Source organism: Kitasatospora sp. NPDC127060, from assembly GCF_042724935.1.
Lineage (GTDB): Bacteria > Actinomycetota > Actinomycetes > Streptomycetales > Streptomycetaceae > Kitasatospora.
Window position 1 is genome coordinate 1 of record NZ_JBHXEG010000074.1, and the last position, 48908, is coordinate 48908.

The 48908-nt window shown below is 73.6% G+C and carries 41 protein-coding genes and 1 pseudogene; 20 read left to right on the forward strand and 22 right to left on the reverse strand.

From position 1 onward, the window contains the following. On the forward strand, positions 1-1024 hold a 1024-nt coding region (locus ACFWIS_RS31200), incomplete at its 5' end, for a WD40 repeat domain-containing protein (RefSeq protein ID WP_380524069.1). Positions 1025-1177: 153 nt separating this feature from the next. Here ACFWIS_RS31200 and ACFWIS_RS31205 read toward each other — a convergent pair. Further along, positions 1178-1420 (reverse strand): annotated as a pseudogene (locus ACFWIS_RS31205) (SDR family oxidoreductase); the annotation flags it as partial. A 300-nt stretch (positions 1421-1720) separates the two neighbouring features. Between ACFWIS_RS31205 and ACFWIS_RS31210 the strand changes: the two are divergent. The 7 genes from ACFWIS_RS31210 (at position 1721) to ACFWIS_RS31240 (ending at position 7952) form a co-directional block, all read left to right on the forward strand. After that, positions 1721-2155, forward strand: a complete 435-nt coding sequence (locus ACFWIS_RS31210; RefSeq protein ID WP_380459756.1) for an ester cyclase — start codon at positions 1721-1723, stop codon at positions 2153-2155. 162 nt (positions 2156-2317) lie between these two features. Further along, on the forward strand, positions 2318-2644 hold the full coding sequence (locus tag ACFWIS_RS31215; protein ID WP_380459754.1) for a hypothetical protein: 327 nt from the start codon (positions 2318-2320) through the stop codon (positions 2642-2644). A 133-nt stretch (positions 2645-2777) separates the two neighbouring features. Next, complete coding sequence (locus ACFWIS_RS31220; protein WP_380459752.1) at positions 2778-3281, forward strand: N-acetyltransferase; 504 nt, start codon at positions 2778-2780, stop codon at positions 3279-3281. Then, positions 3274-4032, forward strand: a complete 759-nt coding sequence (locus tag ACFWIS_RS31225) for a class I SAM-dependent methyltransferase (protein WP_380459751.1) — start codon at positions 3274-3276, stop codon at positions 4030-4032. The genes ACFWIS_RS31220 and ACFWIS_RS31225 overlap by 8 nt, the downstream gene beginning before the upstream one ends. A gap of 82 nt (positions 4033-4114) precedes the next feature. Further along, positions 4115-4858 carry a class I SAM-dependent methyltransferase gene (locus tag ACFWIS_RS31230; protein ID WP_380459749.1) on the forward strand — a complete coding sequence of 248 codons (744 nt, stop codon included), beginning with the start codon at positions 4115-4117 and terminating at the stop codon, positions 4856-4858. Between the two features lie 159 nt (positions 4859-5017). Beyond that, on the forward strand, positions 5018-5431 hold the full coding sequence (locus ACFWIS_RS31235) for a VOC family protein (RefSeq protein WP_188309428.1): 414 nt from the start codon (positions 5018-5020) through the stop codon (positions 5429-5431). 142 nt (positions 5432-5573) lie between these two features. Next, positions 5574-7952 carry an ATP-binding cassette domain-containing protein gene (locus ACFWIS_RS31240; RefSeq protein WP_380459747.1) on the forward strand — a complete coding sequence of 793 codons (2379 nt, stop codon included), beginning with the start codon at positions 5574-5576 and terminating at the stop codon, positions 7950-7952. A gap of 8 nt (positions 7953-7960) precedes the next feature. On the opposite strand, the gene ACFWIS_RS31245 is transcribed toward ACFWIS_RS31240, so the two are convergent. The 10 genes from ACFWIS_RS31245 to ACFWIS_RS31290 all read right to left on the reverse strand — a co-directional run bounded on the left by ACFWIS_RS31245 (position 7961) and on the right by ACFWIS_RS31290 (position 21315). Further along, positions 7961-8467 carry a GNAT family N-acetyltransferase gene (locus ACFWIS_RS31245; RefSeq protein WP_380459745.1) on the reverse strand — a complete coding sequence of 169 codons (507 nt, stop codon included), beginning with the start codon at positions 8465-8467 and terminating at the stop codon, positions 7961-7963. 76 nt (positions 8468-8543) lie between these two features. Next, a complete protein-coding gene (locus ACFWIS_RS31250) occupies positions 8544-10421 on the reverse strand; it encodes an endonuclease/exonuclease/phosphatase family protein (protein ID WP_380459743.1) in 1878 nt (625 codons plus the stop codon). Positions 10422-10671: 250 nt separating this feature from the next. After that, on the reverse strand, positions 10672-11568 hold the full coding sequence (locus ACFWIS_RS31255; RefSeq protein ID WP_380459760.1) for a Gfo/Idh/MocA family protein: 897 nt from the start codon (positions 11566-11568) through the stop codon (positions 10672-10674). A 315-nt stretch (positions 11569-11883) separates the two neighbouring features. Next, the gene (locus tag ACFWIS_RS31260; RefSeq protein WP_380459741.1) at positions 11884-13155 is read right to left on the reverse strand and encodes an erythromycin esterase family protein; all 1272 of its coding nucleotides are present in this window, start codon (positions 13153-13155) and stop codon (positions 11884-11886) included. A gap of 124 nt (positions 13156-13279) precedes the next feature. Continuing rightward, entirely contained in the window at positions 13280-14221 is a 942-nt protein-coding gene (locus ACFWIS_RS31265; protein WP_380459739.1) for an LLM class flavin-dependent oxidoreductase, read from the reverse strand. 72 nt (positions 14222-14293) lie between these two features. Next, on the reverse strand, positions 14294-16078 hold the full coding sequence (locus tag ACFWIS_RS31270; protein WP_380459737.1) for an ABC transporter ATP-binding protein: 1785 nt from the start codon (positions 16076-16078) through the stop codon (positions 14294-14296). Continuing rightward, a complete protein-coding gene (locus ACFWIS_RS31275) occupies positions 16075-19164 on the reverse strand; it encodes a lantibiotic dehydratase (protein WP_380459736.1) in 3090 nt (1029 codons plus the stop codon). The genes ACFWIS_RS31270 and ACFWIS_RS31275 overlap by 4 nt, the downstream gene beginning before the upstream one ends. Positions 19165-19169: 5 nt before the next feature. Continuing rightward, positions 19170-20507: a lanthionine synthetase C family protein gene (locus ACFWIS_RS31280; RefSeq protein WP_380459734.1), complete on the reverse strand. Its 1338-nt coding sequence runs from the start codon at positions 20505-20507 to the stop codon at positions 19170-19172. A gap of 186 nt (positions 20508-20693) precedes the next feature. After that, positions 20694-20888: an FDLD family class I lanthipeptide gene (locus tag ACFWIS_RS31285; RefSeq protein ID WP_380459732.1), complete on the reverse strand. Its 195-nt coding sequence runs from the start codon at positions 20886-20888 to the stop codon at positions 20694-20696. A gap of 133 nt (positions 20889-21021) precedes the next feature. Beyond that, positions 21022-21315, reverse strand: a complete 294-nt coding sequence (locus ACFWIS_RS31290) for a helix-turn-helix transcriptional regulator (protein ID WP_380459730.1) — start codon at positions 21313-21315, stop codon at positions 21022-21024. Between the two features lie 427 nt (positions 21316-21742). Here ACFWIS_RS31290 and ACFWIS_RS31295 point away from each other — a divergent pair, with 427 nt between their 5' ends. Beyond that, on the forward strand, positions 21743-22153 hold the full coding sequence (locus ACFWIS_RS31295) for a GntR family transcriptional regulator (protein WP_380459728.1): 411 nt from the start codon (positions 21743-21745) through the stop codon (positions 22151-22153). 225 nt (positions 22154-22378) lie between these two features. On the opposite strand, the gene ACFWIS_RS31300 is transcribed toward ACFWIS_RS31295, so the two are convergent. Further along, the gene (locus tag ACFWIS_RS31300; protein WP_380459726.1) at positions 22379-23290 is read right to left on the reverse strand and encodes a LysR family transcriptional regulator; all 912 of its coding nucleotides are present in this window, start codon (positions 23288-23290) and stop codon (positions 22379-22381) included. A gap of 293 nt (positions 23291-23583) precedes the next feature. Here ACFWIS_RS31300 and ACFWIS_RS31305 point away from each other — a divergent pair, with 293 nt between their 5' ends. Continuing rightward, the gene (locus ACFWIS_RS31305; RefSeq protein WP_380459724.1) at positions 23584-24951 is read left to right on the forward strand and encodes a TolB family protein; all 1368 of its coding nucleotides are present in this window, start codon (positions 23584-23586) and stop codon (positions 24949-24951) included. Between the two features lie 145 nt (positions 24952-25096). Here the strand turns inward: ACFWIS_RS31305 and ACFWIS_RS31310 are convergent, their stop codons facing one another. The 3 genes from ACFWIS_RS31310 to tdh all read right to left on the reverse strand — a co-directional run bounded on the left by ACFWIS_RS31310 (position 25097) and on the right by tdh (position 29426). Then, the gene (locus ACFWIS_RS31310) at positions 25097-26749 is read right to left on the reverse strand and encodes a CocE/NonD family hydrolase (protein WP_380524071.1); all 1653 of its coding nucleotides are present in this window, start codon (positions 26747-26749) and stop codon (positions 25097-25099) included. Positions 26750-27104: 355 nt separating this feature from the next. After that, positions 27105-28298, reverse strand: a complete 1194-nt coding sequence (locus ACFWIS_RS31315) for a glycine C-acetyltransferase (RefSeq protein ID WP_380459720.1) — start codon at positions 28296-28298, stop codon at positions 27105-27107. 99 nt (positions 28299-28397) lie between these two features. After that, positions 28398-29426 (reverse strand): L-threonine 3-dehydrogenase, encoded by a 1029-nt coding sequence (gene tdh, locus ACFWIS_RS31320; protein WP_380459718.1) that lies wholly within the window; start codon positions 29424-29426, stop codon positions 28398-28400. A 484-nt stretch (positions 29427-29910) separates the two neighbouring features. Between tdh and ACFWIS_RS31325 the strand changes: the two genes are divergently transcribed. Next, the gene (locus ACFWIS_RS31325; protein WP_380459716.1) at positions 29911-31305 is read left to right on the forward strand and encodes a serine hydrolase domain-containing protein; all 1395 of its coding nucleotides are present in this window, start codon (positions 29911-29913) and stop codon (positions 31303-31305) included. Positions 31306-31433: 128 nt separating this feature from the next. On the opposite strand, the gene ACFWIS_RS31330 is transcribed toward ACFWIS_RS31325, so the two are convergent. Continuing rightward, positions 31434-32495, reverse strand: coding sequence for an ATP-dependent DNA ligase (locus ACFWIS_RS31330; protein WP_380459714.1), 1062 nt, complete (start codon positions 32493-32495; stop codon positions 31434-31436). A gap of 66 nt (positions 32496-32561) precedes the next feature. Between ACFWIS_RS31330 and ligD the strand changes: the two genes are divergently transcribed. Both ligD and ACFWIS_RS31340 read left to right on the forward strand, forming a co-directional pair. Beyond that, positions 32562-33575: a non-homologous end-joining DNA ligase gene (ligD, locus tag ACFWIS_RS31335; protein ID WP_380459712.1), complete on the forward strand. Its 1014-nt coding sequence runs from the start codon at positions 32562-32564 to the stop codon at positions 33573-33575. Positions 33576-33716: 141 nt separating this feature from the next. Beyond that, a complete protein-coding gene (locus ACFWIS_RS31340; protein WP_380459710.1) occupies positions 33717-34367 on the forward strand; it encodes a GNAT family N-acetyltransferase in 651 nt (216 codons plus the stop codon). Here the strand turns inward: ACFWIS_RS31340 and ACFWIS_RS31345 are convergent. Both ACFWIS_RS31345 and ACFWIS_RS31350 read right to left on the reverse strand, forming a co-directional pair. Beyond that, complete coding sequence (locus ACFWIS_RS31345; protein ID WP_380459708.1) at positions 34319-34834, reverse strand: hypothetical protein; 516 nt, start codon at positions 34832-34834, stop codon at positions 34319-34321. The genes ACFWIS_RS31340 and ACFWIS_RS31345 overlap by 49 nt on opposite strands. A 142-nt stretch (positions 34835-34976) precedes the next feature. Beyond that, positions 34977-36176, reverse strand: a complete 1200-nt coding sequence (locus ACFWIS_RS31350; protein ID WP_380459706.1) for an 8-amino-7-oxononanoate synthase — start codon at positions 36174-36176, stop codon at positions 34977-34979. A gap of 292 nt (positions 36177-36468) precedes the next feature. On the opposite strand from ACFWIS_RS31350, the gene ACFWIS_RS31355 reads away from it, so the two are divergent. Continuing rightward, a complete protein-coding gene (locus ACFWIS_RS31355) occupies positions 36469-38961 on the forward strand; it encodes a DEAD/DEAH box helicase (protein ID WP_380459758.1) in 2493 nt (830 codons plus the stop codon). 95 nt (positions 38962-39056) lie between these two features. Here ACFWIS_RS31355 and ACFWIS_RS31360 read toward each other — a convergent pair whose 3' ends face one another. Beyond that, on the reverse strand, positions 39057-39896 hold the full coding sequence (locus ACFWIS_RS31360; RefSeq protein WP_380459704.1) for a hypothetical protein: 840 nt from the start codon (positions 39894-39896) through the stop codon (positions 39057-39059). Positions 39897-40133: 237 nt separating this feature from the next. Between ACFWIS_RS31360 and bioB the strand changes: the two genes are divergently transcribed. From bioB to ACFWIS_RS31390, 6 genes are all read left to right on the forward strand, one after another. Further along, entirely contained in the window at positions 40134-41369 is a 1236-nt protein-coding gene (gene bioB, locus ACFWIS_RS31365; protein ID WP_380459702.1) for a biotin synthase BioB, read from the forward strand. A 30-nt stretch (positions 41370-41399) separates the two neighbouring features. Then, positions 41400-42704 carry an adenosylmethionine--8-amino-7-oxononanoate transaminase gene (locus ACFWIS_RS31370; RefSeq protein ID WP_380459700.1) on the forward strand — a complete coding sequence of 435 codons (1305 nt, stop codon included), beginning with the start codon at positions 41400-41402 and terminating at the stop codon, positions 42702-42704. Beyond that, positions 42701-43435, forward strand: coding sequence for a dethiobiotin synthase (gene bioD, locus ACFWIS_RS31375; protein ID WP_380459698.1), 735 nt, complete (start codon positions 42701-42703; stop codon positions 43433-43435). The genes ACFWIS_RS31370 and bioD overlap by 4 nt, the downstream gene beginning before the upstream one ends. A 78-nt stretch (positions 43436-43513) precedes the next feature. Further along, complete coding sequence (locus ACFWIS_RS31380) at positions 43514-43960, forward strand: hypothetical protein (protein WP_380459696.1); 447 nt, start codon at positions 43514-43516, stop codon at positions 43958-43960. Between the two features lie 370 nt (positions 43961-44330). Continuing rightward, positions 44331-44543, forward strand: coding sequence for a DUF397 domain-containing protein (locus ACFWIS_RS31385; protein ID WP_380459694.1), 213 nt, complete (start codon positions 44331-44333; stop codon positions 44541-44543). Positions 44544-44569: 26 nt separating this feature from the next. After that, complete coding sequence (locus ACFWIS_RS31390) at positions 44570-47464, forward strand: BTAD domain-containing putative transcriptional regulator (RefSeq protein ID WP_380459692.1); 2895 nt, start codon at positions 44570-44572, stop codon at positions 47462-47464. Here ACFWIS_RS31390 and ACFWIS_RS31395 read toward each other — a convergent pair. The 3 genes from ACFWIS_RS31395 to ACFWIS_RS31405 form a co-directional block, all read right to left on the reverse strand. Then, positions 47448-47654, reverse strand: a complete 207-nt coding sequence (locus tag ACFWIS_RS31395) for a hypothetical protein (RefSeq protein ID WP_380459690.1) — start codon at positions 47652-47654, stop codon at positions 47448-47450. The genes ACFWIS_RS31390 and ACFWIS_RS31395 overlap by 17 nt on opposite strands. 112 nt (positions 47655-47766) lie before the next feature. Further along, positions 47767-48171, reverse strand: coding sequence for a hypothetical protein (locus ACFWIS_RS31400; RefSeq protein ID WP_380459689.1), 405 nt, complete (start codon positions 48169-48171; stop codon positions 47767-47769). After that, on the reverse strand, positions 48168-48809 hold the full coding sequence (locus ACFWIS_RS31405) for a hypothetical protein (protein ID WP_380459687.1): 642 nt from the start codon (positions 48807-48809) through the stop codon (positions 48168-48170). Before ACFWIS_RS31405 ends, ACFWIS_RS31400 begins: the two co-directional genes overlap by 4 nt. Positions 48810-48908: the final 99 nt, after the last annotated feature.

Consider the following 48908-nt stretch of genomic DNA (forward strand, 5'->3'; position numbering starts at 1 on the left):
ACGGCTGTGGGACGCGGCCACCGGCCAGACCCGCACCACCCTGACCGGCCACACCGGTGCGGTGGCGTCGGTGGCGTTCAGCCCCGACGGACACATCCTCGCCACCGGCAGCGTGGACTACACCACGCGGCTGTGGGACGTGGCCACCGGCCAGACCCGCGCCACCCTGACCGCCCAGAACGGTTCGGTGGCGTCGGTGGCGTTCAGCCCCGACGGACGCACCCTCGCCACCGGCAGCGTTGACGAGACTGTCGGGCTGTGGGACGTGGCCACCGGCAAGTCCCGCGGTGTCACGACCGGCCACACCGGTGAGGTGGCGTCGGTGGCGTTCAGCCCCGACGGACGCACCCTGGCCAGTGGCAGCTACGACAGGACGGTCCGGCTGCGGAACGTGGCCACCGGAAGGTTGCGCACCCCCTTGGCCGGCCATACCGGTGCGGTGAACTCGGTGGTGTTCAGCCCCGACGGGCACACCCTGGCCACCGGCAGCGCTGACGGGACCGCGCGGCTGTGGGACACGGCCACCGGCCAGCCCCGCACCACCCTGACCGGCCACACCTACACGGTGACGGCGGTGGCGTTCAGCCCCGACGGACACACCCTCGCCACCGGCAGTAGCGACAACACCGCGCGGCTGTGGGACACGGCCACCGGCCAGCCCCGCACCACCCTGACCGGCCACACCGACCAGGTGGCGTCGGTGGCGTTCAGCCCCGACGGACGCACCCTCGCCACCGGCAGCGTGGACTCCACCGCGCGGCTGTGGGACACGGCCACCGGCCAGCCCCGCACCACCCTGACCGCCCACACCGACCAGGTGACAGCGGTGGCGTTCAGCCCCGACGGACACACCCTCGCCACCGGCAGCCGTGACGAGACCGTGCACCTATGGGATGCCGTCCTCCCCCAGCCCGGCGCAGCGATCACGAAAATCTGCCACGCCGTCCACCGGGACCTCACCGTGGACGAACGGAGGTCCTACCTGCACGGCCAGTCAACAGGGCCCGTGTGCCCGTCGGGATGATGTCCGGTCAGGGGTGGACGAGATGGTGCTGTCGCCGCCCGCCCATCACCTGACGCACGCAGGCCGTGACCGCCGCCCGAGCGCCCCGGGACCACCCGCAGGAGGCCCGGGGCGGTGCCGGCGGCGGTTTCCCGGGCGGGCGCGGCCACTGCGGGTCACGTAGGCGCCGGAGATGCCACCGTCGACGAGGAAGGTGTTGGCGGTCAAGAAGGAGGAGTCGTCGGAGGCGAGGAAGGCCACCGCGGCGGCGATCTCCTCGGGCTCGGCGAAGCGGCCCAGCGGGATGTGGACCAGGCGGCGGGCGGCCCGCTCCGGATCCTTGGCGAAGAGCTCCCGGAGCAGCGGGGTGTTCACCGGGCCGGGGCAGAGGGCGTTGACGCGGACGCGGCCGTCACGCCCCGTGAACCCGCCGGACCGCCACATCGGGGAGTTCCGTCCCGCACCGCCGGATCCCACCGCCCGGGGAACCGCGGCCCTGGAGCGCCTCCGCTGCGTCCAGATGCACGGGGGTGCCCTGCGGAGTCAGGATGGATGTGAGGTGGGAACTGCTCAGGACCTCGATGTCAGGCGCGGGTGGGGAATCCAGTCGGCGCGGCGAACCACGCGGGCGGGCCGGTGAGGCTGATCGGTCCGCCCGGACGCCGGCGGCCCGGCCCGCTTCACGAACGAGCGCACCACATCGGAGCGGAGGCTCCCATGACCGACAAAGAATCCTTCGTCCGCGGCCTCTTCGAGGCATGGAACAACCGCGACTACGACTCCATAACGGGGGCTGTGGCCCCCGACTGCACCGTCACCGACATGGGAAGCGGAAGGACCCTCCAGGGCCCCGAGGCCTTCGCCAGCATCGCGAAGTCCCTGTTCGACGCGATGCCCGACGGGCGGTTCTCCCTGGACCACCTGACCGCCCAGGGCGACACCGTCGCGATCGAGTACACGGGCCAGGGGACCCAGACCGCTGATCTCGTCCTGCGCGTCGGCACGGTGCCGGCCACCGGGCGCTCGGTCACCGTGCACGGGTGCGACGTGTACGAGGTCGAGAACGACAAGATCAAGACGGCACGCGTCTACGTGGACAGCGGCGCCATCATGGCTCAGCTGGGCCTCCTCCAGGAGAAGGCGTCCCGGTAGGGCGTCCCGGCCTGCCCCGTGCCCGGCGGGGCAGTGCCCCGGTTCCGGCCGTCTTCGACCCGAACCGCAGGTACTGCGAAGGAGCCCTCTTCCCATGCCCTCCGGCAGGGCCGGGGCGGTAGGATTTCCGGCACGCGGTTCATCAGAAGACGGGGGATCATCGTGACCGAGTCGTTGCCCGCAGGTGCGCACTTCCGGATTTCGCGTGCCACCTTCGACCCGGGCCGGTTCGAGGAGGTCGACGCGATGAACACCAGGACCTCGGAGTACCTGATCCCGGCCGTCCGGCGGCTGCCGGGGCTCATCCACTTCTACGCGGGCGTCTCGCCGGAGGGCTCGGCCGTCCACGTCAGCGTCTGGGACTCGGAAGAGCACGCGGCGCAGCTGGACCACCTGAAGGAGATGGTCGTCGACGCGCGCGCGGAGGCGGAGGCGGTCGGCGTGACGTTCACCCCGATCGTCAACTATCCGGTCGGCTGGACCATCTGACGCACCCGGCGGGGCACGGCGGAGACGGGGCGGGGCGAAGTCGCGGCAGGGCGGAGTCGCGGCGGAGCGGCCGTCGGGTCGCGCGCCGGATATCCGGTGCGGTCACGGCGGGTGCACGGATAGCCTCGGCGGCATGACCTGGCTTCCTGCTGACTTCGTCCACCCCGTCCATGTGCCGCTGCTCGGCGGGGCGTACCACCTGCGGCCGATCCGGGAGGCGGACGCGCCGATGGACTATCCGGCCGTGATGGGGTCGCGGGAGCGACTGTTCGGGATCTTCGGGCCGGCCTGGGGGTGGCCGGCGGAGACCATGACGGCCGAGGCCAACCGGGTGGACCTGGCGCGGCACGAGCGGGAGATCGCCGCGCACCAGTCGTTCAACTACGCGCTGCTGGACGGCGCGGAGACGGCGGTGCGCGGCTGCGTGTACGTCGACCCGCCGGAGCGGGCCGGGGCGGACGGGGAGATCGCCTGGTGGGTGGTGGACGAGCTGGTCGGCAGCGAGGTGGAGGAGGCGCTGGACGCGCTGGTGCCGCGGTGGATCGCCGCCGACTGGCCGTTCCGGCAACCGCGGCTCCTGGGGCGCGACCTCAGCTGGGAGGAGTGGCTGGCCCTGCCGGAGGCCCGGAATGACTGATCGCGCGCTGAGCTTCGGGCCGGTCGCGGAGGCCTACGAGCGGTACCGTCCCGGGTATCCCGCGGAACTCTTCGACCTGGTCGCGGAGTACGCGGGCGGGCCGCCACGGACCGCCCTGGAGATCGGCGCCGGCACGGGCAAGGCCACCCGGCTGTTCGCCGGGCGCGGCGTGGCCGTCACCGCGACCGAACCGGACGGCGCGATGCTCGCCGAACTGCGCCGGCACGCCCCGGGGAACGTCCGGACGTTGCGGGCGGCCTTCGAGGAGCTGCCCCCGGACGGGCCGTACGACCTGGTGTACGCGGCCGCCGCGCTGCACTGGACCCAGCCGGCGGGCCGGTGCCGACGGATGGCCGAACTACTGCGCCCCGGCGGCGTGTTCGCCAACATCGGCGGCCCGGTGGAGGTCGCCGATCCGGCGGTGGCGGAGGCCGTCCGGGCGGCCCGGGCGCCGTTCCTGGAGAGCGACGACGTGCCCTCCCCGGACGGGACGCCGCCGGAGCGGCAGTTGCGGTGGCCGGGCACCGAGCTGGCGCGCTCCGAGCACTTCGACGACGTCAGACAGACCGTACTGGTAAGGCAGTTGACGGTGACAGCGGCGGAGTACGTCGGCCATCTGTCGACCGTCTCGGCCTATCTCGTCCTGCCGGAGTCCGCCCGGGCGGAGGTGCTGCGCCGGATCCTGGCCGCACTGCCGGAGCGCGTCCGACTGGACGCGGACATCACCGTGCACCTCGCGCGGCGCCGCTGATTCGTGGCTTCTGCCGGTACAGGCGGCCCTCGGCGCTGCGGAAGACTTCCCGTCAGATCGTCAGACACGGGAGGAGCGCACGATGGGCGTGCAGCAGTACGACGGGATCGGCGAGGCGTTCGAGGGCTTCAAGGCGCTGCCACTGACGCGTTTCGGGGAGGTGCCGAGCTTCCTCGCCATGGTCGGGGACGTGCGCGGCAAGGCCGTCCTCGACCTGGCCTGCGGGACGGGCTTCTACAGCCGCGAGGTCCGGCGGCGCGGTGCGACGGAGGTGCTCGGGGTCGACATCTCCACCGAGATGATCGCCGCCGCGGAGTCGTTCGAGCAGCGCGAGCCGCTGGGGGTGCGCTACGAGGTCGGCGACGTGGCCGAACTGCGTCCGCTGGAGCGGAAGTTCGATGTGGCATTGGCAGTGCAGTGCCTCAACTACGCGGAGGACCGCGTGTCGCTGGACCGGATGTGTCGCAACATCCACCGCAGCCTGGTGCCGGGCGGGGAGCTCTACGTCTTCGCCCAGAAGCCGGACTACGCCTTCGACTGCGCGTCCCTGGAGCAGTACGGGTTCCGCTGCGAGCCGACCGGTGACCACGTCGAGACCGGCCCGCGAGTGAAGGTCACCGCGCTGCTCGACCCGCAGCCGATCAGCATCCTCGGCACGGTCCCGCGCCGCGAGGTCTACCAGGAGTCCCTGAGCGAGGCCGGGTTCTCCGAGCTGGAGTGGGTGCCGCTCGGGATCTCCGAGGAGGGCCTGCGCGAGTACGGCGAGGACTTCTGGGCGGACGTGCTCGCCCACCCGCCGCTGGAGATGCTGCGCTGCCGCGCCTGAGCGGCGCACGGGGGCGCGCCTGAGCGGCCACGCCCGAGCACCGCAGCGCGGCCACGCGTGACCATCGACCCCGGGGAGCGGAGACCACCTCCGCCGCTCCCCGGGGTCGATCAGTTTTCGAGAAGCGCCCGCCCGGGGGCCGCGCCTAGCGTTGCCGTCATGAACGACATCAGCATTCACTGGACCTTCCTCCCGCACACCGACCCGGAGGCCTCGCTCGCCTTCTACCGCGACCTGCTGGGCTTCGAGGTCCGCCAGGACGTCGGCGGCGGCCCGATGCGGTGGATCACCGTCGGGCCCGCCGGCCAGCCGAGCGTGTCGCTGGTGCTGGAACCGCCGTTCGCGGACCCGGGCATCACCGAGGACGAGCGGCGTACCATCACCGAGATGATGGCCAAGGGAACGTACGCCCGGGTGGTGCTCGCCACCGCCGACCTGGACGGGGTGTTCGACCGGCTGAAGTCCGGCGGCGCCGAGCTCGTCCAGGAGCCGACCCTCCAGCCGTACGGCGTCCGCGACTGCGCCTTCCGCGACCCGGCGGGCAACATGGTCCGCTTCAACGAAGTGCGCTGACCCCGCCCGGGCCCGCCCCGGCCGCCGCCGGCCGGGGCGGGCCCACCGAACAGCCCCAACCACCCGAGACACCGTCCACCCGAGACACCACCCACCGGTACGCCACCCACCGAACCGCCAGAGAGACGGAGCGAAGACCACGATGGCCGAGCCGCACGCCGCCGACAGCCACGACCTGATCCGCGTGCACGGGGCACGCGAGAACAACCTCAAGGACGTCAGCGTCGACCTCCCCAAGCGCCGGCTGACGGTGTTCACCGGGGTGTCCGGCTCCGGCAAGAGCTCGCTGGTCTTCGACACCGTCGCCGCCGAGTCGCAGCGGCTGATCAACGAGACCTACAGCGCCTTCGTCCAGGGCTTCATGCCCACCCTGGCGCGCCCCGAGGTGGACGTCCTGGAGGGGCTGACCACCGCGATCATCGTCGACCAGCAGCGGATGGCCGCCGACCCGCGCTCCACCGTCGGCACCGCGACCGACGCCAACGCGATGCTGCGCATCCTGTTCAGCCGGCTCGGCACCCCGCACATCGGCTCCCCCAAGGCCTTCTCCTTCAACGTCCCCTCGATCAGCGGCGCCGGCGCGGTGACCGTGGAGCGCGGCGGCAAGACGGTCAAGGAGCGGCGCAGCTTCAGCATCACCGGCGGCATGTGCCCGCGCTGCGAGGGCCGCGGCAGCGTCTCCGACATCGACCTCACCCAGCTGTACGACGAGGGCAAGTCGATCGCCGAGGGCGCCATCACCATCCCCGGCTGGAAGGTGGACAGCTGGTGGACCGTCGGCGTGTACGCCAACTCGGGCTTCCTCGACCCGGACAAGCCGATCCGCGAGTACACCGAGAAGGAGCTCCAGGACTTCCTGTACCGGGAGCCCACCAAGGTCAAGGTCAACGGGGTCAACCTCACCTACGAGGGCCTGATCCCCAAGATCCAGAAGTCCATGCTGTCCAAGGACAAGGAGGCGATGCAGCCGCACATCCGCGCCTTCGTGGAGCGCGCCGTCACCTTCACCGCCTGCCCGGACTGCGAGGGCACCCGGCTGAGCTCGGCCGCCCGCTCGTCCAGGATCGCCGGCATCAGCATCGCCGACGCCTGCGCGATGCAGATCAGCGACCTGGCGGACTGGGTCCGCGCACTGGACGAGCCCTCGGTGGCGCCGCTGCTCTCCGCGCTCCAGCAGGCGCTGGACGCCTTCGTGGAGATCGGCCTCGGCTACCTCTCCCTCGACCGGCCGTCCGGCACCCTGTCCGGCGGCGAGGCGCAGCGGGTCAAGATGATCCGCCACCTGGGCTCCTCGCTCACCGACACCACGTACGTCTTCGACGAGCCCACCACCGGGCTGCACCCGCACGACATCAGCCGGATGAACGACCTGCTGCTGCGGCTGCGGGACAAGGGCAACACGGTGCTGGTGGTGGAGCACAAGCCGCAGACCATCGCGATCGCCGACCACGTGGTGGACCTCGGCCCCGGGGCGGGCGCGGCGGGCGGCTCGGTGTGCTTCGAGGGCAGCGTGGCCGGGCTGCGCGAGAGCGGTACGGTCACCGGCCGCCACCTGGCGGACCGGACGGCGCTGCGCGAGTCCGTGCGCAAGCCCACCGGGACGCTGGCGATCCGCGGCGCGAACAGCCACAACCTGCGGGACGTGGACGTGGACGTCCCGCTCGGGGTGCTGACCGTGGTGACCGGCGTGGCCGGCTCCGGGAAGAGCTCGCTGATCCACGGCTCGCTGTGTCGACGCTCGAGGGCGGCCGCCGAGGGCGTGGTCTCGGTCGACCAGGGCGCCATCAAGGGCTCCCGGCGCAGCAACCCGGCCACCTACACCGGCCTGCTCGACCCGATCCGCAAGGCCTTCGCCAAGGCGAACGACGTCAAGCCGGCCCTGTTCAGCGCCAACTCGGAGGGTGCCTGCCCGACCTGCAACGGCGCGGGCGTGGTCTACACCGACCTGGCGATGATGGCCGGGGTGGCCAGCACCTGCGAGGACTGCGAGGGCAAGCGCTTCCAGGCCTCGGTGCTGGAGTACCGGCTGGGCGGCCGGGACATCAGCGAGGTGCTGGCGATGCCGGTGACCGAGGCGAAGGAGTTCTTCGGGGACGGGGAGGCGAAGCTGCCGGCCGCGCACCGGATCCTGGAGCGGCTCGCCGACGTCGGCCTCGGCTACGTCAGCCTCGGCCAGCCGCTGACCACGCTGTCCGGCGGTGAGCGGCAGCGGCTGAAGCTGGCCACCCACATGGCGGACAAGGGCGGGGTCTACGTCCTGGACGAGCCGACCACCGGGCTGCACCTGGCGGACGTCGAGCAGCTGCTCGGCCTGCTGGACCGGCTGGTGGACTCCGGCAAGTCGGTGATCGTGATCGAGCACCACCTGGCGGTCATGGCGCACGCGGACTGGATCATCGACCTCGGTCCGGGCGCCGGGCACGACGGCGGTCGGGTGGTCTTCGAGGGCACCCCGGCCGAGCTGGTCGCGGCCCGCTCGACGCTGACCGGCGAGCACCTGGCGGAGTACGTGACCGGCTGAGCCACCCGCTACACCAGCGGGAGGACCATCTCCAGGATCCGGGCGCTCTCGTCCAGCACGTACGGCGTTTCGCCGCCGGTGTACGTGAAGCCGCGCCGCCGGTAGAAGGCGGCGGCGCGGTCGTTCGCCTCGTGGACGCCGAGCAGCATCCACTCGGCGCCGCCCTCCCGGGCCCAGGCGAGCACCGCGTCCAGCAGGGCGTCGGCGACGCCGCGCTCGCGGCCGCGGTGCGCCGGGTCGACCCAGACGCCGATCAGGTCGACCGTGGCGGTCTTGCGGCTGGGGATCGAGAGCATGGTCGCGACCCACTCACCGTCCTCGTCCACCGCGACCAGGCCGATCCGGCCGGGCTCGTTCAGCCAGTCCGTCCGGGCCCGCCAGTTGCCCTCGCCCTGGAGCAGCGCGTACGCGTGGGTCTCGCCGAACGCCAGCGGGGTGTCGAGGAGTTGGGCCAGCCGGATGGTGCGCAGCCGCTCCCAGTCCTCGCGCCCGATCCGCTCGATCCGGTACTTCATGCCCGCCCCCGTGCTGCGATCCTGCCTCCGCCGCCGGTGGTCACCGGCGGCGGAGGCAGGATATCCGCGGCTCGGGTCAGGGCTTGATCCGGACCACCTGCGGGTCGTGGTCGCTGGCCTGCTGGGCGAACTCGGCGTTGATGTGCACCACGTCGTACTTGGCGTAGCCGACCTCGGGGCTGACCAGGACGTGGTCGAGCACCTGCGAGTTGCCCTGGTAGACGTAGGAGTACTGCTCGGTCTCCGGCAGCTCGTTCACCAGGTCGCGTAGCACGCCGCCCTTGGTGAGCGCGCTCAGCGCGGGCGAGAACTGGTAGTCGTTGAAGTCGCCGAGCGAGACCACCTCGGCCTGCTGGTCGGCGGCCAGCAGCTTGGCGACGAAGGCCTGCTCGACGGTGGCCTGCCGGAGCCGCTGCACCTCGGAGCTGCGGGTCGGGGCCTGGAAGCGGCTGTCGATGCCCTGGTCGCCGCCCTTGCTGTTGAAGTGGTTGGCGATCACGAAGACCTTCCGGCCGCGGAAGGAGAACTGCCCGGCCAGGGGCTTGCGGCTGTTGGTCCACGCCTCGTCGGCCGGCTCGATCCGGCCGGGCGAGGCGGTGAGCGCGGCGGCGGCGCCGGTGCCGGTGACGCCGACGGCGGTGGTGGCGCTGCCGCCGGGGATGTCGGTGAAGGAGACCCGCTGGGGGTTGAACAGGAAGACCTGGCGGATGTTGCCGCCGGGCTCGCCGCCGTCCTTGCCGTCCTGGGGGTCGACCGAGCGCCAGTCGTAGGCGGGGCCGCCGGCCGCCTCGATCGCGGCGAGGAACTTCGCGACGGTCTGGCTCGCGTCGACGGTGCCGTCGTTCTTGGCGCCGTTGTCGTCCTGGATCTCCTCCAGGGCGATGATGTCGGGCGAGCGCAGGTTGGTGACGATGCCCTGGGCCAGCTGGGCGAACTTGGCGTCCGGGTTGGTGGCGGCCAGGTTCTCCACGTTGTAGGTGGCGATGGTGAGTTCGCGCTCGCTCGGCTGGGCGGTGACCTCGCGCTGGAGGTGGTTGTCCCTGAGTGTGCCCAGGGTGCCGGCCACCAGGGTGTAGCCGCCGAACTGGTTGTAGTCCAGCGGGCCGGTGGTGGTGCCGGTCAGCTCGTCGCCGACGTTGGCCACCGGAAAGGGCTGCTGGGAGACGGCGGCCTGCTGCTGCACCATCAGCCGACCGACGTTGGGCTCGCGGTAGGACTCGTAGAGCACCCCGCCGCGCTTGCTGCGCTGGTCCTGCCGGTCGGCGGCGACCCACAGCTCGTTGTACTTGTCGGTCGCCTGTATCACCCGGACGTCCTTGACCTGGACGAGCATGCCCTCCAGCGACTCGTAGAAGTCCAGGGCGTACTTCTCGGGGTTCAGCCGGGTGGCGTCGATGCTGCCGTCGGGCCCGGCCGGCGGGGCGTAGCGGCCGGGGATGTCGCGGGTGTCCACGACCACGGGGGCGGGCAGCGGGTGGCCGGCCGAGAGCACCGTGACGGCGGGGCCGCTGAGTTCGGTGACGGACTGCGAGCCGCCCGAGTAGTTCGGGTAGTACTCGGTGACCTTGCCGCTGACCAGCACCGAGTCGCCGACCTTCACGGTCGGGTTTCCTCCGGTGTAGACGAAGATGCCCTCGCTGGTGGCCGGGTCGGCGTCCGGGTTCGGGTCCTGGAGCCAGAATCCCTTGGAACTGCCGTACGCGCGCACGCCGGTGACGATTCCGGGCACGCCGGTGACCGGCTTGCCGGCCTGCGGGGAGAGCCGGGTGGTGCCCTGGATGTCGTGGATCCGCAGCGGGCCGGCCTCGGTCGGCGCGGGCGGGGCGGCGGGCGCGCCGGCGGCGTCGGCGGCCGGCAGCGGGACGAGCACCAGCGAGACGGCCAGCGCGGCGGGGGCGATGGCGGCGCGCAGCAGCGAGGCCCTGCGGGGGCGGAGGGCGGGGGCAGTGGTCACCGGGGCACGGCTCCTAGCTCGGGCAGCGGACGCTACTCGCGTGGAAGGAAGGTGGGGAGAGCACGGGAGGCGGCACCCGCCCCCCGCGGCGACCTCAAGATACGCGCGTAGAAAATGCCCCGACAAGACCTCGTCAATGAACTGTCGGTTCCGGCCGGATGACCTGCGGAAGCGTCAGTTCGGTCGCCTCCCAGGCCCCTTCCAGCTTTCACTCAGCTTTCGCCCGGCTTGACCCCGGCTTTGCCCGGCTTCACCCGATCCGCTCCACGATCAGCTCGCACAGCTCGTGGGTGCGCAGCGCGTCGTGGGCGTCCAGGGTCTTCCCGGCCCGGACGGCGTCCAGGAAGGCCAGCACGCACTGCTCGATGCCGCGCTGGCGGGCCACCGAGACCCAGTCGCCGCGCCGCCGGACGGTGGGCTGGCCGCGGTGGTCGATCACCTCGGCCAGGTTGCGCACCTCGCGCTTGGAGTCGCCGCCGGAGACCTCCAGCACCTCCTCGGTGGAGCCGGAGACCCGGTTCATGATGCCCAGCGCCGTGAACCCCTCCCCGCCGAGGGTGAGCACCACGTGCTCCACCAGGCCCTCGCGGTCCTTCCGGGCCCGGACGTCCACGTGCTCGATCTCGCCGGGTACCAGGAACCGCAGGGTGTCCACCACGTGCACGAAGTCGTCGAAGACCAGCGAACGCGCCGCCTCGGCGAGGCCCTCGCGGTTCTTCTGCAGCACGATCAGGTCGCGCGGGCGCTCCAGGGCCTGGGCGTAGCCGGGCGCGTGGCGCCGGTTGAAGCCGACCATCAGCGAACGGCCGGTCCGGTCGGCGAGGTCGACCAGCTTCCGGGCGCCGTCCACGGTGTAGTCCAGCGGCTTGTCCACGTACACGTCCACCCCGGCGCCGAGCAGCCGCTCGACGATCGGCACGTGCTGGTCGGTGGCCGCGTGCACGAAGGCGGCCCGGATGCCGCTGTCGATCAGCGCGTCCAGGTCGGTGAACCGCCGCCCGGTGTCGATCCGGTGGGCCTCCCCCAGCCGGTCCAGCTTGGCCCGGTCCCGGGTCATCAGCCGCAGGTCCAGTCCGGGCAGGACGGTCAGCACCGGCAGGTACGCCTTCTGCGCGATGTCGCCGAGTCCGATCACCCCGACCGGCAGCGGGCCGGCGGGGACAGCGGTCGAGGTCATGAGTGCTCCTGGAGTGCGGCCGGTCTTCGTTCCCGGCCACCCTACGCGGCCGCGGCCCGGCCGCTCCGGGCCCGAGCCCGGCCACCCCGGCCGGCAGCGGCAGGCCGATCCCGGCCATCGACGGCCCGGCCATCAGCGGCAGCGCGACCGTCAGCAGCGGCACCGCGGCGCCCTGGAGGGCGCCGGTCAGCGGGAACGCCCGGGCGCGCAGCGGCCAGGCCGACCGCAGGAAGGCCTGCGGCGGCCGTCGTACGGCCCCCGGGCGGCCCGCGCGGGGGGCGGTGGTCAGCGGCCGCCCGGCTCCGGGGGGAGCGGCAGGGGGCGGGAGCAGGTGGAGCGGCGGACGTAGCCGAGGCCGTCGTACTCCTCGGCCAGTACGGTCGGGGCGAGTTCGAAGCGGTAGGTGAAGCGGGGCACGCCCGCGCCGAAGCTGCGCAGGTAGTGCCGCTGGGCCAGCCAGGCTTCGACGGCGGGCTCGCCGCGGGCGGCGCGAAGGTCGATCAGGTGGTCGTCGCGGTGGGCGGCGGCGAGCTGGCCCTCGACGGACTTCGGTCCGCCGCTGCCGATGCCGTGGCGGTGCGGCGGGCGGGCGCGGGTGGAGCCGGTACGGGCCCGGAAGGCACCCTTGCCGAGCAGCAGGCCGAGGGCGTAGTAGCCGTCGCCGTAGCGTGCGCGCAGGTGGTGGCCCATCGCCGGGACGCCGGCCGCGTACCGGCCGGTCATCACATGGCTGTTGTGCGCCCAGACGGCCGTCCTCAGCCCGGTGGTGTCGTGGAGTTCGGCGACGGCCTCGGCCATGTGGCGGTCGCGGGCGGCCAGCGAGCCCTCCTCGACGGCGCCGTCGGTGCCCAGCGGCGGCCGGCCGGCCAGGTCGGCGGCCCGGACCAGGTTGCGGGCGTGGGCGAGCGCCCGGTCGGTGGCGGCGGCGCCGGCCCGGGCCGCGTGGTCCTCCCGACGCTGTTCCAGTTCTTCGAGCAACTGCCCTGCGCAGGAGACCAGTTCGGCCGACCCGTCGGGGTGCCCGGCCGGGGTGCTGTCGCCGATCGCCCGCAGGGTGCGGTGGACGGCGGCGGCCCGCTCGGGCTCCACCTGCCGCAGGAAGGCGTGGAGTTCCGCCGCGGAGCCGGCGCTGCGCTGCGGGTCGATGCCGACGAAGCGCACCCGCCGGGCCTCGGGCAGCGCGCGGTTGTGCTCGCGCAGCCACTCGACCAGGGCGAGCACCTCGTAGGTCTTCCAGGTCCAGAAGCCCAGCCGGTCGAGGGCGACCACCGGATCGCCGGTGCCGTACCGGACGTAGCCGTCCACGGCGCCGGCGTCGGCCGCGCTCGCCTCCATCGCCAGGGCTCCGAAGTCGAGTTCGCGGACCAGGAATTCGAGCAGCCGGTGCTTCAGCCGGAAGAACTCGGCCGTCCCGTGGGTGGCTTCGCCGAGCCCGACCACCTTCACCCCGGCCAGCACCCGGCGCAGCGGCGCCAGGTCCTCGGCCGGGTGGCCGGCGTCCAGGCTGGCCAGCGGGACGGCGTTCGCGGCCAGCCAGTCCGTCACGTCCCTGCTCACGTCCACCCCTTCGTCCGCCCCTTCGCCCCGGCCCTGACGTCGCCCCCGACCCGGACGACCGATCCTACGCGAACGACCGGGCCCCTTCGACCGTCAGCTCTCGCAGACAAGAGCTGATGGACAGTCAGCGAAGTGACGGGCCAACGGCGTCGAGGATCTCCCCCAGGTCCGCCAGCGCCGCCTCCGCCCCCTCGGCGATCGCCACGCCCGCGACGTTGACCACCACCTCGTCCACCCCGGCCCGGGCGTACTCCGCCAGGCCGGCGGCCACCGCCGCGGCGTCGCCGTGGACGAAGGTGCCGGAGTCGACCAGGGCCCGGGCGCCCAGCGAGGGGCTGGCGGGGTGCACCCGCAGCCCGGCCCGGCGCAGCATGTCGCTGTAGTGCGGCGAGGCCAGGTGGGCGTGGGCGGCGTCGTAGGCGAGCCGGTACGGGTTGCGCCCGGGGCGGTCGAGGGCCGCGTGGACGACGGTGACCAGCCGGGGCACCGGCCGCTCCGCCTCGGCCGCGCCCCGGGCCAGCGCCGGGCCGAGGGTGTCCCGCAGGTACCCGGGCGGGGTCAGCCAGGTGATGGCCGCGTCGGCCTCCCGCCCGGCCACCCGGGCCAGCGCCGGCCGGAGCACACCGAGGCCCAACTCCACGCCGGGGTGGTCGAGTTCCTCGGGCAGGCCGCCATGGGAGGCTCCGGCGAGCAGCGCGCGGACGGTGCGCAGGTACCCGGCGGCGGCCTCGCCGGGGCGCGGGTAGGGCGCGCCGCGCAGTTCGGCGACGAAGTCGGCCGCGCCCGGACCGAGGCCCAGGACCGTCCGGTGGCCGGTCAGCCGGGCCAGTGAGCGGGCCTGGAGGGCGGCGTCGAGTTCGTGCCGCAGCGGCATCAGGGCGACGGCGGTGCCGACCGGCACCCGGTGGCCGAGGCCGGCCAGGTAGGCGAAGGCCTGGTGGGTCTCCAGGCGCAGCGACTGGCCCTGCCACAGCCGGGCCGCCCGGCCGTCCCGGACGAGTTCGGCGTACGGGACGAGCTGGGCGGGGTCGGTGGGCATGACCGGGAGGACGACGGAGGTGGGCATCGGCGGGCTTTCGGTCCGGGGCGGCTTCGGTGGTCAGGGCGGGGCTGAGGTGGCGCGGGGCGGCTTCGGTGGTCAGTGCGGGGCCGCGTCGGTGAGGTAGCCGGACGCCTGGAGGCGGAAGAGCCGGGCGTAGAGGCCCTCGGCCCGGAGCAGTTCGTCGTGGGTGCCCTCCTCCGCCAGCCGGCCGTCCGCGACGACGACGATCCGGTCGGCGATCCGGACGGTGGAGAAGCGGTGGGCGATGACCAGGGAGGTGGACTCGCCCGCGATGTCGCGCAGCCGGCCGAAGATCTCGGCCTCGGCCTCGGCGTCGATCGCGGCGGTCGGCTCGTCCAGGACGACGATCGGGGCCTTGCGCATGAACGCCCGGGACAGCGCGATCTTCTGCCACTGGCCGCCGGAGAGCTGGTGGCCCTCCTCGAAGTGCCGGCCGAGCATGGTGTCGTAGCCGCCGGGCAGGGCGTCGACGACGGGGGCGGCGCCGGCCGACCCGGCGGCCTGCCGGACCCTGCCGAGGTCGTCCAGCGACTCGACCCGGCCGAAGCCGATGTTGTGGCGGACGCTCATCTCGTAGCGGATGAAGTCCTGGAAGATCACGCCCATGTTCCGCTGCAGGTCGTCGACGTCGTACTCCTCGATCGGGACCCCGTCGATCAGGATCCGGCCGCCGGTCGGCTCGTACATCCGGGTCAGCAGTTTGACGACGGTGGTCTTGCCGGCGCCGTTCTGGCCGACCAGGGCGACGCAGGAGCCGGCCGGGATTCGGAAGCTGAGCCGGTCCAGGACGGGCCGGTCGGTGCCCGGGTAGTGGAAGCTGACGTCGCGGAACTCGATGCCCTCGCGCAGGGTGGCCGGGAAGGGCCGGTCGCCGCCGGCGATCCGGCGTTCCGGGAGGTCCAGGAAGCCGAACAGGTTCCCGAGGAACAGGGTGTCCTTGTAGAGGGAGGCGGCGCCGAGCAGCAGTCCGTGCGCGGCGACCTGCACGGTGCCGATGGCCTGGAGGTAGCCGGCGAGTTCGCCGACCCGGCTGCCGTCGGCGGCGTCCCGGATCGCCCACAGCAGGGCGCCGGAGGAGGCCAGCACGCTCAGCAGGCCGAAGCCGCCGACGACGACCGACTGGCGGCGGGCCACCCCGCGGTCGATCCGGAAGAAGCGGCGGACCAACTCCCGGTAGCGGTCCAGCAGGTAGGGCCCGAGCTGGAAGAGCCGGACCTCCTTGAAGGAGTGGTCGGTGGTGGTCAGGTACTGGTAGTAGTACAGTCGGCGGCGCTCGGCGGTGCGGGCGTACTCGATCTCGAAGACCTTGTGGCTGAACGCCATGTGGGCGACCACCGAGGGGATCGGGGACGCCAGGATGACCAGCGCCGCCCAGGGGCTCCAGGCGAACAGCACGGCGCTGACGGACAGCAGGGTGACCAGTTCGCGGGTGGCCTCCAGCATCTCGGCGAACAGCTGGTAGACCCGGCCGCCGTTGCTCTCCTGGAAGGCCCGTTGGAGCTTGTCGTAGGCGTCGGCGTCCTCGTACTGCTGGAGGTCCAGGGTGATGCCCTTGCGCATCACCTGCTCGCCGATGCTGGTGGTGAGTTCCAGTCGCAGCAGCGAGTCCAGGTACTGGACGGCGACGCCGAGCAGGTGGCCGGCCAGGGCGAGGGCGAGCAGCTGGTAGCCGGCCCGCAGGGCGTCGTCGCGGGCTCCGGCCTGGCCGCCGACGGCGTCCGCGACGCTCTGCACGACCTGCGCGGTGAGCGCGATCTGCAGGCCCGGGACGGCGGCGTTCAGGACGGTGCAGAGCGCGTAGCCGGTGACCTTGCCGGGGCTGAGCCGCCAGAACAGCGCGATGACGCGCAACCAGGTCATCGGCCGTCCTCCGGTCCGGTCGGTTCGGTGCCGCGGTGGCCGTCCTCGGCGGCGAGCCGGCCGCGGACGGCGCGCAGGGTGTGCCGCCACAGGCCGTAGGCGCGGTCCTCGCGGGCCAGGTCGATCGGCAGCAGCCGGTTGACCTGGAGGTGGGCGAGGCTGGCGAGGATCCGCCGCTCGCTGCCGACCAGCCGGCCGGCCGCCGCGGCCGCCCGGACCGCCTCGGCGGCCGCCCGGGCGGCGGGCCGCTGGGCGGCGAAGGCCCCGGCGAGCAGCTGCCGGTGCCGGGCGCCCTCCTGGTGCGGCCGGCGCGGCCAGGGCCGCAGCAGCTCACAGAGGTAGTCGCGGTCGGCGCGGAAGGCCCGCCGGACGGCCTCCTCCTCCGCCCGCCCGCCGGGGGCGAGGTCGGCGCGGGCGGACAGCGGGACGCCCCACTGGGCGTACAGCAGGTCGACGGCGCCGACCAGCAGCGGTTCGGGCCGCAGCCCGGGGTTCAGGGCGAGCAGCCCGGCGGTGGCCTCGCTGTTGGCCTCGAAGAGCCGCTCGACGGCGTCATAGGCGTCGGCGCCGCCGTAGCGGGCGACCTCGGGCGCGTAGGAGGCCACCGCGAGGTCCCGGGCCAGGCCCCGGGCGACCAGCTCACGCCCCCAGGCGAGCAGCCGGGCGAGCGTGCGGGGCGCGTCGGTGCTGCGCACCCGCAGCCGCAGGTGCGGGTGGGGGTCGGCGTAGCGGAGGTGGAACCAGCGGTCCAGCAGGCCTTCGGCGCGCAGTCCGGCGACCAGCTCGGGCAGCGGGCCGGTGATGATCTCGTCCTGGCGTTCCGGGCCGGCGTACACCTGGAGGAACGACCACTCGCCGCCGGGCAGGTGCCGCGGCACGGGGGCGGTGGTGCGGTCGCCGACCGGCGGGCGGGCGGCCGAGGCGGCGTCCCGGACGATCAGCGGGACGACGATCTCCTCGTGGTGGCGCCGCCCGTGGGCGTCCGTCAGCCAGAGCCGGTCGTGGGCCGGCAGCAGCTCCTGGAAGGTCAGCGCCGCGCCCGGTTCGAGTGCCGCGCGCAGTTCGGGCAGGGTCTGCGGGTGGTCGAGGTCGAGCAGCAGCCGGTTGTCGTCCTCGACCAGGTAGACGTGCCGGGGGACGTTCCAGCGGGCCCGCCAGTCGGCCGGGTCGGCGAGGTCGCGGGCGGTCAGCCGCCACTGGGCGGGGCGGAGCACCACGCGGCCGCGGACCACCCGGGGCAGGAACGGCGCCCGGGCGAGCCGGCCCCAGCCGAAGGCGACCGGCAGCACGTACCCGTCGTAGGAGACCTCCAGCAGGAACCGGGCCACGTCGGGAGCGATCAGCGGGCTGAGCATGTGGTGCTGGGCGACGACCACCTCCCGGCCGAGCCGGCGGGACCACAGGTACAGCCGGCCCTCGGTGGCGCCGACCAGCAGGTCGTCCAGCGGGACGACCCGGTCCGGCGGCACCGACGGGGTGCTGTTGACCGGGATCTCGTACGGCCGGATCCGTGGCCGGACGGCGACGTTGGCGGCCCGGCCCCAGGTCGGCTGGAAGGCGAGTTCGGCGTGGACGGCGTCGGGGAAGAGCTCCTCCTCGCGCCGGGCGTAGTCGCGCAGCCGCTCGACGGCGCCGGCCCCGAGCAGGTCGAAGAAGCGGCCGAAGGTGCGCCCGCCCTGGGCCATGCCGTCGGAGCGCAGCACGGCGCGCCACTCGCCGCGGTCGATCGCGTCCCGGTCGGCGGCGTCGATGCTCAGGTAGGCGTCGACCACCGGCAGGACGGGCCCGGCGGTGGTGCGGCCGGGCGGGGCCAGCCGGTCCAGCCGGGCGTCGGTCAGCTCGATCTCGAAGGACCGCTCCCACCAGGCCTCCTGGGCGAGGTCCAGCAGGGCGGCGTCGTACCGGGCGGTGTCCGGCGGGCTGGTGGTGGGCGGCAGGTCGAAGGCGCGGCCGGGCTGGGTGTAGAGCGGCGGCGCGTCCAGGCCGGCGTCGGCGCTGAGCACCTCCAGGACGGGCACCCGGGCGCCGGCGCCGTAGCGCTCGACGAACTCCTCGCGGTAGCGGGCCAGGTGATGGTGGTCGGTGCCCGAGGCGGCGGCCAGCCGCAGCAGCACGTCGACGGCCTCGGCGGCGGCCTCGCCGACGGCGCGGTTCAGGGTGGGCGTGCGCAGGTCGACGGTGGCGTCCAACTGGTAGGTGCGGCCGCGGTGTTCGGGCACCAGCGCGTTCTGGGCGGCGCTCAGGGCGCGCAGTCCCGCGACGTCGTGGGCGGTGCGGGTCAGCTCGACCACGGCGCGCAGGCCCTCGGCGACGTCCTCGGCCCCGGGCAGGCCGGTGACCTTCTTCAGCAGGTACTCCTCCGGGCGGGCCTCGGTCTGCGGCGGGCGCAGGTCGCTGCCGAGGAAGCCGAGTTCCCACAGCTGGCGGACCAGACCGGTGACGGCCCCCTCCCCGGCCGCCGGGAAGGCGTCGGTCAGCTCCGCGACCAGCCGCCGGTACGGGACGGGCGCCGCGGCGGCCCGCAGCACCAGCCGGACCGGCTCGGTGGCCCGGATCCGGACGGCCCGCTTGTCCTCCTTGCCGTGCACCTCGGTGAACGGCAGCACCATGCGGTCCCCGGCCGGGTGCGCGGTGGAGTTGGCGACCACGTCGAGGTGGGGCAGCAGGGCTCGGTCGCCCTCCAGCCGGTGGATGAGCGCGAACAGCCATTCCAGGTCGCCCCGGACCCGGGTGTCGCGGATCGCCGGGCTGCCCAGCCGGGCGGTGGTCCGCTCGCCGAACTCGCCCATCGCGACGCCGGCGAACGCCCCGAACGGGGTGGGGCGGGTGGACATCCGGGTGAGGTAGCGCAGCAGCCGGGAGTGCAGGCGCCGGGTGCGGCGCTCGTCCGTCCGGTCGAGCCGCTCCAGGGCGGCCACCAGGTCCTCACTGGCCACCAGCAGCGCCCGGCGGACCTCCGGGTCCTCGGCGAGGGCGAGCAGTTCGGCGCGGGTGCGGTCCGGGTCGGCGGTGATCCGGTGGTAGGTGTCGACGGGCAGCGCGGGGGCGCGCAACAGGAAGAAGTCGGCGGCGACGTAGCGGGACACCCGGCTCACCGCCCCAGGAAGACGCGGAACCAGGCGGGCCGCTGCTGCGCGAGGGCGGCCAGCAGGGCCAGGGCGACGCCGGCGGCTCCGGACAGCAGCCCCGGGTCGTCCACGGTGTTGCCGGGGAGGTCCTCGTCGGCGAACACCACCGGGTGCCGGGGGTCGGCGTACGCCAGCAGCCGTTCCAGCAGCCCGGGCAGCGCACCCCGCGCGGCCGCGCTGTGCGGGGCGAACTCCCGGGCGAGCATGACGAGTCCGGCCAGGCCGTGGCAGAGCGTGGGGGCGCGCAGTTCGGCGCCGGCCGCGCGGCGCAGTGCGGCCTCGAAGGACTCGACGGCGGTGGCCCGCAGTCCGGCGTCCCCGGTGGCGTCGGCGACGGTGAGCAGGGCGGCGGCGATCCCGGCGGTGCCGTAGCACCAGGCGAGTTGGTCGTGGCAGTGGGCGAGCGGCCGCTCGGCGCCGTGCTCGTCGACCGGGACGCCGTTGGCCCACAGCGGGCCCTGGTCGTCGGTCAGCCGGTGGCGCAGCAGCCAGCCGGTGAGCGCGGCGAGGGCCTCGCGCTGGCCGGGGCGGCGGTGGCCGGCCGCCCAGGCGGCGGCGAGCGCTGCGGCCACCCCGGGCACGCCGTGGGAGACACCCAGGTTGAGGTAGCCGTGCGGGTACTGCCGGTGGTAGTCGCCGACCGGCGGGTAGACCTCGGGCCGCAGCAGCCAGCCCGGCGGGGTGCCCTCCGGCCGGTCGGGGCCGGCCAGCCGGATCAGCCGGTCGAGCAGCACGGCGGCGGCCTCGCGGACCCTCGGGCTCGGCTCGGCCGGGGCGGTGAGGCAGGCCAGCACGCCGGCCGCGCCGTTGACCAGGTCGTAGTCGGAGTCGCTGACCGGTTGCCCGTCGGCCGGCCACTCGGTGGCGATCGCCTGCTCGGCGAGCTGCTCGTACAGCCGCAGCAGGCTGGGCCGGAAGCGGGGTTCGTCCTCGGCGCAGTCGGCCAGGGCCAGGGCGAGGCCCGCGGTGCCGCCGAACAGGCCGGGGCCGGAGAGCGGTTCGACCTGGGTGGCGAGCACCGCCTCGCGGATGTGGCCGTGGGCGTGCTCGCGGTCGCCGAGGCCGGCCCGGGCGGCGTACAGGTGGAGCAGGGCGAGGCCGGCCTGGCCGTGGCTCAGGCTGGGCGGGTACCAGCCCATCGGTACGGCGGCCTGGTCGGCGGCGCGCAGCGCGAGCTCGGCCCACTGGTCGGTGGTCGCGGTCCGGGACACCACGAGGCGCACCGCGTCGCGGACCCGTTCGGCGAGCGGGGCGTCGGGGGTGCGGACGGGCGGTTCGCCGGTTTCCCGGACGGTGTGCATGCGTTCTCCCTCGGAGCGGTGGCCTCGGAGGCCGTGGCGGGCCGGCGTCGTGCCGGCCCTGGGGTTTCGTGCCGGCTCTGGAGTTCCGGGGCGGCTCTGGAGTTCCGGGCGCGCCCGGCGCGAGAATGGGCGGACGGGTGCTGCCGTGTCCTGAATCCACGGCAGCACCCGTCACCTCACCGGATGTCAGTCCTGCGACGGGTTCGAGCAGAAGCCCGAGGTGCACAGGCTGGTGCAGACACAGGTCGAGGTCACCTTGCAGCCGATCCGGGTGCAGACGGTGCGGGTGGCCAGACTGCTGATCGACGGCGTGGGCAGCTGGCCGCCGCCCTGGACCGGCGAGCTGATGCGGGCGTCCAGGTCGAATGCGTTGTCGGACATCGTGAATTCCCTTCGAATCCGCCCACTCCGGTTTCCCGGAGGGGTTCGGGGGCTTCTCCCCCGCGATTCGATGATGTCCCGGCCCGCTTTCCGTGGCTATTGTCGCCGACGACAGTCCCACGGTTTCCGGGATTCAGGCGGCGGGTGCCTGCCGGGTCCGCCCGGGTGCGATGAGGTGGGCATAGGAGGCGAGGCAGCCGGAGAGCCGGGATTCGAGTTCGAGTTTTTCCAGTACGGCCGTGAGATGGGCCCGTACGGTGCGTTCGGTGACCTGCAGCCGGGCCGCCATCTGATGATTGCTGAGGCCCTCGGCGAGCATCACGAATACCTCGCGCTCGCGGGGTGTCAGTCTGCCGAGACGGTCCAGTGCGCGGGTCCAGGCGGGTTCGCTTCCGGCGGCCGCCGTGGTCCTCGCGAAGTCATTCACGTCATCTCCCCGTTGTCCATCCGACGGATTCGGTGGGGCGGCTCCGTCCGGGCCGCACAGGACAGAACGTAGGCACAGTTCGAACCGGAAGCAACCATGATCCGACGGTGGCTACGGAGCGTCAGGACCGCCCCGGACCGGGCCGTCCGCCCGTCCGGAGGGGTTGTCCAGCGGAATCACGGGATTCCCCGCGCAGCCGGAACGCGGCGCTCCGGGGAAACCCCCGCCGTCCGGCGGGGATGGTTCCATTGGCACCATTCTCACTGTCCGTGGAGGCCTTCGACCGGGGCCCGGGGCCACGGCCGGCGGAACCGGTCGGGCCGATCCGGAAGTGTGCCCACCGCTTGTCGGGTTCCGTCCCGTCCTACCGGTTCCGCCCCGACCGGCACTTGACTCCCCCTAAACCAAACCGGTTACCATCGATGACATGAGCATTGCGTTGACGGGCTCGCAATCACCACTGCACATCCAGATCGAACGTCGGCTCCAGTGGTCGATCGAACGGGGGGAATACACCGAAGGCGAATCACTGCCGTCGGCGAGCGCTTTGTCGGCAAATTTCCGGGTCAACCGGAACACCGTGCTGCGGGCGCTACGGAAATTGCGCGCGAAAGGCCTGATCGATTTCGGCCGGGGCCGCGGAATCATCGTCGTCGCGCGTTCCGGATGCGGGCCGACCGAGGTCGCGGGCCTCTCCGACCAACTGCGCCGACTGGTCTCCGTCGCCGACGCCCACGGCGTGGCCCGGTCCTCGCTGATCTCCGCCATCGAACGCATGCCCCACCCGGTCGAGGGCGCCGCAACCCCGCGCCGGGCGGCCCAGCAGCCGCGACCCTAGGGCCTGTCTTCAAACCCTCGTCGTTCGCCCGGAGGGCGGGCGGGGCGGCGTTGGGGTGCGTGCATCGCAAGGCGGAGGTGGGGGCACCTCCCGGCCGGAGGCTGGGGGCGGAGCCCGATGCAGCGCATCGGCGACCGACGACAACGCGGCGAGGTGCGTGCCGCCCCGGCGGCGGCCCGCAGACGAGGGTGTGAAGACGGGCCCTGGCGTTCGTCGCCCCGCGGGTCAGGCGCCCTCGGCGGCCGCCTCGGCGAGCGAGTCCAGCACCGGGCGGATCAGCGGGTGGCCGTCGGCGCCGGCCCGGACGGCGGCGAAGACCCGGCGGGTGGCCAGCTCGCTGTCGACCGGACGGACCGCCACCCGGGACAGGTCCACCCCGCGCAGCGCCGAGCGCGGCACCAGCGCGACGCCCGCCCCGGCCGAGGCCAGCGCCACCACGGCCCGGAAGTCGTCCGAGGAGTGCAGCAGGCGCGGCTGGAAGCCCGCGTGCTCGCAGGCCAGCAGGACCACGTCGTGGCAGGGGTTGCCCGGGTAGGGACCGATCCACGGCTCGGCGGCCAGCGCGGCCACCGCGAGCGGCCCGGACTCGGCGGCCAGCGGGTGGGCCAGCGGCAGCACCGCCTCGAAGGGCTCGGCGTACAGCGGGACCCTGGTCAGCCGGGCGTCGTCGGCGCGCGGGGCGCCCCGGTACTCGACGGCCACCGCGAGGTCGGCCCGCCCGTCCAGCACCATCGGCAGGCTGGCGTCGCCCTCGGCGTCCAGCACCTTCAGCCGCACCCCCGGCGCGTGCCCGGCGAGCAGGCCGATCGCCGGGGCGAGCACGTGCGAGATGCCGGTGGCGAAGGAGGCCACGGTGACCTCGCCCGCGACGCCCGCGCTGTAGGCGGCGAGGTCGGCCTCGGCGCGCTCCAGTTGGGCGAGCACCGCGTCCGCGTGGCCGAGCAGGATCTCCCCGGCGGCGGTCAGCCGCACGCCCCGGCCCTCCCGGGCCAGCAGGTGGTGCCCGGTCTCCTGCTCCAGGGCGGCCAGCTGCTGGGAGACCGCGGAGGGGGTCAGGTAGAGGGCGGCCGCCGCGGCGGTCACGGTGCGGTGGTCCGCCACGGCCCGGAGGGTCCGCAGCCGTCGTGCGTCGATCACAGGCCAATTCTGCCAGCGTCGCGGAGGGAAGCGTCGGGGCCGGCGCGGGGCCGGCGCGGGGCCGGCGCGGGGCCGGCTCGGGGCCGGCGCGGGGCCGGCGCGGGAGCGGGCCGGGGCTCGGCTCGGGGCCGGCGCGCGGGGCAGTACCACCGGTGGCGTATTTCGGGGCGAGATCGCCTGGCGCCGTTGACCGTCCCGCTCGATCGACGCTTGGCTCGTGGCCGAGCCGAGCCGGGCCGCGGGCAGCCCTGGACAGCCTGGGGCCCGGCACCGTCATCAGGGGAGGACGATCCATGACCACCACCGCTCGTTCCCGCCGCGGCCTGGCCCGTGCCGCCTGCGTGCTGCTGGCCGCCGTCGCAGCCGGCGCCGTGATGCCGGCCGCCGAGGCCCGGCCGCCCAAGGGCGACACCGCCCGGGTCAGCGAGGGCGGCAAGGGCGAGCAGCTCGACGGCCCCTCGTACGCGCTCGGGCTGAGCGCCGACGGCCGGTCCGCGCTGTTCTCCTCGACCGCGACCGACCTGCTGCCCGACGGCGTCCCGAACGGCGGCGACGTCTACGTCCGGGACCTGCGCAACGGGCACCTGGAGCGGGCCGGTGTGGCCGCCGACGGCTCCCGGCTGAACGCCGCCACCACGGACGCCTCAATCAGTGGCGACGGCCGCTACGTCGCCTTCAGCACCGCCGCCACCAACGTGCTGCCCGGCCAGGCCAGGCACCGGAGCGACGTCTACGTCCGCGACCGCTGGACCGGCCGCACCGAGCCGATCTCCACCGGCACCCTCACCACCACCGACGACGAGACCCTCCGCAGCGCCGTCAACCCGTCGCTGAGCCAGGACGGCCGCTACGTCGCCTTCGCCTCCGACCGCACCGACCTGGCCCCCGGCGTGCACCGCGGTAAGCAGAACGTGTTCGTCACCGACCGCTGGACCCACACCACCCGGCTGGTCACCACCGGGATCGACGGCGAGCCGGCCGACAACGACTCCTTCCGTCCGACCATCAGCGCGGACGGCGCCACCGTCGGCTTCACCTCCCGGGCGGGCAACCTCGTCCCGGCCGCGCCGGCCACCGCCCCGGCCGCGGCCGGGTTGGCCGGCCCCCGGTTCTACCCGTACTTCGTCTGGAAGGCCGACACCGGAGGGATCACCGGCGCCAGCCTGGACGCCACCGGCGCGCTGACCGGCAGCGGCAACGACGCCCGGATCAGCCCCGACGGCCGCTTCGCCCTCTACGGCCTGCCGGCCTACGGCGTCGGGCGGCCCGGTACCCACGGCATCCGGATGGACCTCTACGTCCGGGAGCTGGCCACCGGCCGGACCACCCTGGTCAACACCCCCCTGCCCGGCACCACGACCACCGAGGGCGCCTACGACCCGGCCATGACCGCCGACGGCCGCTGGGTCTACTTCGACTCCGGCGCGGACGACCTGGTGCCCGGCGACACCAACGGGCAGAGCGACGTGTTCCGCCGGGACCTCCGGACCGGCCGGATCGAGCGCGTCACCGCCACCCGGGACGGCGGGCAGAGCACCGGCGGCTCCGACAGCCCGTACGTCGACGCCACCGGCGACACCGTCGTCTTCACGGCCGAGGACGCCAACCTCGTCCCGGGCGACACCAGCGGCCACCTGGACGTGTTCCTGCGCCGGCTGTGACCGGCCCGTCGTCCGGCCCAGTCGCCCCGTCGATTACAACAGTTGACGTAGTTTCCAATCGGATCCATCTCAGTTGTTGACCTCGGGCCCGCCCCCTTCCTCCCCGCGCCGAGGCCCCGTCCGGCCGGGGAGGAGGACCGGGACCTCAGCGCACCGGCAGGGCGACCTCCGCCGGACCGAAGGTCACCGTGCTGCCCTTCGGCGTCTCGCCGCCGTACAGGTCGTCGTGGGTGCCGAGCACCAGGGCCAGCCGGTGCCCGGCCGGGAGGTCGTAGGCGGTGGGGAACAGCGTGACGTCCAGCGGGAAGGGCTGCCCCACCGGCCGGCCGGACCAGCTCTGCGGGGCGTGGGCGATCAGCCGGCCGACACCGAGGGCGTCCACGTCGTAGAGGTACGCGACGCCCGTGCCCTGCGGTGCGGAGCTGGTCACGGTGGTGTGCACCCGGGCGGCCCCGCGCACCGAGAGGCCCCGCCGGTACGGCTCCGACTGCCGGACGGCGGCGGCATCCCGGTCCAGCAGCGGCACCAGGACGGTCGGCGGCTGGTGCAGCCACTGGTCGACCAGGCCGGAGAGCAGCACGACGCCGCCGCTCGCACCGGACGGCTGGTCGCCGCGGACGGTGGAGCTGTCGCCGAAGCTCAGCCGCTCGGTGCGGGAGGCGACGGAGCGCCAGTCCGGGTACGCCTCGTGGGCGCCGCCCGGGCGGACCTCCAGGTCCACGCCCTGCGCCTGGTCGTTCGCGCCGGGCGAGCCCTTGAGGTAGCGGTCCAGCCAGCCGCGGGCGTTGTCCCAGGTGGCGTCGGAGAAGCCGAGCAGGCCGGTGAACTCCTGGCTGGCGTGGTCGCCGGGCCGCAGCTCCAGGCGCTTGGGCACGGTCAGCCGCTGGTAGAAGTCGGTCATCTGGCCGGGGTTGAAGAAGCTGTCGCTCCAGCCGTTGGCGAGGTAGACCGCGGCGCCGTTGGCATTGATCCGGTCCAGGTAGGTGGCGGGCGAGCGGACGTCCGCCCACTTGACCACCGCGGGCAGGTCGTGGTCGGCGAACAGGTCGTCCAGGGCGGTGGCGAACTCCGGGCTCTTACGGCCGGTCAGGCCCTCGATGGTGGCCAGCCGGTCGGCGGCGGAGGTGTGCCGGGTCTGCCCGCTGTACAGCGCGTCGGTGAGGTCGGCCCAGCCGCTCAGCGAGGCGACGGCCTTGATCCGCCGGTCGAACGCGGCGCCGAGGAGGGTGAGGCCGCCGCCGAGCGACAGGCCGATCATGCCGACCCGGTCCGGATCGGCCTGGGTGTGGGCGAGCGCCCAGTCGATCACCGTGGAGATGTCGGCGACGTCCTTGGGCCCGGCGACGTCCACCTCACCGCCCGACCGCCAGAAGCCGCGGACGGTGTACGTCACGACGACGTACCCGGCGGCGGCGAACTTGTGCCCCTGGGCGACGTACTCCAGGTCGTTCTGCCCCCAGCTGGCCGGCTGCACCACCACCGGGTAGCGCCCTCGGGCGTCCGCCCCCGGCGCCCCGGCGGGCGGGGTGAACACGTCGGCCTTGAGGACGACGCCGTCCCGGGCGGTGATGTCCGCCAGCCGGAAACCGCCGAACGCCGAGGCGCCGGCGGGCACGGCGGGCACGGCGGGCACGGCGGGCACGGCGGGCACGGCGGGCACGGCGGGCACGAACGCGGGCGCCGCGACGGCGGGTTGAGCCGCCACCCCCACCCCTAGCCCGAGCGCCAGGGCCAGGACGGCGCTCGCCGCCCGCTGTCCGCCGGTCCGGTGTCCGCTGGTCCGGTGGCGTCGTGCCATCACGCTCTGCTCCCTCAGTTCACCCGATGTGATCATGGTGAGCCTAAGGATCTGACGGCTTCTCAGAGGAGGTGGTGATCAGCCAAATTACTGGCCGGTAACGTACCGTCGACTCTGCCGACGACCCTCCCCGCCGACCCCGGAAACCGCGAACGGAGGTGGGACACCGGTACGGCCGGCGTCCCACCTCCGTACCGGGAGGGTGGGGCAGGTGGTCTGGTGGCCGTGCGGCGGGGGCGAATCGATTCGCCACTGCCGCACGGCGGTTGTGAGCCCGCGGGCCGGTCCGGTTCCGAGCGGTCCGGCCCGCGGGCAGCCTGTGCGGGCCCTGCCCGGGCCCGGCAGCCCGGGGCGGTCAGCCCTCCATCGCGGCGCGGGCGTCCACGAAGGCCGCGACCGCGCGCTCGACGTCCTCGGTGGAGTGCGCCGCGGACAGCTGGACCCGGATCCGGGCCTGGCCGTGCGGGACCACCGGGTAGGAGAAACCGATCACGTACACGCCGCGCTCCAGCAGGAGTTCGGCGAGCCGGCCCGCCTTCGCCGCGTCGCCGATCATCACCGGGGCGATCGGGTGGTCGCCCGGCAGGATCTCGAACCCGGCCTCGGTCATCTTCGAGCGGAACAGCGCGGTGTTGGCCGCCAGCCGCTCGCGCAGCTCGTTGGACTGCTCGACCAGGTCGAGCACCTTCAGCGAGGCGGCCGCGATCACCGGGGCCAGCGAGTTGGAGAACAGGTACGGGCGGGAGCGCTGGCGCAGCAGGGCGACGATCTCCCGGCGGGCGGCGACGTAGCCGCCCGAGGCGCCGCCGAGCGCCTTGCCCAGGGTGCCGGTGATGATGTCCACCCGGTCCATCACGCCGTGCAGTTCGGGGGTGCCCCGGCCGCCGGCGCCGACGAAGCCGACGGCGTGCGAGTCGTCGACCATGACCATGGCGTCGTAGCGGTCGGCCAGGTCGCAGATCTCGCGCAGCGGGGCGACGTAGCCGTCCATCGAGAAGACGCCGTCGGTGACGATCAGGCGGCGGCGGGCGTCCTGGGTCTCCTTGAGCTGCTGCTCCAGATCGGCCAGGTCGCGGTTGGCGTAACGGTGGCGGCGGGCCTTGCTGAGCCGGATGCCGTCGATGATGCTGGCGTGGTTGAGCGCGTCGGAGATGACGGCGTCCTCCGCACCGAGGATGGTCTCGAAGACGCCGCCGTTGGCGTCGAAGCAGGAGGAGTAGAGGATGGTGTCCTCCTGGCCGAGGAAGGCCGAGAGGCGGTCCTCCAGCTCCTTGTGCACGTCCTGGGTGCCGCAGATGAAGCGCACCGAGGCCATGCCGTAGCCCCAGCGGTCCAGGGCGTCCTTGGCCGCGGCGATCACCTCGGGGTGGTCGGCCAGGCCGAGGTAGTTGTTGGCGCAGAAGTTCAGCACCTCGCCGGGGCGGCCGCCGGAGGTGACGGTGACCTCGGCGCTCTGCGGGCTGCCGATCACCCGCTCCGGCTTGAACAGGCCGGCCTCGCGGATCTCGTCGAGGGTGGTGGCGATGTCGGCGCGCACGTTGTCGAACACGGGCAGACTCCTAGTCGTGACGGCGGAGCGTCGGATCGGCGGCGCCCAGGCAGGGCTCGGGCGGAACTCAGGCGGGACTCGGCAGGACTCAGGCGGAGCTCAGGCGGTCCAGTCGAGGATGATCTTGCCGCAGTTGCCGCTCGCGGCGTCGTCGAAGGCGGCTTCGAACTCGGTGGCGGCGTAGCGGCCGGTGATCACCGGGCTGAGGTCCAGGCCGCCCTCCAGCAGTACGGACATCGCGTACCAGGTCTCGAACATCTCGCGGCCGTAGATGCCCTTGATGGTGATCATCGAGGTGACGATCGAGGCCCAGTCCACCGGGAAGTCCTCGGCCGGCAGGCCCAGCATGGCGATCTTGCCGCCGTGGGTCATGTTGGCGATCATCGACTGCATCGCCTCGGGGCGGCCGGACATCTCCAGGCCGACGTCGAAGCCCTCACGCAGGCCCAGCTTCTGCTGGCCCTCCTCGATGGTGTGCTCGGCGACGTCGAGCGCCAGCGTCACGCCGACCCGGCGGGCCAGGTCGAGGCGGTACGGGGAGACGTCGGTGATCATCACGTTGCGGGCGCCGGCGTGCTTGGCGACGGCGGCGGCCATGATGCCGATCGGGCCGGCGCCGGTGACCAGCACGTCCTCGCCGACCAGCGGGAAGGACAGCGCGGTGTGCACGGCGTTGCCGAAGGGGTCGAAGATCGCGGCCACGTCGAGGTCGACCGGCACCCGGTGCACCCAGACGTTGGAGGCCGGCAGGGCCACGTACTCGGCGAAGGCGCCGTCCCGGTTGACGCCCAGGCCGATGGTGTTGCGGCACAGGTGGCGGCGCCCGGCCAGGCAGTTGCGGCACTTGCCGCAGACCAGGTGGCCCTCGCCGCTGACCAGGTCGCCGATCGCGATGTCCGCGACACCGGCGCCGAGCTCGGCGACCTCGCCGACGAACTCGTGGCCGAGCACCAGCGGGGTCTTGATGGTCTGCTGCGCCCAGCCGTCCCACTTGCGGATGTGCAGGTCGGTGCCGCAGATGCCGGTGCGCAGCACCTTGATCAGCACCTCGCCGGGGCCGATCTCGGGCTTCGGGACGTCGATCATCCAGAGGCCGGGCTCGGCGTTCTGCTTGACGAGTGCCTTCACGGGCGACGGCTCCTGACGTGCTGATCGGGGCGGCCTCCGGAGATGGGGCAGGCCGAGGGGGCGCGGTTCGGCCGCTCCTGACGGGCACGCTCCGGCAGGCAGAAATCTGCCTGGTGGGAGGGGGTGCGGTCCATCGAGGAATTCTTAAGGGCGACCACAGCTGGGCTAAACGATCGTGCCCGAGCTGGGCCCGGAGGCGGCCGCGGCATGCCGGTGCTCACCCGTCCGGCCGAGCGCGGGGCACCGGTCGCGACACCAACCGGCCGTGCCACCGGGGTACTTGACAACGGTCCGCCAGCGGGGCGGGAGCGGCGGGGGCCACCCGGGTGGGCATTGGGTCCGTTCGGGCCAGCCCGGCCGCCACCGGCGCGCGGGCGTTCGAGGCCGGTGCTTACGGTGACGACGATCCCCCCACGGCCCCGTGGAGCAGCGCTCCGGGGCCCATCGCCAAGGGCCGTCCGCCCCAGAGAGGCGCTCTCGACACATGACCAAGATCCGACGGCCGCGAGCGGCCGCACCCCGTTCCGTCGGCCGTGGTTCCGTCGCCCGCGCGACCGCCGCAGCCCTGGCCCTGACCGGGCTGCTCGCCGTCTCCGCCTGCTCCGGCGACTCGAAGTCGGGCGGGCAGGCCGCCGAACCGGCGGTCACCGCCGAGCCGGCCGCGCTCAGCCCGTCCGCGACCGCTTCGGGCAGCGCCTCCTCGAACGCGGTGGTGCCGCTCACTCCCGCCGTCACCGCCCGGTTGGACGTCGCGATCCAGCGGGTGCTGAAGCAGAACGCCGTCCCCGGCATCTCGGTCGGGATCCTCACGCCGAACGGCACCTACCAGAAGTCCTTCGGCGTCTCCGACAAGACCGCCAACACCCCGATGGACGCCGGGCTGTTCACCCGCATCGGCAGCGAGAGCAAGACCTACACCGCGACGGCCGTGCTGCGGCTGGTGGACCAGGGCAAGGTCGGCCTGGACGACCCGATCTCCAAGTACGTGGACGGCGTCCCCGGCGGCGACGGCATCACCGTGCGCCAGCTCGGCGAGATGCGCAGCGGGCTCTTCCCGTACAGCTCCGACCCGGACTTCGTGAACACCCTGATCAACGACCCGAACCACGTGTTCACCCCGGACCAGCTGCTCGCCTACGGCTACAAGCACCCCGCCATGTTCCCGCCCGGCACCAAGTTCCAGTACAGCAACAGCAACTACATCCTGCTGGGCAAGCTGATCGAGAAGGTCAGCGGGCAGAGCGCCGGTGACTTCCTCCAGGCCCAGGTGTTCACGCCGGCCTCGCTGAGCAAGACCAGCTTCCCCAGCGACGGGACCCTCCCCGACCCGCACGCCCACGGCTACACCAACCAGACGCCGGACGGGTCGATCCAGGACTCCACCAACTGGAACCCGTCCTGGGCGTGGACCGCCGGGGCCGTCATCACCCAGCTCGGCGACCTGGAGAGCTGGGCGAAGACCATGGCCACCGGCGCCATCATCAGCCCGGCCAGCCAGACCGAGCGCCTGAAGACCCTGCCGACCGGCGACCCCGGCGTCACCTACGGCTTCGGGCTGTTCGACAACGGCGGGTGGATCGGGCACAACGGCTCGATGCCGGGCTTCGAGAGCGTCGCGGTGTACATGCCGGACGCCCAGGCCACCCTGGTGCTGCTGCTCAACACGGATGTGATCTCCCAGGGCCAGGAGCCGTCCACGCTGTTCGCCAACGAGATCACCAAGATCATCTCGCCGAACCACGTCTACGCGCTCCCGGCGGAGACCGCCTCGCCGTCAGCCCCCGGCCCGGGCCCGGCGTCCGGCTCCGCGTCGGCCGCCACCTCCGGGAGCGGCGCGCCCTCGCCGACGGGCAGCGCCCCGACCACGGTACGGGCCTGAACTCTTCAAGTCGACGGCGACTGCCGCGAGTTGCCGTGGGACCGTCCCGGCGTCGACCGGGGCGGGCCTACGGCGTTCCGTCGGATCCCCGGCACCTCGGATCCCCGGCACCTCAGATCCCCGGCACCTCAGATCCCCAGCACCTTGCCGAGGTCGTACGAGACCGGCTCCTCCAACTGCCCGTAGCCGCAGCTCTCCGGCGTGCGGTCCGGCCGCCAGCGGCGGAACTGCGCGGTGTGCCGGAAGCGGGTGCCCTCCATGTGGTCGTACGCCACCTCGACCACCCGCTCGGGGCGCAGCGCGATCCACGACAGGTCCTTGCCGCCGGTCCAGCGGCTGACCGCCCCCGGCAGCCGGCCCTCGGCGTGCGCGGACTCCTCCGCCCAGGCACCCCAAGGGTGTTGGGAGAGGTCGTCCATCCTGAGCGGGGCGAGTTCCTCCACCAGTTCGTGGCGGCGGGCCATCGAGAAGGCGGCGCAGACGCCGACGTGCTGGAGCCTGCGCTCGTCGTCGTAGATGCCCAGCAGCAGCGAGCCGACCACCGGGCCGCTCTTGTGCTCGCGGTAGCCGGCCACCACGCAGTCGGCGGTGCGCTCGTGCTTGATCTTGAACATGCTCCGCTCGCCCGGGCGGTACGGCTGGTCCAGCGGCTTGGCCACCACACCGTCCAGCCCGGCGCCCTCGTACTCGGCGAACCAGGTCTGCGCCAGCTCCCGGTCGGTCGAGGCGGGAGCGGTGAACACCGGGTCGGCGGCGTCGGCGAGCGCCGCCTCCAGGGCCGGGCGGCGCACCGAGAGCGGCTCGTCCAGGAGCGAGTCGTCACCGAGGGCGAGCAGGTCGAAGGCCACGAAGGAGGCGGGCGTGCGCTCGGCGAGCATTCTCACCCGGCTCGCCGCCGGGTGGATCCGCTCCAGCAGCTCCTCGAAGCGCAGCCGCCCGTCCCGGGCGATCACCACCTCGCCGTCCAGCACGCAGCGCGGCGGCAGCTCCCGTCGGAAGGCCTCCACCAGTTCGGGGAAGTACCTGGTCAGCGGCTTGCCGGTACGGCTGCCCAACTCGACCTCGTCGCCGTCGCGGAACACGATGCTGCGGAAGCCGTCCCACTTGGCCTCGTACTGCATCCCCGGCGGGATCCTGGCCACCGACTTGGCGAGCATCGGCGCCACCGGCGGCATCACGGGCAGGTCCATGAGTCCCAGCCTCACCCCAACGGGCTCGGGGCGCGCGCCGGGCGCGGCGCCCTTAGCGTGGGAGCCATGGGCGCAGCCGTCGAACTGGAAGTCGCCGGGCGCACCGTCCGGCTGTCCAACCCGGACAAGGTGTACTACCCCGAGCGCGGCTTCACCAAGCTGGACGTCGCGCAGTACTACCTGGCCGTGGCCGACGGGGTGCTGCAAGGACTGCGGGACCGGCCCACCACCCTCCAGCGCTTCCCCGACGGCGTCGACGGCGAGTTCTTCTACCAGAAGCGCGCGCCCAAGGGCCTGCCGGACTGGCTGCCCACCGCCCGGATCGAGTTCCCCAGCGGCCGCTCCGCCGACGAGATCTGCCCCACCGAGCCCGCCGCCGTCCTGTGGGCCGCCAACCTGGGCTGCCTCACCTTCCACCCCTGGCCGGTCCGGCGCGGCGACACCGACCACGTCGACGAACTGCGCATCGACCTCGACCCGCAGCCCGGCACCGACTTCCACGACGCCGTCCGCGCCGCCCACGAACTGCGCGCCGTGCTGGAGGAACACGGGCTGCGCGGCTGGCCCAAGTCCTCCGGCGGGCGCGGCCTGCACATCTACGTGCCGCTCGTCCCCGAGTGGACCTTCACCGACGGCCGGCACGCGGTGATCGCCCTCGGCCGGGTCCTGGAACAGCGGATGCCTGGCCGGGTGACCACCGCCTGGTGGAAGGAGGAACGCGGCGAACGCATCTTCGTCGACTACAACCAGATGGCCCGCGACCGCACCATCGCCTCCGCCTACTCCCTGCGCGCCCGTCCCCGCGCCACGGCCTCCACCCCACTGCGCTGGGACGAACTCGACGACGCCTCCCCCGAGGACTTCGACCTGCGCACCGTCCCCGCCCGCTTCGCCGAACTCGGCGACCTCAACGCCGAGATGGCGGACCACGCCTACCGGCTGGACGCCCTCCTGGAGCTGTACGACAAGCAGCTCCACGACGAGGGCCTCGGCGAACTCCCCTACCCGCCCGACCACCCCAAGGCCGCCGGCGAACCGCCCCGGGTACAGCCCAGCAGGGCCCGCAAGAAGGCGACTTAGGCCCTCCCGCCACGCTCGCCGAGGTGCGGGCGTACGCCGTGGGCAGTGGCTTCCGGGGTTCACGCTCCGGCAACCGCTGTTCTGGCGTCGCCGGTCGGTCTTAGGCTGGCGATCATCGGCCGGGACGGAAAGGGAATCGCGATGGGCACACGGGGGCTGGCGGAGATCCTCGCGGACGCGGCGGGCGGGGTGTTCCCGCCGCCGGACGGGACGGTGACGGTGCTGCCCCAGCCCTCGCCGCGCGAGGCCGGGGTGATCGCCTTCGCCGCCCACGCCGTGGTGTTCACCGACCAGGACCCCGACTGGGTGCGGGCCGCCCTCGCCGCCGACCCCGGCGACCCGCTGTCCGCGCCGCTCTGCCCGCCGTTCCTGACCGCCCTCGCCCAGCGGACCGGACGGACCGTCAACAACATCGACCTGCTCTCCGTCGCCGGCCGCCTCCCCGGCCCGCCGCCGCTGCCGCTCACCCCCGTCCATGACCGCCGACACCCCCGGGTGGTAAGGGCGTTGCGCTACCGCGAGGACGTCCGGGTGTACGAGGCCGACGGCGGCGTGCTCATCCTCGGCCGCGGCGTGGCCGGCCGCTGGGAGACGGCCGTCGAGGTCGGCCCCACCGCCCAGGGCCGCGGCCTCGGCCGCACCCTGGCCACCGCCGCCCGCCACCTGCTGCCCGAGGGCGACGCCGTCTGGGCCCAGCAGGCCCCCGGCAACGCCCCCAGCGTCCGCGCCTTCCAGGCCGCGGGCTACCGGCCGGTGGGCGCCGAGGCACTGCTGGTGCTCGGCCGGCCGTAGGGCCCGTCCACCCGGACCTCGTCGGCCGCCAGGTCGTACCGGAGGAACGGCCCGTCGCCGTCGGCGTCCGTCGACACCGACCTGCCCAGCCGCCGCCCGACCGCGGCCAGGAAGCCGCACACGTCGTCCAGACCTTCCTGGCCACGGAGTCGCTCGACATCGACGTCGAATTCGATCCGCTCCGCACGGCCGAACCGGAACACCACCCCGACCTCCGGCCCCGGCCGTACGCTCGACACCGGGCACGCGGCACCGCTCGGCCAGGACAGCACCTCCTCGGCGCGCGGCCACGGCAGCTCGAAGCAGCCCACGACGAACGTGTGCTCCCAGCCCCGCTCCACCACCAGGTCGAGCAGTGCCTGCCAGTCCGCCACCGCGGTGTCCGCGACGCACCCGCCCGGCAGCCAGCCATCGCGCTCCGGATCGAGCAGCCAGCCCCGGTGGTCCTCCCAGCGCAGATCGGTCATCGCACTCCTCCGAAGGGCTCCACAGCACCCGGCCCCGGTCCGCCTCCAGGGTCCGTCGCGACCGCCGAGCCCGGCCGGTGGGCCGGCCGGCGCGTGCGGGTCATCGACCTCACGCCCTGATCGAGTCCGGGCCCGGCCGCCGTCAGCCCCGCGCGCCGGCCGGGGCCAGGCGGGCGATGGTCCGGACGGCCTCGGTGATCTGGGTGTCGGTGAGGTCGGCGCGGGCGGTGAGGCGCAGCCGGGAGATGCCGTCCGGGACGGACGGGGGGCGGAAGCAGCCGACGGCGAGGCCGGCGCGGAGGCAGTCGGCGGCCCAGGTGACGGCGGCTTCCGGGCCGGGGGCGCGGACCGAGACGACGGCCGCGTCGGGCTCGCAGGCGTGCAGGCCCGCGGCGGTGAGCCGGGTGGCGAGGGCCCGGGCGACCTCGCGGGCGCGGTCGGCGCGCCGGGGTTCGGCGCGCAGCAGCCGCAGGGCCGCGAGGGCGGCGCCGGCGGCGGCCGGGGCGAGGCCGGTGTCGAAGATGAAGGTGCGGGCGGTCTCGGTGAGGTGCCGGATGACCCGGCGCGGGCCGAGGACGGCGCCGCCCTGGGAGCCGAGGGACTTGGAGAGGGTCACGGTGGCGACGGTGTCCGGCTCCCCCGCGAGGTCGGCGGCGGCCAGGGCGCCGCGCCCGCCGGGGCCGAGCACGCCCAGGCCGTGCGCGTCGTCCACCAGCAGCGCGGCGCCGTTCGCCCGGACGGCTTCGGACAGACCGCGCAGCGGCGCCGCGTCGCCGTCCACCGAGAACACCGAGTCGGTGACCACCAGCGCCCGCCGCTGTTCCCGCCCGGCGAGCGCCTCGGCGACGGCCGCCGGGTCGCTGTGCGGGGCGCGGTGGACGTCGGCGCGGGCGAGCCGGCAGCCGTCGATCAGCGAGGCGTGGTTGTAGGCGTCGGAGACGATCAGGGTGTCCGGGTCGGTCAGCGCGGTGAGCGCGGCGAGGTTCGCGGTGTACCCGGAGGAGAACACCAGCGCGGCCTCCACCCCGCAGAACTCGGCCAGTTCCGCTTCGAGTTCGGTGTGCAGCGCGGTCGTCCCGGTGACCAGCCGCGAGCCCGTCGACCCCCCGCCCCAGCGCAGCGCCGCCTCCCCGGCCGCCGCGGTCACCGCCGGGTGCCTGGTCAGCCCGAGGTAGTCGTTCCCGGCGAGGTCCAGCACCTGGTCCTGGGCGCCCCGGCTGCGCAGCCTGCGGGTCAGCCCGGCGTCGGCCCGCAGCCCGGCGGCCTCGTCGAGCCAGTCGAAGACGTGGCCGGGGGCGGGCGGGGCGGCGGGGCGGTTCTGGGAGGCAAGGGGTTGGGACATGCCCGGCACTCTGGCACGCCCCGCGAGACGGCGGCAATGTGCGACTCGGCACACCTCGGCGGGGTGTTCCTGACGCCGCCCGCACGGGTTTTCGGCAGCGGCGCGCAGGGCTGGCTCCGCAACGACGGCACGGTGCAGCTGATGGTCCGCTGCGATGCCCCGCCTCGTCGGCCTCCCCCGCCTCGTCCGCCGCGCCCTTCCGACGCCTCCGCCCCGCCGCCACCCCCACCACCGGGCTTTGCCCGGGGTGGCGGCGAGCAGGCAAGATAGCCCGGTGACCCTCCTTGATCTGATGCCGAAGCCCGCCACCCCCGACGCGCTGTACGAGACGTTCGCAGCCTGGGCGGAGGAACGCGGGATCACGCTGTACCCGGCGCAGGAGGAGGCGCTGATCGAGCTGGTCTCGGGGAACAACGTCATCCTGGCGACGCCGACCGGCTCGGGAAAGAGCCTGGTGGCGGCGGGTGCGCACTTCGCGGCGCTGGCGGAGGGGCAGCGGACCTTCTACACGGCGCCGATCAAGGCGCTGGTGTCGGAGAAGTTCTTCGACCTGGTGAAGATGTTCGGCACCGAGCAGGTCGGCATGATGACGGGCGACGCGAGCGTCAACCCGACCGCGCCGATCATCTGCTGCACCGCCGAGGTGCTGGCCCAGATCGCGCTGCGGGACGGCGCGCGGGCGGACATCGGCCAGGTGGTGATGGACGAGTTCCACTTCTACGCGGAGCCGGACCGCGGCTGGGCCTGGCAGATCCCGCTGCTGGAGCTGCCGCAGGCGCAGTTCCTGCTGATGTCGGCGACGCTCGGCGACGTGCGCCGCTTCGAGGAGGACCTGACCCGCCGCACCGGCCGTCCGACCACGGTGGTGCGCAACGCGACCCGTCCGGTGCCGCTGTTCTACGAGTACCGCCGCACCACCCTGCACGACACCCTGGAGGAGCTGCTGCAGACCGGCCAGGCGCCGGTCTACGTCGTGCACTTCACCCAGAAGGAGGCGGTGGAGCGGGCGCAGTCGCTGATGAGCATCAACATGTGCTCGAAGGCGGAGAAGGAGGCCATCGCCGACCTGATCGGCGGCTTCCGGTTCACCACCAAGTTCGGCCGCAACCTGTCCCGTTTCGTCCGCCACGGCATCGGCGTGCACCACGCGGGCATGCTGCCGAAGTACCGCCGGCTGGTCGAACGCCTCGCCCAGGCAGGCCTGTTGAAGGTGATCTGCGGGACGGACACGCTCGGCGTGGGCGTCAATGTGCCGATCCGCACGGTGCTGTTCACCGCCCTCTCGAAGTACGACGGGCAGCGGGTGCGCATCCTGCGCGCCCGGGAGTTCCACCAGATCGCCGGGCGGGCCGGCCGGGCGGGCTTCGACACCGTCGGCCAGGTGGTCGCCCAGGCGCCGGAGCACGTGATCGAGAACGACAAGGCGATCGCCAAGGCCGGGGACGACCCGAAGAAGAAGCGCAAGGTGGTGCGGAAGAAGGCGCCGGAGGGCTTCGTCGGCTGGACGGAGGAGACCTTCGAGAGGCTGATCTCCGCCGACCCGGAGCCGCTGGTCTCCCGGTTCAAGGTGAGCCACGCGATGCTGCTGTCGGTGATCGGCCGCCCGGGCAACGCCTTCGAGGCGATGCGCAAGCTGCTGACCGACAACCACGAGGACAAGGCCGCCCAGCGCCGGCACATCCGCACCGCGATCGCCATCTACCGCTCACTGCTGGAGGGCGGTGTGGTGGAGCGACTGCCGGAGCCGGACGCCGAGGGCCGGATCGTCCGCCTGACCCTGGACCTCCAGGAGAACTTCGCGCTCAACCAGCCGCTGTCCACCTTCGCGCTGGCCTCCTTCGAGCTGCTCGACCCGACCTCGCCCTCGTACGCGATGGACGTCATCTCGGTCGTCGAGGCGACCCTCGACGACCCGCGCCAGATCCTCGCCGCCCAGCAGAACAAGGCGCGCGGCGAGGCGATCGGCGAGATGAAGCGCGACGGCATCGAGTACGAGGAGCGGATGGAGCGGCTCCAGGAGATCACCTACCCGAAGCCGCTGGAGGAGCTGCTCACCCACGCGTACGAGGTGTACCGCCGGGCGCACCCGTGGATCGGCGACCACCAGCTGCAGCCCAAGTCCGTGGTGCGCGACCTGTACGAGCGGGCGATGACCTTCTCGGACTACGTCGGCTTCTACGAACTCGCCCGCACCGAGGGCATCGTGCTGCGCTACCTGGCCGGGGCGTACAAGGCGCTGGAGCAGACCGTCCCCGAGGACGTGAAGACGGACGACCTCAAGGACGTCATCGCCTGGCTCGGCGAGCTGGTCCGCCAGGTCGACTCCAGCCTGCTGGACGAGTGGGAGCAGCTGGCCAACCCGACCGAGGCGGCCACCGCCGAGGTCACCCTGGACGACAAGCCGGCGCCGGTCACCGCGAACGCGCGGGCGTTCCGGGTGCTGGTGCGCAACGAGATGTTCCGCCGGGTCGAGCTGTGCGCGCTGGAGCACTGGAACGAGCTCGGCGAGCTGGACGGCGAGTACGGCTGGGACGCGGACCGCTGGGCGGACGCCATGGACGGGTACTGGGACGAGTACGACGACCTCGGTACCGGACCGAACGCGCGCGGCCCGAAGATGCTGATCATCGAGGAGGAGGACTCCGCCTGGAAGGTCCGGCAGATCTTCGACGACCCGGAGGGCGACCACGACTGGGGCATCAGCGCCGAGGTCGACCTGTACGGCTCGGACGAGGAGGGCCGGGCGGTGGTGCGGGTGACGGCGGTGGACCGGCTCGGAGGCTGACGTCGGAGGCCGACCCTCGGAGGCTGACGGAGCATGCGGAAGGGGCCCGGCGCGGATCGCGCGCCGGGCCCCTGGCCGTTCGTCCACCGCCGCGGCTACATCCAGACGAACGGCTGCCCCACCGCGTAGGACAACGCGCGGGTGGCCTCGTCCAGGTTCGGTTCGCCGCCGGTGCCCGAGACGCCGGGCGCCGGAGTGGTCGCCGCGGGGGTGCCCGGGGCGGGGGTGCCGGCCGGGCGGCCGTCGCCGGCGCGGGAGCTGGTGACGGTCACGTAGTGGCCGACGGCCTCGACCCGCGGCTCACCGCCCGGCTTGGTGCCGCCGGCGGACTGCGCGGGCGCGATGTTGGTGTCGGCGAGGATGAAGGCGACCGTGCCGGGCTTGTCGCGCAGGGTGTCGGCGGCCTTGGCGGCGGCGTTCTGGTCGGCGAAGCGCAGCAGGGTGACGCTGGAGAGCACCGGGTGGTCGACACCGGTGAAGCTGACCGTCAGGTAGGCCTGGCAGCCGCTGTCCTTGAGCAGTTCCTGGGTGCGGTCCTGGAGCACCTCGGAGCAGTTCTCGCCCTGCCGGATGCCGTTGCGGCGCGCCTTGTAGCCGATGGCGTCGACCGGCCGCTGGGCCGGGAAGAGGCTGTCGGCGTTGAGGCCCTCGGGGTCGGTGGTCGGCGGCGGGGCGCCCACCACCGGGGGCGTGCGGTCGGCGTCCTTGGCGGACGGGCCCAGCCCGGGTATGTAGTCGCCGGGCGTCGGCTGGGTGATGATCCATCCGCCGGCCGCGACCACGCCCACCATGACGACCCAACCGACCGCCCGGCGGCCGGTCAGCCGCCGGCCGCGCTTGGGTTCCGCCTCGACCGGCCCCCCGCCGGTCCGCTGTCCTGCCCGGCCGTCGCGGCCCTCTCCCGGAGTCGGGGTGCGCTCCCCCTGCGTGGTCATGGCGCAGATTCTAAGCACCCGCCGGGTGGCGTGGGTCACGGGGTCGGGCCTTGTCGATCACCGGTCCGGGCGCCCTCGCACTACTCGCCGGTAACCGGGCTCCGGTGCCATCGTCAAGCGCGTGACCAGCGCCGACGCCGTGAGCTTCGACACTGTGGCAATCGGCACATCCTTCCGGGGATCTTCTGGTGGGTTTGCTCTGGCGCCATTCGAGCGCCAGCAGGCAGGATCGGCCCCATGGATCTGCTCGATACCCTCACCGCCAAGGGCCTGCGCGGCGAAGTCCCGACCCGCGAGGAGGCCCTGGCCGTCCTCGCCACCACCGACGACGAGCTGCTCGACGTGGTCGCCGCGGCCGGCAAGGTGCGCCGCCGCTGGTTCGGCCGCCGGGTCAAGCTCAACTACCTGGTGAACCTGAAGAGCGGGCTCTGCCCCGAGGACTGCTCCTACTGCTCCCAGCGGCTCGGGTCCAAGGCCGAGATCCTCAAGTACACCTGGCTGAAGCCGGACCAGGCCGCCGACGCCGCCCGCGCCGGGGTGGCCGGCGGCGCCAAGCGGGTCTGCCTGGTCGCCAGCGGCCGCGGCCCGACGGACCGTGACATCGACCGGGTCACCGACACCATGGCCGCCATCAAGGACGCCGACCCCGAGGTCGAGATCTGCGTCTGCCTCGGCCTGCTCTCCGACAACCAGGCCGAGCGGCTCAAGGCGGCCGGCGCCGACGCCTACAACCACAACCTCAACACCTCCGAGAACACCTACGGCACCATCACCAAGACCCACACCTACGCGGACCGGGTCGACACCGTCCAGAAGGCCCACGGAGCCGGCCTGTCCGCCTGCTCCGGCCTGATCGCCGGCATGGGCGAGACCGACGAGGACCTGGTCGACGTGGTGTTCGCGCTGCGCGAGCTGGGCTCGGACTCCGTCCCGGTCAACTTCCTGATCCCCTTCGAGGGCACCCCGCTCGCCAAGGAGTGGAACCTCACCCCGCAGCGCTGCCTGCGCATCCTGGCGATGGTCCGCTTCGTCAACCCCGACACCGAGGTGCGGATCGCCGGCGGGCGCGAGGTGCACCTGCGCACCATGCAGCCGCTCGGCCTGCACATCGCCAACTCGATCTTCCTGGGCGACTACCTGACCAGCGAGGGCCAGGCCGGGCAGGCCGACCTCGACATGATCAAGGACGCCGGCTTCGAGGTCGAGGGCGCCGGCGAGGCCACCCTGCCCCGCCACCGCGCCGACGTCGCCGAGGCGGCGCACGCGGGCGGAGGCTGCGGCACCGCCGCCTCGGCGTGCGGCAGCGGCGGCGGCTGCGGGCCGTGCGGCGGGCACGGGCACGCGCCCGCGAGCACCGCGGCTGCGGCCCCGGTCGCGGCCCCGGCCACGGAGAGCGCCAACGACGAGCTGCGCGACGACCTGGTCAAGGTCCGCCGCCGCGGCGCCGGCACCGAACTCGCGCCCAACGCCTGACCCTCCCGCACACTCCGGAGCGATCTCACCATGTCCCAGCTGTCCACGGACACGCTGCTCGCCCTCGACCGGGCGCACGTCTGGCACCCGTACGGGCCGATGCCCGGCACCGTCACCCCGTACGTGGTCGAATCCGCCTCGGGCGTCCGACTGCGGCTGGCCGAGCCCGTCGCGGGCGGGCAGGCCGAGCTGGTCGACGGGATGTCGTCCTGGTGGGCGGCCATCCACGGCTACCGGCACCCGGTGCTGGACGAGGCGGTGCGCGAGCAGCTGGGCCGGATGAGCCACGTGATGTTCGGCGGGCTCACCCACGAACCCGCCGTCCGGCTCGCCGCCCGCCTGGTGGAGATCACCCCGGAGCCGCTGCAGCACGTCTTCCTCGCCGACTCCGGCTCGGTCGCGGTCGAGGTCGCGATGAAGATGTGCCTGCAGTACTGGCAGTCCACCGGGCAGCCGCAGAAGCGCCGGCTGCTGACCTGGCGCGGCGGCTACCACGGCGACACCTTCCACCCGATGTCGGTCTGCGACCCGGACGGCGGGATGCACCACCTGTGGGGCGGGGTGCTGCCCGGGCAGCTCTTCGCCCCACAGCCTCCGGCCGGCTTCGACGCCCCGCTCGACCCCGAATACGCCGCCAGGTTCGAGGAGTTGATGGCTCGTCATGCCGACGAGCTGGCCGCCGTCATCGTCGAGCCGGTGGTCCAGGGCGCGGGCGGCATGCAGTTCCACTCCCCCGCCTACCTGCGGATGCTGCGCGAACTCTGCGACCGCCACGGCGTGTTGCTGGTCTTCGACGAGATCGCCACCGGCTTCGGCCGCAGCGGCGCCCTGTTCGCCGCCGACCACGCGGGCGTCTCCCCGGACGTGATGTGCCTGGGCAAGGCCCTCACCGGCGGCTACCTCACGCTCGCCGCCGCCCTGTGCACCGGCGAGATCGCCGACGGCATCAGCCGCGGCGAGATGCCCGTCCTCGCCCACGGCCCGACCTTCATGGGCAACCCGCTGGCCTGCGCCGCCGCCAACGCCTCGCTGGACCTGCTGCTCGGACAGGACTGGGCGATGGAGGTCAAGCGCATCGAGGGCGGGCTGCGGGACGGCCTCGCCCCGGCCGCCTCGCTTCCCGGCGTGCACGACGTGCGGGTCCGAGGCGCCATCGGCGTCGTGCAGTTGGACCACCCGGTGAACGTCGCGGCGGCGACCGAGGCGGCCGCGCGCGAGGGCGTCTGGCTGCGGCCCTTCCGGGACCTGATCTACACCATGCCCCCCTACGTGACGGAGGACCAGGACGTGGCACGGATCGCCGCCGCCGTGACCGCCGCGGCGGTGGCCGGATGAACGCGCGCATCCTGTTCGTGACGGGCACCAACACGGACGTCGGCAAGACCGTCGCCACGGCCGCCCTCGCCTCGGCGGCCCTGCGGGGCGGCCGGAAGGTCGCCGTGCTCAAGCCCGGACAGACCGGCGTGGCACCGGGCGAACCGGGCGACGCCACCGAAGTCCGGCGCCTGGCAGGTGAACTGACGATCAGTGAACTCGTCCGCTACCCCGAGCCACTGGCCCCCGACACCGCCGCCCGACGGGCCGGGATGCCGTACCTCTCCCCCGCCGAGGTGGTGGCCGAGGTCGCCGAACTCGCCGCGACGCACGACCTGGTGCTGGTCGAGGGCGCGGGCGGCCTGCTGGTCCGCTACGACGACCGGGGCCGTACGCTGGCCGACCAGGCCCGGGCCGTACGGGACGCCGGCCTCGACGCCGAGGTGCTGCTGATCGCCTCCGCCGGCCTGGGCACCCTCAACATCGTCTCGCTCACGGCCGAGGCCCTGGCCGCCCGCGAACTCCCGCTCGCCGGCGTCGTGGTCGGCTCCTGGCCCGCCGAGCCGGGCCTCGCCGAACGCTGCAACCTCGCCGACCTGCCCCGCTCGGCCGGCGCCCCGCTGCTCGGCGCCCTGCCGGAACGGGCGGGCGCGGCCGAGGACTTCCCGGCCCTGGCCGTCGCCTCGCTGGCCCCCGAGCTGGGCGGCAGCTGGAACGCGGAGCACTTCGCACACCTCCATCGGCCGGAATAGCGCCCGCTTCGCTCGATGGGGTGATTCCGGGGCCCGAATTGCAGCGCCGGGCACTTCGGGCTCAATAGCGTTGCCCCCATGACAGACGGGCTGAGCATGGACGAGGCCCTCCGGGCCTTGGCCGCCCTGGAGGCGGCGTGGAAGGACGACCACGAGGCGCTGTCCGCCCTGGCGGCGGGCAGCGCCGACGAGCGGTCGCTGCCGGAGCTGGTCGCCGCGTACGGCGAGCACGCGATGGACACGTTGATGGCCCTGGCCTTCGGGCTGCGGTCCAGCATGAGCGACGAGGAGATCGCCGAACTCTCGGACGCCGTCAGCGCCAACATCGGCGCCCGGATGAGCGCCCTGCTCACCCAGACCCTCAAGGCCTGGGGCACGGTCGCCGCCGCCGACGACCTCACCGTCACCAAGGTCATCGCCCACACGGTGATCGACGCCATGCGCGCCGTGACGGAGGATCCCAGCAAGACCGAGGTGCTGCCCCTGCTGGCTACCTTCCGCAGCTACGCCCTCAACGGCGTCTGAGGAGCGGACGCGCGCTCCTCGAAGGTGACCGCGATGCCCGACGGGGCCGGCCCTGAGTGCGGGCTTCGAGACTCCTCGAAGCCCGCGCTTTCACGTGCGCGCCCTCATCCACCCGGCGGCGAGCGTGAAACCGCCCGTCGAGGCGGCGAGGAAGGTGAGGACGAACACCAGGGCATCGGCTGCCGGGGACAGGTCGTCGGGGATCGCGCCCCATGACAAGGTCGGCGAGCGCCTGAATGTCCGGGTCGAGCGTGAGGACGAGGACGAGATCCGCTCCCTCGCAAGGACTTACGATGGGCTTCAGGCCCAAGCCCTCTCATGTGCGGACTCCCTGGCTCTCATCCGCACGCGTCTCAAGGAGTTCCACGCCATGTTCCCCATCGCGACGGTCAAGCCCGGTTCCTGGCTGAAGTCCTCGTACAGCAGCGGTGGTGGCAACTGCATCGAGGTCGCTTCTGGCGTCCCCGGTGTCCTCCCCGTCCGCGACAGCAAGGACCCCGATGGCCCGCAGCTCGCCTTCGGCACGGCCGCCTGGCAGTCCTTCATCGCCGGTATCAAGTCCGGCGAGTTCGGCTCCGTCTGACGTCCGTCATCTCGTAGGGGAACGCCGTGCGGCCAGTTGCTGATCCTGCTCCGCTGGAGTTCGCGTTACTCGGCGCGCTGCGGGTGCGGCGCGCCGGTACGGCCGTCGAGCTCGGGGCACCACGGCAGCGGGCCGTGCTGGTCTCCCTCCTCCTCCGGCCGAACACGGTCGTGACGGTCGATCAACTGACCGACGACTTATGGGGCGACGAGCCGCCCGGCTCGCCCGTCGTCGCCCTCCGCTCGTACGTCTCACAGTTACGCAAGCTGCTGGATCCGACCGTCCTGGTGTCCCAGTCCGGCGGCTACCGGCTGGTGATCGAACCGGGCCGCATCGACCTGTGGCGGGTCAGGCAGCTCCACGAACTGGCGGGGAAGAACCCCCGGCAGGCTCGGGAACACCTCGCCGAAGCCCTCGCCCTCTGGCGCGGCGAACCGCTCGCCGACCTGCCCGGCCCCCTGATGGGCCGCGAGCGGCAGCGGCTCTCTGAGCTGCGCCTCACGCTCCAGGAGGAACTCCTCTCCCTCTCCGACTCCGCGGACCGGCTAACGGAGTTGGAGGCATTGGCCGCCGAACACCCCTTTCGTGAACGCCTCCAGACCCTGCTCATCCGCACCCTGCACCGCAGCGGCCGCACGACCGAAGCGCGGACCGTGTACGACGCGCTGCACTCCCGGCTGGTCGAGCAGCTCGGGATCGAACCCGGGCCCGAGATCACCGCCCTCCGTCACGAGCTCGATCTCCGTCACGCGCTGGATCCCGACCAACTACCCGAAGCTCCCGCGCACTTCACCGGTCGGCAGGAGCACGTCGCCGACATCGCCCGTGCCCTCACCGACCGCAGCACCCCCGGCCTGCGGCTGGTCGCCGTCACCGGCATGGCCGGCGTCGGCAAGACCGCCCTCGCGGTGCGCGCCGCGCACGCCCTGCGGCCCGACTTCCCCGACGGCCGCCTCCACGCCGACCTCCGGGGCGCCGACCTCGTCCCCGCCAGCGCCTCCGACCTCCTCGCGGACTTCCTGACCACCCTGGGCGTGCGCCCGTCCGCCGTGCCCAAGGACCTCGCGGGCAGGTCCGCGCTCTTCCGGACCGCCAGCACCGGCAAGCGGCTGCTCATCCTCCTCGACAACGCCCGGGACGACGCCCAGATCCAGCCCCTGCTGCCCGGCTCCTCCGACTGCGCGGTGATCGTCACCAGCCGCACCGCGCTGCCCGGCATCCCGTCCCTCCGGCGGATCGCGCTGGACGTGCTCAGCGGGCAGGAGGCGCTCGACCTGCTGGACTCCGTCATCGGCCCGGCCCGCCGATCCGCCCAACGCGCCCAGGCCGAGCTGCTGGTCGAGGCCTGCGGCCGGCTCCCGCTGGCCGTACGGATCGCCGCGGCCCGGCTCGCGGCCTCCCCCGACCAGCCGATCGCCGAGCTCGTCCGGCTGCTGGCCGACGACCGCGAGGGCATCGCCGCGATCGAGCAGGTCTTCCAGCTCAGCTACCGGCTCCTCCCGCCGCCACTGGCAACGGCGTTCCGGGTCCTCTCCTGGGTGGAGCCGGACCTCGGCCTGGCCTCGGCCGCGGCCGTCCTGGGCCTACCGGAGCACCAGGCGGAGCGCCTCGCCGAGGCGCTGGTGGACCAGGCGCTGCTGGAGTCGACGGGCGCCGGACGCTACCGCTTCCACGACCTGGTACGGGCCTTCGCCCGCCGGACGTCCCTGCGTCTCGACGCGACCGAACGCACGGCCGCCCACCGGAGCCTGCTGGCCCTGCTCCTGACCCGCGCCCGGACGGCCTTCGCCCTCGCCGTCCCCGGCGACCCGGTCGCCGACGTCTTCGGTGAAGGTGAGCCGGTGACCCGCCCGGGCTTCGCCGACCTGGCGGACGCCCGCCGCTGGGCCCGGGCCGAGGCCCCCGGCGCCGTGGCGCTCACCGCCGCCGCCGCCACCCTCACCCCGGACGCCGCCACCCTGCGCTCCGCCGTCGACCTGCTGATCGCCCTGAGCCCGCTCGGCCTCGGCGCCTTCGCCGGCCGGGCGGAGGAGGCGGCCCGCCTCCTCATCACGGCTGCGGTCACCTGCGGCGACCGCGCCGCCGAGGGCCGCGCCCGGTTCCTGCTGGGGACCGTCCTGCTGGCCCGGGCCCGGCTGGACGAGGCCGCCGACCAGGCCCGGCAGGCCGCCCGCGCCTGCCAGGAGGCGGACGATCCGGCCGTGCACCGTCAGGCCCTCAACGACCTTGGCCTGATCGCCCAGGCCCAGGCCCGACACCAGGAGGCGATCACCGCCTTCGACCAGGCGGCGGCCCTCGCCCGCCGACTCGGACACCGTTCGGGCGAGCTGGCGAGCACCGCGAACGCGGCGCTGTCCCGGATCCGCAGCGGCCACGCCGAAGAGGCCGCGGAGACGTGTCGGCGGCTGCTGGCCGGCCCCGGCACCACCGACGCCGCGATGACCGCCTATGTGCACTACGTCCTCGGCCTCGCCCATCAGGAGCTGGGCCAACTCGACGCCGCCGCCGCACAGTTGCGCCACTGCGTCGACCGCGCCCGCCCCGCCGGGGACCTGGACCGGGAGTCGGCGGCCCGCAGTCGGCTGGCCGACGTGCTGCGGCTGCTCGGGCGGGTCGAGGAGGCCGTCGACGAGGCGGACCACGCCCTGCGGCTGGCAACGCGAGGTGGGCGACAGCGCGAACGCGCCCTCGCCCACCTGGTGTTGGCCCATGCGGTGACCGCCCGCGGCGACCAGTCCGCCGCGCGCGCTCACGCGGCGCAGGCGCACCTGCTGCTCAGCGGCCTGGGCGCCCCGGAATCCGCCGACGCCCGGTCGCTGCTGTCGGCGCTGGCCACCGCCGACGGGCCGGCCGCTTCGGACGGGCCGGTCACCGCCGACGGGTCGGTGACTTCGGACGGGCCGGTCACCTCGGGCGGATGACCAGCCCCGTCCCGTTCCACGCCACCTTGTTCGCCAGGCACTGAACGTCCGCCGACCCCCCGCAGGCCGACGAGCCGTCCCGTGCCTCGTCCCGTACCGGATCCCCCGCCGTCACGGCGAAGAGGCCGGCCGCCGCCGCGAGGGCGGCCACGCCGCCGACCACCGTACGGGTCACCACTGTCGGAAACACTTCTCACGCTCCTTGCTCACGTGCCAACAAAGCGTCCGCACGCTCGCAGCAACCGGTAGACAGCCGGTCAACGCCCCCGCCCCGCCAGCGGACCGGCGAACCCGGCCACGGCTCAGTGGCCCTCCTCGACCGGGAACGGCCCGGTGGCCCAGTGCAGTCGGGCCGGGCCGCCGCTCGGCCGGTCGTGGTGGAGGTGGCGGCGGCCCTCGCCGAGCGGGCCGAGGTCGAGCGGGGCGAGGGTGCCGACGGCCAGTGCGGTGGCCTCCCGGCCGGTCAGCGGCACGATCGTCAGGTAGGAGGCGTCGTCACCGCCCGACCAGTCGGTGAACTCGGTGCGGATCCAGCCGAAGCGCTGGGCGCAGGCCAGGCAGCGGCGGACGGAGACGGCGAAGTGCGGGTCGGCCACCACCGCCGCCTCGTACGCGAAGCCCTCGCGCTGGCGCGCCCACACCGCCTGCGCGTCCTCGCCGTAGCATTCGGCGCAGCCGAACGCCCAGGACGCCCCCGACGCCGTCACGCGGCCTCCAGCAGTACGGCGGGCAGTTCGCCGTCCAGCACGGCCGCGCGCGGCAGGGCCAGTCCGAAGCGGCGGCCGAGCAGTTCCAGGCAGCTCCGGTGGACGTCCCGGCGGCTGCGCTCCGGGTCGGGCAGTCCGGCGGCGGCCAGGTCGGCGGTCACCGCGGCGGCCGTCGCCGGGTCGCCGTCGACGCCGTCGCGGCCCCAACTGGCGTCGAGGTGGAGGTTGAAGAAGCAGAGCGGCTGGCCGTCCCGCGAGGAGTCGAACTGCGGCGGCACCGGCTTGCCGTTCTCCTCCTCGTACTCGACGTGGTACACCTCGGCGCCACCGCGGGAGACGGACGCCGGGAGGGCCAGCTCGCCCTGCCAGTAGCCGTACGCGACGGCGAAGGCGAGGTCGCCGGCCTGTCCGTACCGCAGCGCGACGTCTTCGGTGCCGCTCATCAGGTCGAGTTCGTGCTCCTCGATCAGGTCCTCGGCGGTGGACGGCCCGAGCGGCCGCGCGGTGCGCCGGGGAAAGGTTTCGGCGGCGATCCGGGCCACGAGCTCCGCGGGCTCCAGACCACGGGCCAGGACCACGCTGTAGCCGCCGAAGGCGATCGACTCCGGCTCCGCGAGCCAGCTGAGGGTGTCCGTCATGCCGATCATCCTGCCTCATGGGGAACCGTCCGTCGCGGCCCGGTCCAGACCAGTTCGCGTTAGGGCCCGTCGTCAACCTCCCGCCTGCGGGAGGTTGAC

Excerpts from the sequence above, each read along its gene's own strand:
- ACFWIS_RS31210 (WP_380459756.1), top strand. The coding sequence starts at position 1,721 with ATGACCGACAAAGAATCCTTCGTCCGCGGCCTCTTCGAGGCATGGAAC.
- ACFWIS_RS31220 (WP_380459752.1), top strand. The coding sequence starts at position 2,778 with ATGACCTGGCTTCCTGCTGACTTCGTCCACCCCGTCCATGTGCCGCTG.
- ACFWIS_RS31225 (WP_380459751.1), top strand. The coding sequence starts at position 3,274 with ATGACTGATCGCGCGCTGAGCTTCGGGCCGGTCGCGGAGGCCTACGAG.
- ACFWIS_RS31230 (WP_380459749.1), top strand. The coding sequence starts at position 4,115 with ATGGGCGTGCAGCAGTACGACGGGATCGGCGAGGCGTTCGAGGGCTTC.
- ACFWIS_RS31235 (WP_188309428.1), top strand. The coding sequence starts at position 5,018 with ATGAACGACATCAGCATTCACTGGACCTTCCTCCCGCACACCGACCCG.
- ACFWIS_RS31240 (WP_380459747.1), top strand. The coding sequence starts at position 5,574 with ATGGCCGAGCCGCACGCCGCCGACAGCCACGACCTGATCCGCGTGCAC.
- ACFWIS_RS31245 (WP_380459745.1), bottom strand. The coding sequence starts at position 8,467 with ATGAAGTACCGGATCGAGCGGATCGGGCGCGAGGACTGGGAGCGGCTG.
- ACFWIS_RS31265 (WP_380459739.1), bottom strand. The coding sequence starts at position 14,221 with ATGCCCACCTCCGTCGTCCTCCCGGTCATGCCCACCGACCCCGCCCAG.
- ACFWIS_RS31270 (WP_380459737.1), bottom strand. The coding sequence starts at position 16,078 with ATGACCTGGTTGCGCGTCATCGCGCTGTTCTGGCGGCTCAGCCCCGGC.
- ACFWIS_RS31280 (WP_380459734.1), bottom strand. The coding sequence starts at position 20,507 with ATGCACACCGTCCGGGAAACCGGCGAACCGCCCGTCCGCACCCCCGAC.
- ACFWIS_RS31285 (WP_380459732.1), bottom strand. The coding sequence starts at position 20,888 with ATGTCCGACAACGCATTCGACCTGGACGCCCGCATCAGCTCGCCGGTC.
- ACFWIS_RS31295 (WP_380459728.1), top strand. The coding sequence starts at position 21,743 with ATGAGCATTGCGTTGACGGGCTCGCAATCACCACTGCACATCCAGATC.
- ACFWIS_RS31305 (WP_380459724.1), top strand. The coding sequence starts at position 23,584 with ATGACCACCACCGCTCGTTCCCGCCGCGGCCTGGCCCGTGCCGCCTGC.
- ACFWIS_RS31310 (WP_380524071.1), bottom strand. The coding sequence starts at position 26,749 with ATGGCACGACGCCACCGGACCAGCGGACACCGGACCGGCGGACAGCGG.
- ACFWIS_RS31325 (WP_380459716.1), top strand. The coding sequence starts at position 29,911 with ATGACCAAGATCCGACGGCCGCGAGCGGCCGCACCCCGTTCCGTCGGC.
- ACFWIS_RS31330 (WP_380459714.1), bottom strand. The coding sequence starts at position 32,495 with ATGGACCTGCCCGTGATGCCGCCGGTGGCGCCGATGCTCGCCAAGTCG.
- ligD (WP_380459712.1), top strand. The coding sequence starts at position 32,562 with ATGGGCGCAGCCGTCGAACTGGAAGTCGCCGGGCGCACCGTCCGGCTG.
- ACFWIS_RS31340 (WP_380459710.1), top strand. The coding sequence starts at position 33,717 with ATGGGCACACGGGGGCTGGCGGAGATCCTCGCGGACGCGGCGGGCGGG.
- ACFWIS_RS31345 (WP_380459708.1), bottom strand. The coding sequence starts at position 34,834 with ATGACCGATCTGCGCTGGGAGGACCACCGGGGCTGGCTGCTCGATCCG.
- ACFWIS_RS31350 (WP_380459706.1), bottom strand. The coding sequence starts at position 36,176 with ATGTCCCAACCCCTTGCCTCCCAGAACCGCCCCGCCGCCCCGCCCGCC.
- ACFWIS_RS31355 (WP_380459758.1), top strand. The coding sequence starts at position 36,469 with ATGCCGAAGCCCGCCACCCCCGACGCGCTGTACGAGACGTTCGCAGCC.
- ACFWIS_RS31360 (WP_380459704.1), bottom strand. The coding sequence starts at position 39,896 with ATGACCACGCAGGGGGAGCGCACCCCGACTCCGGGAGAGGGCCGCGAC.
- bioB (WP_380459702.1), top strand. The coding sequence starts at position 40,134 with ATGGATCTGCTCGATACCCTCACCGCCAAGGGCCTGCGCGGCGAAGTC.
- ACFWIS_RS31370 (WP_380459700.1), top strand. The coding sequence starts at position 41,400 with ATGTCCCAGCTGTCCACGGACACGCTGCTCGCCCTCGACCGGGCGCAC.
- bioD (WP_380459698.1), top strand. The coding sequence starts at position 42,701 with ATGAACGCGCGCATCCTGTTCGTGACGGGCACCAACACGGACGTCGGC.
- ACFWIS_RS31380 (WP_380459696.1), top strand. The coding sequence starts at position 43,514 with ATGACAGACGGGCTGAGCATGGACGAGGCCCTCCGGGCCTTGGCCGCC.
- ACFWIS_RS31385 (WP_380459694.1), top strand. The coding sequence starts at position 44,331 with ATGTTCCCCATCGCGACGGTCAAGCCCGGTTCCTGGCTGAAGTCCTCG.
- ACFWIS_RS31405 (WP_380459687.1), bottom strand. The coding sequence starts at position 48,809 with ATGACGGACACCCTCAGCTGGCTCGCGGAGCCGGAGTCGATCGCCTTC.